This window comes from Alcanivorax sp. UBA3183, assembly GCF_002364155.1.
Lineage (GTDB): Bacteria > Pseudomonadota > Gammaproteobacteria > Pseudomonadales > Alcanivoracaceae > Alcanivorax > Alcanivorax jadensis.
Map to the genome: position 1 here is coordinate 75219 of NZ_DEXN01000048.1, position 43966 is coordinate 119184.

Genomic DNA, 43966 nt, shown 5'->3' on the forward strand with positions numbered 1-43966 from the left:
ACCATCTATAACCAGAACAGCCCCCTTTAGGAGCCTGAAATGTCTGCAAAAAAAACAAAACGGTTACCTCTCCTTTTCTTCACGTGCACTACAGCATTGCTCTCACCCGGCTTGGCCATTGGCGGTGCTGGCGACGGAGCGAGCACTTATGGGCTAGGCCCGATGAATGCCGGCACTGCCTTGGCATTCAGTCCTTTTGCATCCAACAGCTGGTCGGTGTACTACAACCCGGCCGCCATGGCCCGCTCCCCGGAGGGCGAACTGGGAGTCATTGTGCAGTATGGCGACCAGGAATTACGTGCTAAATCACTGGGAGGAACAGACCCTTTGGAGCGAGAGAATGATATCCTCTCTGACACCAGTTCCGAACTATTATTAATCGGCTTCAAAAGCCGCGTCGCCGGCATTTCCAGCATCGACAAGCCCATTTACTTTGGCCTGAACGTGGGTGTAGACCAATACACATCCAACCTATTGCCCTATCAGGCCAATACCAGCCAGAAAGGGCAGTTTCTACGCTATGAATCTCAGCCACTTTATCTCGCGTTTGGTGGTGCTATTAGTAATATCCTGAGAGGAGTCGACGTCGGCGCATCTGCGCGCCTGACACTGGAAGCCAAAGCAAACCTGGAAACAGTCTCCGACCTTGGCGGCAACACTGATTCAGAAAAGCTTTCTCTCGAAGCATCTCCGTCACTATCGCCGGCCCTGGGAATCAACATCCGCTCTGGCGAATTTTTTTGCGGTACCAGTCAGTGCATGCCTTTCGGCATGGACAAGTTGGAATTCGCACTATTTTGGCGCGGTGAAAGTAGTTACGAAGTTTCAGTCGATGCCAATGTGGTTGTGCCAGGGGTTATACCCGAACCAGGTCTGAGTCTGGCACTGAGTACAATCGACACTTATCAGCCCGAGGTTCTCGGTGCGGCCTTTTTGCTTCCAGTAGGACAATTCGAACTGACGGCAGGCATCGAGCAGCACAAATGGTCTGCGCTTGGACGCGAGTTTGCGAGTGACACTGTTCGCGACCAGGCCAATCTGGCGTTTGACGACATCACTATCCCCCGTATTGGCATCAGTTATCAGTGGTCGGAATCCATGAAGCTCTTTGCTGGCGCAGCCTTGGAGGAGTCACCCTTAAAGTCCACCCGCTCCCAGGACGTCAATTATCTGGACACAGATAAAAAAGTTTTCGGGCTAGGCGCAAGTTATCGTATAGCCAGTGCCCCGGTGATTAACATGCCGCTGGAGGTTGCCTTCGCTTACCAGTATCAGATGCTGGATGAGGCTGATTTCGAATTAACCTCCATTAACGCTCCCACCGACCCGGCACCTTTTGAAACCGTAAGGGCCGATGGTGAAATAAACGTATTTTCTTCCTCCCTGTCGCTGAAATTTTAACAGCATAAATGCGATTAATACCTGGAGAAGAGCAATGAATAAAAAACAACATATAATTCGCAAACTGTTTATTAGCGTGACAATAGTGATAGCAGCCCAGCTGACGGGCTGCGGTGGCGATCAGGGCGATGTGACCAATCAATGGAGCACTCCGGATACACTGATTTTTTCCTACCCTTATCCCGGCCAGACAGAAGTACCACCCACCGCGCCTGTGGTTCTGCGTTTTTCTTCCGTTCTTGATCAAACGGTAATGGATGATATTGAGGCGCGCCTACAGTTGGTCAGCAATATGGATGACAGTACTGTCATTGTTGACTATCAGGTAGTAGACAACGGCAGGGGGCTGATTCTGCGCCCTCAATCTCGTCTGCTTCCCACACAAACGTACCAGCTAGTTGTCATCGGCGATGGTTTGGGGGCCATTGATAAAGACTCCCTGGCCCGCGTGCAATTTCGTACCGCTGGCAACCAGGCGGGCGCATCGGAAGCCATGGGAAGTGGCTCTTTCAGGCTCCTCTCAGCTACCCCTCTGGACCAGCCATCATTGCTTGACTCGATTGATGATGCCAGCCGCTCCAACGACATGAGCACCTTCAGAATGTCGTTCAATCAAACGCTGGACCCGACGAGCATAGAATATGGTGAAAGCGGATCTGTGCAGCTTCGTGACAATCTGGGCAAACTGGTTCCCGCATCCATGTTCCTGCAGGGCCGATATCTGACACTTGACCCCGCCCGGGATCTGAAACCGGTAGAACACACACTGACTATTACCGGGCTGCGAGCCCAAACCTCCGGTGCTTTATTACCGCAATACGAGCGTACTTTTATTCCTGACTCAACACTTCCCCGCGCGACATCAATCCTCAAGGTAGGCAGCCTTGGTGTTGAACAACCTGAATTGACCTCAACATTAACCGGCAACCCGATCAACCAGGTGCCCGTACAATCCTTTGTACTAGGCGACAAGTCATTTACCGGGTTGAGCGGAAATCTTGCAGCCGATCTGGGATTTGCACCGAATTTTCCAGGTGCCGTGCCACTGCGGGTGCCCGCCGGCTCCGTCCTCAACGGTTCTCCTGTGGACGTCAATATTCTAGGCGAAATACCGTCCGGCCTCGAGACGGGTGAAGTCACCATCACTCTGCTCAGTGACGCCAATGGATATCTGATCCCCAATCCATTCAGCGATTCTTCGTCTGTCCCTCGTTATGCTCTGCTTAATATGGACGCGGCAATGACCGCAGAAGGGCAGGAGTCGAACGCAGCTCTCAGCCAGAACCTGCTAAATGTGCAGGTGGCCGGGTTAGCCGTTGTTAAAGATGGCATATTAGTGCTGGATGCGGTCAGCGTGGTCGAACCCGAGGTGCTGGGCTTGGAGAAGGCATCAGGCTTGCTCTCATTCCGCATGGAAGCCTATGAGAACCAACGTCAGGCGCCATCACCAACCCAGGATACGCGCCCTTTACAACTTCAGTCTTGGGCACCAGGACAAACCTTCCAACCCAATGCCCGTCCCGGTGATCCTGTTATTCTGAACTTCAATAAGCCCCTGGACCCTGCTTCTGTATTTCTCGACGGGGCATTGCAAGTCTCAGTCGATGGCATAACACAGACCTACCCGATGAGACATGATGGCGCCACCGTCTTGATCGGAGGGGACATTCTTCAACACGGAAAAGACATCCAGGTGACCCTGACCAGCCTGCTTCGAGATACGCAAGGCAATCCGCTTAACCAGGATCGAACCCTCGACATTCGTCTTCCGGAATTCACCCTTCCCAATGACAACGCCAATGAATTACGTGCACCACTTGTCTCCGCTGTTTTCCCCGGATACCCCTGCGCGCTGACCGGGGCTGTGCTGACCGGGCAACGCGAAAACTGGCGAAACGGTCGATGCGTGGGAGGAAAAAATACTGACCCGCTTTATCCCGTACCGAACCTGTTCAAGGACTTTAGTCTCCGGGTTATCTTCAGCCGCAGCATCGACAGCAACACGGTCAATAACAATACGTTTGTTGTTGAACACTTCGATACCGTTAATAACGTATGGCAGCCCGTCAATGGTCGCCATAAAGTACTTGCACAGCGAATCGAATTTTTACCGAACAGTCCCTGGCGGGTTGGTGACCTTTACCGTTATACCCTGCACTCCGAGGAAGGAGCGCCGAACTGTGGAGTCAACGCCATATGTTCAAATGATGGAGCCCCTCTGCAAACACGGCAAATTTCTCAGTCCAGCTCCACAGCGCCTGGCCTTAGACAAGGAGGTCCGGACCTGACCAATCACTTTGTGGTAACAGGAGAAGAGGACAGGATTACCCGCGTATCATTACGGTCACTACCTGTAGCGGATGTCAACGCGAATCTCAGTCTCGATGACAATGAGCAAGGCGCCGTACCTGATGGCAATGGCGGAGCAACTGCCTCCGCCAATTACCTGAAACTTCAACTCAAAAGCCGATCAGGTGTAATAACCAATGCCAACATTGGCTGTGGTATAGGCGACGACTGCCCAGAAAACAAGTTTGCCTTCGTCGCCTCAGGCGCCTTGCAAGCCGGGGTAAGCCAGTATGAGTCGGATATCACCATCAACCGACGCCTCATCGACAGCGACCCAATGACATCAAATGAAGTCACCGGCGCCGTCATTGCCAAAGTCTTCCCCACTGTTCTCCCAACGACGAGTGTGTTTCTGGAAGCCCGTGCACTGGGATTAATCACGATACCGTTAGACACCGGCCCCCTGGTGCTTCGCCTGGCATATGAAAATAATCAGCCCATTACTGGCTATATCACCCGAACCCCTGATGGCCCCTGGTTTAGCACCACGTTTGATCTCATGGTGGATGCACCAGAACTGGAACCACGACTACTCATTGAACTTGGGCATGACATCCGCAGTAAAAAAATAACCGGAGTCACCCTGGAAGGGCCGCTACGTTTTGTTGACGATGGTCGCCTGATTCTAAAAGTTCGCAACCCTGACCCTCTCGTCATACCAGCCAACATTGATCTGTTTGGCATAGGTTTGGCCGGTGTCGAATTGGAGGTACCGCCCCTCGGCGTGGACCTTACTTTTACCTTTTTGCCTGTAAAAGATTTTTAACGCACACCCCTCGTGCATATGCACATTTACGCCCCCTTTAATGGGGGCTTTTTTATGGTAGGTCATGCCCCTACAAGGAATTCGTCAGCCAGACAACCCAGCGATAATTTCCTCAAGCAGCACTTCCCTTTTTATACATGAAACGTTAATATTTGGTTGTTTGGCCAAACAAAAGCGCATCTAATAATGCATCATCACGATAGTCCCACAACGCTTGACCGGAGTGCTTCAAGCAGCCCCACGCAAACTGGCAGGAACATACAGTTCCACGGAAAAGGGGGGTTGGTTCTTAGTGCAACCCGGTTCGGAGATCCAAAGTCACCGCAGGTGCTACTGCTACATGGCGGCGGACAGACACGTCATGCCTGGGCGCACACGGCAAACGTAATGGCAAGGGCGGGATACTGCGCAACGACCATAGACGCCAGGGGTCATGGTGAAAGCCAGTGGTGCCCCAAAGGGGATTACAGCGCCACTGCTTTGATATCAGATCTCCGCAGCATCATTCAGTCTCTTCCCTCATCCCCTTATATCGTCGGTGCATCAATGGGCGGCCTCACCGCCATGCTCGCACTTGGAGAGGAGCCCTCCCTCACCTGCCAAGGCTTGGTACTGGTGGACGTAGCCCCCCGTCTAGAACGCAACGGTGTTCGCCGTGTTATTGAGTTTATGCGTCGCCACCATGACGGATTCGACTCGCTCGAGCAGGTCCAAGATGCTGTCGCTGCCTATAACCCAGCACGAAAAGCGCCTGCAAATTCTCAGGGACTGCGAAGAAATCTGCGTCAGGACGCTAACGGCCGCCTCCACTGGCACTGGGATCCGGCTTTTCTTGATCATGCGGTAATTCCTGAAGCAGATGAAAGCATGTTCGGTCGCACGCGGCTCAATCGCGCTGCTAAGAGCCTAGAACTACCAATATTACTGATCCGTGGTCATCACAGTGACGTGCTCAGCGAAGAGGGGGCCCAGGAATTGTTAGCCCTCGTGCCACATGCCAAGTACCGAGTGATCAATCAAGCGGGTCATATGGTAGCGGGTGATCGCAACAGCATCTTTACCGGAGCTGTGCTGGATTTTCTTCAGCGCCTTAACCCGAAATTTATTCACATACGCTCCTCTGACCGGAGATTTACATCATGAAACATAAGCATCTCGACGTGCTGATCATTGGCGCTGGCCTTTCCGGCGTTGGTGCAGCTTGCCACCTGAGCCGCAAGTGCCCACATCTACGCTATGGCATCCTCGAGCGACGCAAACGCGTTGGCGGTACCTGGGATCTATTTCGCTATCCCGGCATCCGTTCGGACTCCGATATGTTCACACTCGGCTATAACTTTCGGCCTTGGACAGACACCAAGATGCTTGCCGATGGCCCCTCTATTCGCAAGTACATTGAAGAAACCGCTGAGCATCATCAGGTCCACAAGAAAATTCATTTTGGCCTGAAAGTCACTGCCGAGGACTGGAGCAGCGAATTCAATCGCTGGACGGTTACCGCGTTGAACGAGGAAACCGGTGAAGAAGAAGTTTTCACCGCTGGGTTTGTCCTCAACTGTACCGGTTATTATAACTATGACGCCGGCTACACACCGAAAATTCCTGGAATCAATCGCTTTGGCGGCGACGTAATTCACCCGCAGCACTGGCCAGATAACTACGATTATACGGGTAAGCGAGTTGTCGTGATCGGCAGCGGCGCCACCGCCGTAACACTGGTGCCCGCGATGACCGACCGCGCTGCGCATGTCACCATGTTACAGCGCTCCCCTACTTATGTTGCCTCCGTCCCTGAGCAAGATCTCATCTCGAAAAACCTGCGCCGAGTACTGCCAGAAATGCTTGTTTACCGCTTGGCGCGCACACGCAATATCCTGCTGCAGAGAACCGTATTTAACCTATCGATTCGTAAGCCCAAAGCGATCCGCAGATTACTGCTGGCCGCTGCTCGCAAACAACTGGGGCCGGATATCGACATGAAGCATTTTCAACCTCACTACAACCCATGGGAGGAACGAATGTGCGCAGTTCCCAAGGGGGATCTGTTCAAGGTGCTTCGTGAAGGCAAGGCTTCCGTGGTGACGGATCATATAAAAAATGTCACCAAAACCGGTATAAAACTGGAATCTGGGGATTGGATACCTGCCGATATTATCGTCACAGCTACCGGTCTGGATTTGCAAATGTTGGGCGGCGCAGAGCTACGTGTTGATGGTACGCACGTCAATCTCTCAAACACCATGATGTACAAAGGCTTAATGCTGGAAAAAGTGCCTAATATGGCACTGGTCTTTGGCTATACCAACGCGTCCTGGACCCTCAAGGCAGATATTGCCTCCGAATTTGTTTGTCGGCTTCTCAAGCATATGCGCAAGACAGGCGCAGAAAAGGTGACCCCTATCGACGAGGAAGGGTGTGGCTCTGATGTCAACTTTCTCAACCTTCGCTCTGGCTACATTCAACGTGCTGATGACCGCCTGCCACGCCAAGGCAACAAAGATCCTTGGCAAAACCTCAACGATTATCTTCACGACCTGCCGGCGCTTCGTTATGGAAAAATGAATGATGGCCACCTTAAATTCGAAACGACAAACCTACATAAAACGAAACGCAATCTCGTCCAAAAACTTCTGAGCAACACACTCAATATAGAGGCGCAACGATGAAATCATTTTCAGGAAAAGTCGCGGCGATCACTGGCGCCGGGTCGGGCATCGGGCAAGCCACGGCGATTGCTCTAGCAAAAGAAGGCTGCCACTTAGCGATCTCTGATATCAGCGAAGAAAGCCTAGAGAAGACGGTCGAATTACTGGCAGGCTACGCCGTCAACATCAGCACTCATGTTGTTGATGTCAGCAACAAAAATGCGGTTTATCAATACGCGGAAGATACCGTATCAACACACGGAAAAGTAAATCTCATCATGAACAATGCCGGTGTGGGACTGGGTGAGACCGTCGAGAACATGAGCTATGAAAACTTTGAATGGCTGATGGATATCAATTTCTGGGGTGTCGTATACGGTACAAAGGCATTTCTTCCCCATCTCCAGAAAATAGGTGAAGGCCATATCGTCAACATCTCCAGCGTTTTCGGCATTATCGGTGTTCCAACCCAGTCAGCCTACAACGCCGCAAAATTTGCTGTTCGCGGATTTACAGAATCATTACGTGAAGAGCTGGATATCGCGGGCGGCCTTGTCAGCGCGACTTGCGTTCATCCAGGTGGAGTAAAGACCAACATCGCGCGTAATAGTCGCATGGGAGACATGGGCAGCATGAACATGGGCGACAAAGAAGAGATTGCCAGCATGTTCGAAAAAATTGCCATGACCACACCCGAAGCTGCCGCTAGAACCATCCTGAAAGGCGTGCGGAAAAACCGGCGAAGAGTTTTGGTAGGCGGTGACGCGGTCATGCTGGACACCACACAGAGACTGATACCCACAGGCTACCAACGCTTGCTTGAAATTATGTTTAAAAAACAGCAAAGCAGCAAAAATAAAAAAACGCATCAGGGCATGGCCTGACATTTTTCTCTTTAACTATCACATTATTGATTGGAGGCGATATGCGCTCGTCTAATACGGTAAAAAGCATTAAGAAACTCAGCGGCGCGCTGGTGGGCATTCCACCGCGTCATATCAATTTTCAATTTCCGGATTCCATTCCAAAGTATTTTTATGCTGGAAATGCCACAGCAACGACTTTCTTTGCCATGCTCTCCGGTTTTTTCCCACCTGGTGAACGCTATTTCATGGAGTCCGTTAGACACTTTCGTGGTCAGGTTAAGGACGAATCTCTACGGGCGGCCATATCGGGCTTCATGGGGCAGGAGGCCATTCACGGACGAGAGCACGACAGGCTGAACCAGATTCTCGCCGAGTACGGCTATGACATGCAGTCGCCAGATCGGTTTGTCAAAATTGGCTTGGCCATACTAGAGAAGTTGCCGCCGAGCACTCGGCTAGCCGCCACCACGTTTATGGAGCACTTTACTGCGCTTCTCGCCGAGCAGCTACTTGAAGACGAGAATTTTGTACGCCAGGCAGACCCTGAAATGCTCAAAATATGGCAGTGGCATGCGCTCGAAGAGCTGGAACACAAATCTGTTGCCTACGACGTATATGAGCTTATTGGTAACAGCCGTACAGAGCGCGTGGCTGCAGCCCTCGCCTCGATGGTCGTCTTGCTGCCGATGCTGGGCATCACCTGGAGCTGGATGCTTGTCAAAGACGGCCAGCTCGGCAACATCAGCGATAATGTTAAAGGTCTGAATATTTTGCTAGGTCGTAACGGGTTTGTATCGCAAATCCTTTCGCGCCTTCCTGAGTTCATTCAGCCGGATTTCCACCCTGATCAACATGACACCAAAGGGCTGGAAAAACTGTGGCGTGAGAAGTTGTTCGCTGAAGGTGGCCAACTGCATGAGCTGTATAGCAATCCGGCGGCATAATAATGCTCAAGGGGGTTTAGGGAACCTCTGAATAGTTGACGACTCTGTCACCACCGTTTGCTAGAAGACACACAAAAAAATGCCGGAATTGCTTCCATGCAACTCCGGCATTACACCTTTTATCATAGCTTTTCTCTAGCCGATCTTTATTGCGCATCCTCTAGAATGAATTGTGCCGCTCGCTCGCCAATCATCATACATGGCGCGTTCGTATTACCACTGATCAACAGTGGCATGATCGAGGCATCGGCGACACGCAACCCCTTCACACCGTTTACCCGCAGACGGACATCCACCACCGCTTTTTCATCACTACCCATTCGGCAAGTGCCGACGGGATGGTAGATTGTTTCAGCGCGCTGGCGAATATCCGCGTCAATCTGGTCATCACTCTCCACGCTGGAAGCCGGTTCGTCATCACCGCCAAAAGCAGAGCTGAAAGAATGACTGTGAAACACTTTTCTGGCTAGTTTCACGCCTTCACGGAGCACAAGAATATCGTCAGGATGAGAAAGATAGTTTGGGTCTATCAAAGGCGCAGCAAATGGATCGCTATTGGCCAATCGAATCTGTCCTCGACTCTTAGGCCTGAGTTGGCACACATGAATCGTACAACCAAACCCTGGCGTCAACTGACGTCCATGATCTCGAAGATAAGCCGGTAAAAAGTGTAGCTGAGCATCCGGACGATCCGGCTCGCTGAGCAGGCTGACAAAAGCCCCTGCTTCCGCCGCGTTACTGGCAAGAAAGCCGCGCCGATGACGAAAATACTGGTAGAAGGCACTAATCAGCCGAGGTATAAAAAACGGTGACATGCCGATTGATTGACGGCTTTTGTCCTTGATCATGACGGTCATATCAAGGTGATCTTGAAGGTTCTCCCCAACTTCCGGCGAGTCTTGCAAACAGGTGATGCCGATTTTCGATAGGTGCTCTCGCTCTCCAATACCCGACAACATCAGCAACTGAGGGGTATTGATCGCCCCACCGGACAGGATGACTTCTTTGTTCGTACGAATGACCGATTGAGCACCATCACTATCACAAATTTCGACGCCAATCGCCCTGCCGCAATCCAGTAACACCTTGGTTACCTGCACATCCGTCATGATGTGCAAGTTATCGCGGCCACGTGCAGGATCCAGGAAAGCACGCGCGGCACTCCACCGGCGCCCTTCTTTTTGTGTTACCTGAAACCGGCCAAAGCCTTTCTGTTCCGGCCCGTTAAAATCATCGTTTCGGGTATAACCCAGCTCTTCACCGGACTTAATAAACAGCGGGGTTAACGGGTTAACATCCCTGACTCGGGTAACATTCAGTGGCCCACCCACACCATGCCAATTGTCAGCGGAGTATTGTTCATTGTTTTCATGTGCATTGAATACCGGCTGCACATCTTTCCACGCCCACCCTGTTGCGCCTTGCGCTGCCCAGTCATCATAGTCTTGTTGTTGGCCTCGAATGTAGACCATGGCATTGATTGAGCTGCTGCCCCCCAGTGTTTTTCCTCGCGGCCAGTAGAGGCGCCTTTTATTAAGGTGACTTTGTGGCGCGGTGTCGTAGCCCCAGTTTCGCTTTCCTTGTTTAATTAGACCGATGAGTCCAAACGGAATATTAATAAAACCGCTATTATCGTGGGGGCCGGCCTCAATAAGACAAACGGAATACTTGCCGCACTCGCTTAACCGGTTGGCAAGAACACAGCCCGAAGAGCCCGCCCCCACGACGATAAAATCAAACGACTTCATTTTGCTTCTCCCCCGCCTGAATAAACCGTGACATGTGGTGCTCTCGGTCGCCATGACTCAATGATGCATGTGTCACCAGACGGAAGTAATGGCCAATGTTCAGCTCTTCCGTAACACCAACGCCACCATGGATCTGGATACCTTGCTGAGTGATACCAACGGCCCGGTTTGCGTAGTAAGCCTTTGCCGCCGCTGTCGCGCGCCCGCGCTCACCGACGTTTGCGCTCTCTCCTTTTACTGACACCATCAAGAGCATGGATTCCAGCTGCTGGAGATCAATAAACGCATCAACAAGGTAGTGCTGGATTACCTGAAAACTGCCAATCGTTCTACCAAACTGTTTACGCGTTCGAGCGTATTCCAGAGTGGCCTGATACACCTCTCGGCAGGCGCCGTACATACGTGCGCAGTCCAATGCGCACAGATAATCGAACCAGGCAGAAACCGCTTGCTTTGCCGCATCACCACGACACAAAACCATTTCGTCTGTGATGAGCACATCATCAAGCGTCAAACTGGCAGCACGGCTTCCATCGAGCAGTCGATATCTTTCAACGTCACAGGCGTCGAAAGGTAGCGCGACAATGACCAACTCATCACCAGACATAGCGGAGACGAGCACGGCGTCTGCAACGCCACCATCAGACACAACGTGCTTCTGCCCGGAAAGTCGTTCTCCGTTTAGCCTCAAGGAAGGGTTCAGCACGTGATAACCGGCATGCCGGTCATAAAGACCGCAAGCCACACGTGCCTCACCAGCAATAATGCGATCAAGCAACGCCAAGGATGTTGGCGTATTGGCGAACTCCAATAACTTGCCGGGGGAAACAATTAAATCGACAAAAGGGTCAAGACAAAGCGCGGCTCCTAACTCCTGAACAATGGCGCACACGTCAAGCAATGAGCCGCCATACCCTCCAACAGATTCAGCAAACGGAAGGCCAAACCAACCCAAATCATTCATGGCCTGCCAGCGATTCGCTTCAAGGTGATTACTCTCATTCAACTGTGCAATGTAGGTGTCAAATGAATAGTTGTCTTTAAGATAACGGCGCGCGGTATCCGCAATCATGGTGGTATTTTCGGGTAACTTGAAATCCATTTTTCACCTCACAATCCGAGCAACATCTTCGCCAACACGTTTTTCTGGATCTCGTTAGATCCACCATAGATGGTGCACGCACGCAGGAAGTTATAGCGGCGACTGGCCTGATTAAAAATTTGCTCCCCAATGGGCTCCTCGTTATCCCATGGCAAAGACATCAAACCTCCGATTTCCACCATCGCTTGGGAAACCCTTTGCTGTAGTTCCGTGCCTTTGATTTTCAGTCCTGACGATTCTGGGCCGAACGGCTTGCCTTCATCTGTGGCAGCAACGGTGCGAAAGTTGGTGTATTCCAGTGCCATAAGATCGACTTCCAAGCCAGCCAACCGACGCACCGCCAACTGCTTATCTGTTTCCGTTGGTAGCGCATCGATAGCACTTTTAAGGCGATTGATTTCGTAGTGAATATCCGCCACACCGGCAATGGTGGTGCGTTCGTGGGTAAGAAGAAACTTGGCAATGGTCCACCCCATTCCTTCTTGACCCACCAAATTTTCCACAGGCACTTTCACGTCGGTAAAATAGACTTCGTTAAGGTGATGATGCCCATCAATTGAATAAATCGGCCGTACTTCAAGCCCGGGGGTTTTCATATCGATCAGCAGGAATGAAATACCCTGCTGCTGTTTCACGGTGCTATCCGTTCGCACCAAGCAAAACATCATGTCTGCCCAATGGGCCTGTGTCGTCCAGATTTTTTGACCATTAACCAAATAATGGTCGCCATTACGCGTGGCTCGCGTTTTTAACGAGGCCAGATCTGAGCCCGCATTGGGCTCAGAATAACCTTGGCACCATAGCGTTTCGCCACGCTGAATGCCGGGCAACCACCGTTCCTTCTGTGCTTCAGAACCAAAGGTATATAACACCGGCCCAACCATGGCCACACCAAAAGGACTTGTTGGCGGAGCCCCTGCCGAGGCGCGTTCCTGATCGAAAATATACCGCTGGGTTGCGCTCCACCCTGGGCCACCAAATTGTTCTGGCCAAGTAGACGTGAGCCAACCTTGACTGCCCAGCAAACGCTCCCATCGTTGCTGCATATTCTTGTCTGGCATCGCTCCTCGGGCAGTACAGCGCCGAATATCATCAGGCACATTTTCCTTCATCCACTGCCGGATACTCTTACGAAATTCTTTTTCGTCATTACTGAAATCCAGATTCATGGAAGCCTCCAAGCCAATAAATTTCGCAATACAAGGTCATCAATTACTCAATTAACCTGTTTACCGTTGCTCTCCCAAAAGGGGGCTCGCAGTTCGTTTTTCAGCACCTTACCTGCCCCACTCACCGGCAACGACTCTGCCTTAAAATCAACGCTACGAGGCACTTTGTAACCTGCAATTCTTTCACGGCAATGTTCGATAATCTCTGCCTCACTGGCGTGCTCTCCTTCACGCAGCACCACGATTGCATGCACAGCTTCACCCCAGCGTTCATCGGGAATACCAATTACCGCGCACTCCTGTACCGCAGGATGGCTATAAATGGCACCTTCAACTTCAACAGAGAAAATATTTTCTCCACCGCTGATTACCATGTCCTTGGCTCGATCAACGATGAAGACAAATCCATCCTCGTCCATGTAGCCAAGGTCGCCGGTATGTAGCCAACCATTGCGCAAGGTATCAGCGGTTGTTGATTCCATTCCCCAGTAACCCAACATGACGTTTGGTCCCCGCGCACATATTTCGCCAACCGTACCTTGAGATACCACCTGATCATTTTCATCAAGCACCACCACCTCCACACCCAGTGCTGCGCGACCGGCGCTACGTAATTTTTCTCCGCCGGGAATGTGATGTTCTGGCCCGAGTGAGGTAATGATTGGGGAGGCTTCGGTCTGGCCATAGCCCTGAGCAAATGACACTGTCGGCATTTGTTCCATAGCACTAATCAATACCGCCTCTGGCATTGGCGAGGCGCCATACAGCATGCGTTTTATGCTGCTGACATCGTAATTGGCGATGCGCCCAGATGAGGCTAGAAGATTGACCATGGTCGGCACCAACAGGGTGTTCGTGACTTTCTCCTGCTCAATGAAAGCCAGCACTTCATCAACATCAAAGCGAGGAACAATGCCATGTGTCCCCGCAGCCAGTGTCACGGCAAACGTGCTGGCCATATCAGCCAAGTGGAACATGGGCCCGGCATGCATATATATGGTGTCACTGTCATAGCCCATCTCGGCAACCACGTTTAGGGCATTGAATACCAGGTTGTCATGACTCAGCATCACGCCTTTTGACCGCCCAGTGGTACCACCGGTATAAAACAGCCCCGCCAGATCGTCACCGCCAGCATTGGCGTCACGGATTCGATCGGCGTTGGCGACAAGGGATTCATAATCAATACACCCTTGTGGACACTCACCCTCACCCATGAAGACAACATGCTTGATAGACTCAAGCTGTGGCTGTAGGGATGGCAGCAATGCTGCAAAGGTGTCATCAACGAAAAGCACTTTAGAACCTGAGTCATTCAAGGTATAGGCGATTTCAGGTGGTGCGAGCCGAATATTGACGGGATTCACTGCCGCACCGGCCCACGGCACTGCATAGAAATACTCCAGGTAGCGATCGCTGTTTAATGCCAGTATGGCAACCCTGTCACCCGCATTGACGCCCAGACTTAGCAACCCGTTAGCAAGGCATGCGATACGGTCTTCAAACTCTCGCCAGGTTTGCCGCCGACCAGCAAAAACGGTAGCCGTACCTTGGCCGTTTAATTGAACCGCACGGCGCAAAGTCTGTGAAATATACATAACAGAACTCCTCTATTGAGGCAGAAAAGGAAGGGGGGAGGGTTGTTTATAGATTGGATTAGCTGGAAGCGAAGGCTCTCTTATAAATGAAGCGACCTCGGGAAACCTGGGCGCCATCAAGAAACACATCCACAACAACCACAATGAAGCGCTTTCCTTCACGAATAATGTTCGGCTTGGCCACCAACGTACCCGCAAAGGCCGGGCGCAAATAATCCAGAGTCATACTTGAACATACTGGCTTATTTTGTTCAGTCTGATTCGCTGTTAAGTGCGCGCCAGCAACAAGCTCCGCGAAGCTTGCGATAATACCGCCATGAAAAGTCTTGATCAGAGGGTTGCCAATGTGCTGCTCGCGAAACGGCATTTTATAGGTTGCTTCGCCATTATCGTCCGAAGCCGTCATACCAAGAAATTTTTCGTATGGTGATACATCGCCGACCACAGTAGAGAGAGCGGTTACCCTTTCTGTTTCGAAGCTGATGATTCCTTCATCATCGATTGTTTTTTTCTTGGAGGGGGCTCTCTTATTGCTAGGATTCACAGATTGATCAAAGGACGGGCCTGCCGTTCCTATCGCAAAACTGCCTGATACCGACGCCAGCAAATTGCCGCCATCACGCCCAAATGCCTCTCCACGGACATAAGCAATATTTTCTTCAACTGCAAAACAGGTGACATTACATGCCACCCCTTCGCCAGCCTCGGGTTTAGCGATGAAATCAACGCGCAAGTCAATTGTCGCAATTGGGCGCATGTCGCCGAGGCGCACAAAAATCGCCAAACCACATGCCGTATCAAGCAAGGTAGCGATGGCTCCCCGATGAAGCTTTCCCTGTTGATCACAAACCTCTTCCACACAAGGCATGCTCATTACCGCGCCATCTTTGGTAATGTCATCCATTGCGATACCAAAAACCCTGAACAACGGATGCCCTGAACCAAAAAAAGCCTTTGCGGCAAGCAGTTCTCTCGGGAGTGATGTCTCAGCTGTCATAGTTAGCAACTTTTTATCAGAATGTTGAAGCGGCATCCGCATACCGGGTCTCTGCAACACGCACAGATTCAATGGCGTCCGTTATTGCCTCTTCAGGGAATGTTTCACTTTCGGACCCCTTTCGCAGACAATCAGCCAGAGCGGACCATGCCGCAGCACTCGTGCGCATCAACTCGACCAAGCCTGCCTCATGTATTTCAGGAACAATTTCACTCGCTTCATCGAGAAATTCTGAATACATCGCTCTAAAGCCGCTGCCCCCCGTTCCACGCTTCTCGATCACTTGATAGGCGAAACGGAGCAACCATTGCCATTTATCCACTGCCTTCCAGCGAGGAAGTTCCTGGATCCAAGTTGTTAGCGCTTGAATACCGTGATTCCTGCTTCCTTGCAGGAGATTATCTGCATTCTTCACAATCGCACTGCGCACGTTATCGGCAGACACCTGAACCGAAACACTTTCGGGTGCGAACAATGAACCATGATGGATAAAGGGTGGCGACAAGGAGAATCTGGCTTCAACCAACTTGTCACGAGGCACCTCTAAAAGCCCTGGGCGCTCGGTATCGCTAACGAGCATCGTCTCGCCCTTCTCGGCTCGCTGCCAGGCGACGATGGCGTGACCGGGGAAATGTGTACTGCTCTTGAAATAAGGAAGGTAAAAAATATCAGTTAAGAGAAGCGCAGGCCGCCCCGCATCAAGATGGGCATCCAGCGCATCGGCGGCAGCACATTTATCTTGCCAAGTTTCCCAGCGAAACGGCACGCCCAGTGTAGAGAACACCGTTTCCTCAAATCCCATTGAACGGACATGGACAATAAACGGGGTGTCCGTGCCTGGTATTTCCACATAAGTAATACCAAGCCCGGCACCCAGCCCGAAGCAGAAAGCTTCCGTCAAATTAAGCCCATGAAACTCCAGCAGGTCTCTGATAGCTGAACTGCCACAGTGACGCCCAGGCCGATGTGTATGAGGAACATCGACGGTACTGGGGACATCCTGCTTGTCTCCATGCATCAGGCTGCCTCACTCACTGGAGCCGGACCGTAAATGGTTTCCGATGCCCGCATCGGATCTCCATGAGTCTCATACTCCGCCAACCACGCGGCAACCTTCTCAGGCATACCGGTATCCCAAGGGTGAAATCCAGGGCGGAACCAAGCGAGGAAATCAGGCAGCATGCCTGTGAGAATACCTTTTCGCCCATAAAGCTTGTTCAGGCCTCGCAGAATCACACCAGGCTGGCGCGTTACGCCATCAAGCTTGAGCATATTCCAAAATACTGGAGCCACGACAAGGTGAACCATCAGGGTCGCAACCACCAACGCAGACGCGCGCGTCAAGTAGCCTCCACCTGCTGCGCCCTGATAAAGATCATAGGCCACGGCCTTGTGCTCTACTTCTTCGACCCCGTGCCACAGAAATAGCGCTCTCATGACGGGGTCAGCCTCGCTAAACATCTCGCTCTTCTCGCTGACCATGGTTTCGCCCAGGGTTGCCGTAAAGTGCTCAAACGCCGCCGTCATGGCGAGCTGATACTTCTTCGGCAGGTACTTTTGTGTGGTGCGAATAAAGGTCCTTAGATTCGCAGTGACCTTATCCACATCCACGCCCTGGCTGGCCATCACATCGTTGAAACGATCATGGACAATCCCGTGCTGACCTTCCTGGCGAATAAAGTGACGAATATCCTCGCTCAGCTGATCATCTGTCACTTGATCCTTGAAGTTACGCACTGACTGGATAAAGAAGCGCTCCCCCTCCGGGAAATGCACTGAGAGGGCATCAAAGAAGCGGGTCAGCACGGGGTCACCGCCATTCCAGTGCCGTGGCACTGACGAGACATCAAAAGCGACTTTGCGCGGCTGAATTGATACAGAACTCATAATTCCTCCAAATAAACAGGCTGTCTACGTAGTGACATCCCTTGATCTTATTTGGCTGAACAACCAAATGTCAATAACCTTAGGTCGCAAGTCTCCTCTGTGAAGCAGTCATTATGCATAAAGCTGCATTTAAATGGTTTTGGAAGTGTGGTCCGACCATGGAAGATACGCTGTATAAAATTGAATCGGTGTGCTGTTTTTCGAATATTTATCTTTCCCGGAATGCCGATGAAACTTCCACCTTGAACTTTCGATGCCTGCGGGATGAGCTGAATCTGTGCAAGATTCTAGTTATTGCAATATCCAGAATCGCAAAGAAAGAAGCGCAAGACTAAGTGATTTATCGCTGAACGTTCTGGAATGCAATCCACGACGAGGAAGACAGCACAGCAATGCGAGACCAGCAAACCAGCGCGCGAACTAACGTGAACATACATTCCGGGTGATTAAAGGTATCTTCGGCTACAGAAAGGTGCCACCTTGGCCAAGCCTAGAATACCAACAGGCTATATACCTTGGCGGGGCCAATAACCTGTTCGGAGTGAAACGGGAGCTGCCGCGCCTGATTGCTGCTTTTCTTGAGCATCATAAAACCGAAAAATGCACGATATTCAGGCCCGCCCTAACTCGTATGAGAATTCACCAAGCAGGTGCTGTCGAGAAGATGAGAGGCATGTTAGGCCGCAGCTCACCAACATCGGCCAACTAAATAGAGAAGAGCGATCGGCGTAGTATCGAACTATCCAAATACTACACAGAAACTTCAACTACCCGCATGAAGAGAAATGCGGCCACTATCCCAGATTTTTTCAACCATATATCACCTCTATGAAGCCAGGAAGGAATGGCCTTCCTGACCCTGTCTCATGGAGGTTTCATGATCATTCAATGTCCGTCCTGCCGTTCCATCCGCGTTGTCGCCCTGCAGAATGGCCGCAAGGTCGGCGGCTCTGTAGGCACGGTTGCAGGTGCCGCCAGCGGCATTGCCATGGCTAGCAGCGGTGCTCGCGTGGGCGCTACGGTCGGCCTGGCGTTTGGCCCTGCCGGGTCCGCCATCGGCGGTATCGCCGGTGCCGTGTTTGGCGGTTTGGCTGGCGGCGTGGCCGGTGGTGAAGCTGGTGCTGCGCTGGGCGCCAAGCTCGACGAGACCTATCTCGACAACCTGGAATGCCTGGATTGCGGACACAGCTTCCGCCTCGATGCCGAGTAAGTCCCACTCTCCCCTTACCACTCACACACCCCTGAAGCCCGCCCAGTGCGGGCTTCTTTATGCCGCTATGGAGGCCTGGATGGATATTCCCACTTTCGTAAAGAACGAGCAGGGCCTGTACCACGTACAGGGCTGCGTTAAGCCTGAGGAAATTGTCAGTACGGCGGCCACCATTCTTCTGGATGAGCTGACCGGTCGGGAGGCGCTAACCACTCCCACCGATGTCGCCCAGTTCCTGCAGATGGCCCTGGCCCAGAAGAAGAACGAGGTCTTCGCGGCCATCTTCCTCAACAACAAGCATAAGGTGCTCAGTTTCGAGCCCTTGTTCAACGGCACCATTGATGGCGCGGCGGTGTACCCCCGTGTGGTGGTACAGCAGGCCCTGGCCTGCAATGCCGCTGCCGTAATCTTCGCCCATAACCATCCCTCCGGGTGCTGTGAGCCCTCCCAGGCTGATCGCACCATCACTACCCGGCTCAAGGACGCTCTGGCCCTGATTGATGTGCGGGTCTTGGATCACTTCGTCGTGTCCCGCTCCGAGTGGGTCAGCTTAGCCCAGCGTGGCTGGCTCTGAGCCTTCACTCTTCGGCTTTTGCTCTACCACTGACTCAACCACCTCTTCTCATTCGTTAAGCCGCCCGTTTTGGGCTCATCGTTATTCTTGGAGATTTACCATGGCACATCTTGTCGAAAGCATGGCCTATGCAGGACGTACCCCCTGGCACGGGCTGGGCAACCAGCTCGCCGCCCAACAACCCCTCAATGTCTGGATGCAGGAAGCCGGCATGGACTGGGAGATCCGTGAGACCCCTGTTCGCTTCATTAGTAGCGAGGCCGGGGCTCTCGGGCAGATCTCATCCTTCCCGGATCAGAAGGTTCTGTTCCGCTCAGACAATCAGGCGCCTCTTTCGGTAGTGAGTAACCGCTTCAAGGTGGTTCAACCCCGGCAGATCCTGGAGTTCTACCGGGATCTCACCGAGCGCTCTGGTTTTGAGCTGGAAACCGCTGGCGTCCTTAAAGGGGGCCGCAAGCTGTGGGCACTGGCCCGCACCGGGCAAACAGGCTCCTTGGCAGGCAATGACCAGACCAACGGCTATGTGCTGCTGGCTACCGCCTGTGACGGCACCCTGGCTACCACTGCCCAGTTCACCAGCATCCGAGTGGTGTGTAACAACACCTTGGCGGTAGCTCTCAATGGCGCCGGCCAGGCGGTGAAGGTCCGCCACAACACCACCTTCGATGCCCAGGCTGTCAAGAAGCAGCTCGGGATCTCCGTCTCCGCCTGGGATGACTTCATGTATCGCCTGAAGGCCCTCAGCGAGCGGCGCATTACCCGCAAGACCGCCGAGAAGGTCATGCGCTCGGTCTTCACCGATGTGAACTACTCCTCTGGGGACATGCTGGTGAAGCCCAACGAACAGGCCATGAAGAAGGCCATGGCGTTGTATGACGGGGCCGGTCGCGGCGCGGAGTTGCCGTCAGCCAAGAACACGGCCTACGGCCTGCTCAATGCCGTCACCGAGTTCGTGGACCACGAACGTCGCGCCCGCAGTACCGACAACCGGCTGGATTCCGCCTGGTTCGGCAAGGGGGCCCAAATCAAGCAGCGGGCCCTGAGCCAGACCCTGGAACTGGTGGCCTGACTGATTCCCTACTCATTCTTTTCCCTCGACTAAAGCCCGACCCGCTCTGTGCCGGTCGGGCTTTTTATTGTTTGGAGCCTGACCATGACAGAACCTAATCACGATAGCAGTGCGGCCCCGGAAGCCAGATGCTCTGCGCCTCCCCTCTCCCCGCATCTGGCCGCCATTTGGGGCGCCTTTCTCCATGAAGGGGTGATGCTGAACAAGGAGCGCGGTACCCGGCTTCTGGAGATCTGGGGTAATGGCTGTATCGAACTGATCAGCACCCTGTGTGACTTCATCCCCGATATCTGGAAACAGGTGCAACCCTACTGGTACGGCCCGCAAGGGTTTCCTGGGGTGTTCGAGTACGAGGTGGTGTCCATCCTGGGCGAACAGCTGGGCACCTATCTGCTCGAGAATGACGGCAATCTGCCACCCCATGACGACATCCAACAGATGATCACCGATCTGGTAGTCACCTTCTTCAGTCAAGGCGGCAGTCATGAGATCCCCTCGGATCAGACGCCCCAGACCCATCGGCTGATCAATCTCCATGATCGCTTTACCAAGCGGCTGACCCAACTGGAAGGAGGTCACTCATGAGTACACCCCGCGCTATCAAACCCTCATCCCGTCCGGCCCTGCGCCTGGTGTCCACCAAGGGCATGAACCGGGAACAGTGGCTCAAGGTCCGCAAGCAAGGTATCGGGGCCAGCGATGCCGCTGCGGCGGTGGGGCTCAACCCGTATCAGTCGCCCCTGGAGCTGTGGATGATCAAGACCGGTCGGGATGGCCTGTTACCAGCTCCTAATCCGGACGACATCCATACCCCGCTGTACTGGGGCAACCTGCTTGAACCCAAGGTGGCCGAGGCCTATGCCAAGGCGACGGGCAACAAGGTCCGGCGAGTGAATGCCGTGCTCCAGCACCCGGATGCGGACAAGTCCTGGATGCTGGCCAATCTGGATTATTCCGTTGTGGGCAATCCAGAGGTGCAGATCCTGGAATGCAAAACCAATGGCCTTAATGGCGCCAGGCTCTGGGCCGAGGGGGTACCGGAGTACATCCAGTGTCAGGTACAGCATCAGCTGGCCGTCACCGGCAAGCAGGCGGCGGACGTGGCGGTGCTGATCTGCGGGCAGGAATTGCAGATACACCGCATCGAGCGGGATGAAACCGTCATCAAGCAACTGATCGAGCTGGAGCGGGCATTTTGGCACTTGGTAGAAACCGATACACCACCCGACGCCGATGGCTCCGACTCCGCCGACCAGTCATTGCGAGCGCTCTACCCTCGTGATGATGGCGAAGCCCTGGATCTCATTGAAGACACCGCACTCAACGGCGACTTCAGTGAGATGCTGGATATCCGGGAACGCTTGGCCCGTCTGGCCGAACGGGAAGCCCGGCTCAAGCAACGCATCCAGCAACGCATGGGTGACGCCGCTCGGGCTTACTTCATCGACGGCCAGGTGAGCTGGAAGCGCAGCAAGGACAGTACGGTGCTCGATACTGACGCCCTGCTCAAGGCTCAGCCCGCGCTACTGCAGCAATTCCCCAAGCATCGGGCCGGCAGCCGCCGGTTCCTGGTCAAGGCCACCACCTGATCGTTCTCGCATCACCTCATTCAACACGCCAGCCTAAAAGCATAAACGCCGGGCCCTGCCCGGCGGCTGTGCGTTTTTTATAACAGGAGACTCCCATGATCAAAGGACTCGCCATTACTCCACCCGTAATTGGCCGTATCAGTATTGGCCGCATGGTGGAAAAGAACGGCAAGCGTCTGCCGGAGAAAGACGACCAATTCACCATTACTACCCAGATCCAGACCCGGGAGGGCTGGCTACCGCACCCACTGGATGAGGCTCTGCGCCAGGAGGGTCAGGGCAAGAAACTACGCAGCATTCCCGTCACCCTGCCCTTCAATGATCCGGACCTGAATCTGCGGGCGGAGTACACCTTCTTCGAGCGCAAGAGTGGCCGGCCCCTGTGCAGTGGCGACGGTGAGAGCTGTCGACGCCGCACCGACCAGGGCCTGGAACAACTGCCCTGCCCGTCACCCGACCTATGCGAATTCGGCGCCCACGATCTGTGCAAGCCCTACGGACGGCTGTATGTACGGATCGGGGAAGAGGATGAACTGGGCTGCTTCGTGTTCCGGACCACTGGCTACAACAGCATCCGCACCTTGGCGGCCCGGCTACGCTACTTCCACGCCATCAGTGGTGGCAACCTAGCCACACTGCCTCTGGAATTGAAGCTACGCGGGAAGAGCACCACCCAGAGTCACCGGGCACCGATCTACTACGTGGATCTGACACTGCGCGCAGAGCAATCCATGGTGGAGGCCGTCAGCCACGCCAGGGAAGCGGCCAAGGTCAGGGAAAGCCAGGGCATTCACCAGGCAGAATTGGACAAGGTAGCCCATGCCGGCCTGCTCAACGCTCAGTTCGAATACTCGGAGGAGGAAGGGTTACAGGTTGTGGAGGAGTTCGTGCCGGAAGGCACTGCCCCACCCGGCAATGCTCAACCACAGCCCGTACAGGGACTCAGCCAGAAGCTGGCCGGGAAACAGGCAGGTTAATCAATCATGGCCAGCAGGCCTTTGCGACGTTTGGCAGTCAGACGCCGGTAGCCCTTGAGTAGTTGGGCTTCGGCGTCATTGCGTACCTGGGCGTCATACTTGGACTTCAGCTCTGAGGCACCCTCAACCTGATCGCCGCAGATCAGATGATCCAGCGATACACCGAGGACCGCCTTCAACTTCGGCAGTAAACGAAATCCGGGCGAATCACGGCCATTTTCCCAGGCGGATATCGTGGATTTGGTCACATGAAGCTCGTCGCCCAACTGCTCCTGGGTCAGACCCAACGCCAACCTTGCCGCCTTCAGGCGCTCGGGAAAGCTCATCACGCCCACTCCATCAATCTGATAGAGCAACGCTACGGCAGTGCCATACCTCTGTCGTACCGGAATACTTGACCCTTAAGGTATAGCATTGCAATACTTTGCGAGTCTTGAATTACATAACACTCAAACTGAGACACACCTTCCAAACCAGCGAACACAGCGCCTGAGCGAGACCGCTCTTCCCAGGCACAGCACTCGACCTGTGCTTGGCTAAAAACCATGGAAGGACAGCCACTACAAGGAATGAACAATGGAAAATAGCACCACGGGGAACGAGATCTGGTTCTACGAACTCAACGGAGAAAGGAAGGGAGGCATCTCTGAAACCGATCTCATCACCCTGATCAGGAACGGCACACTGCGCCACGGATCATCCGTCTGGAAGAAGGGATTCGCGGACTGGACCAGCATCGAAGAAACCCAGCTACGAGAGCACCTTGATGACACGGCCCCACCGCCGCTAACCGGCGCCAAAGTCAACAACACCGTTGTATGGATTCTGGCGTTCGCCCCACTGATTGGTCTCACCCTGGAATATTTTGTGGCCTACATGGTTCACAGCAGCGAGTACCGTGCCGAGCAAGCCGTTGCCAGCGGCCATTTCATTTACATCACCCTGATTCTGAATATCGCCCTGTCTTTCCTGGATGAAAAGAGACTCAAGCAAGCCGGCACTGACACCAGCACATTTGGTGGATGGGTGTGGCTGGTGCCCGTCTATCTCTACCAACGATCCCAAGCCCTGAAGCAGAACCTGGCGTACTTCATCGTCTGGATCGTCTGCTTCCTCTTAATTGTGGTTGGTGCTTAAGCCAATCACCTCATGGAACGATTTTAAAAGGGAACCATCATGAAAAACCTCAAAGTAGCCCTAGCATGCATTTCCCTGGCAGCCCTATCCGGATGTTCTTCTGAAATAGACGTCATTCGGGAAGGGCGCCTTGAATTACTCCCTGAATATACGGTTGGCCAGGCGCTGGATAACCGTAAGCTTTGTGAGAGCACAGACTGGTCTGTCATTGAGGACGAACGGGGCCGAGATGTCGTTCGTTACACCTGTGATTTCAAGGACATAGAAAAGAATTACAGGGATACAGCAAATGAAATGATCGATGCTGCAAAAAACGACAGCAGGCTGATCACATTGCAGGAAAGGTTAAACGAACTCGAATCAGAAATAGCGAGAGAAAAACAGCTATTAAAGAAAGCCCAAGATCATATCGATAGCGGGAATTCTTGGACTGAAACGAAAACAGAAAACGGCTCCGGCTACACGGTTTGGCCTCGTGTCAAACAGCAATCAATAGCCGATATTGAGAATCACGAAAGAGAGATCCGGAGCATAAAAAACCAGATCTCGATGATTGAAAAAGAAAACCAGGACTCCCTCTCTCTGGCTCAGGAGACTCTTGATAAATACAAAGGAGCCAGGGCCTTTGAAACCATTGACTGGGTAGTAATGGAGGACGGCAGTTTCATGGTCCTTTCCGGCAGCATGCATCACACCAACATATTCAAGGGCGTCATCGAGGAAACACCCCACGAAAATATACAGTCCGCCCTCTACCTTATCTACAACGAAAACTTCGACACGCTATTTGCTTATGAAGATGCGCTACAGCAGATAGCGGAGCTTTGATCATACTTCAACAAGAACCATTCGCTGACTTGAACGGGCAGCAAATCTGCCCGTTTTATCAACTCCTCAAACAAGGAAAACTCAATGAGCAAAGATATTGACATCGAAAAATATACCTCCGAAGACATCACTACTGAAAAGCTCTCTGAACTCATTGCCAAGAAAGCTTCCTTTCAAATTGTCGCGGTCAAGAACATCAGCTCCGTGGTAAACAAAGTCGAGGGCGCTATTGAAAAGAAAGGACTACGTTGCCGCGTGTACACGGAATACAGAGCGGCCTCCTTAGCCAGCTTCGCTATCCCGACCGGCTTTACCCAGGTTACTGGCTTTGCCTCAGTGATTGGCATCGCCGCTCATAACCTCGCCACTTTCAACCCTGATTATGAGATAGGTAAGAACAAACCTGCCGGCAAAGTCACCGTCATTTACAAAAAGGACTGATTCTCCACAGAATCAGTTAGTCGATCAGCCCACTTCAGGTTGGTGCACAAACTCTTCTTATACATATTCGGGATGGCAAAACCCTACAACATCAAGAGAATTTGCGAACTCGAAACAACGGCAAAGAAGATCAGTAACCCATGTCCTGATTTTGGGCTTGCTCGGCTAGGGAACGCATGGCTTCCTGACTCTGCTCATCCCGTCTTACTTCGATCAAAAGCTGATCCCAATCATCGGGAGGGTGGCCACTTTTCAACATCTTGCGGAAAACCCGGTAGGCATCATCGGAGCTCTCATACGCCCGCTTGGTGCCCTCATCATTTACCCAAGCATAGACAATCACCTTGCTTGAGGCGTGATAACGAAAGAATAACCGGTATTGCTGAAAAAACTTCGCGCGGAACCAGTGCTTGTGATCAGCGCCAAGCGTACCACCCTGACGGTACTCCGGCCTTGCAGGGTCCTGCGGGATAACCTCGAATGCTAACTTGGCAATCGCAGCCAATCGCTTGGTAGCATTTTTCTTGGCGAACCCCTCGGCATTTTTTTCTTTGTGACTTTCGACTTGTCTTGCCAGGGTTTCAAGCTATTCCATAAATAATGGGTGAGCGTAAACCGCCCACCCACTGATAGTTAGAGTGGTCGATTGCCTCCCACTCATTCATCGTCTTCCTGTAAAGGCGCATCCAGATCAACCTCGACACCCTTCGTCAGCGACTGAATACGCTGCATTAACGCATCCTCAACCGCAAGGATGTGCTCCGGATGCTCGGCGATATCAATCGCCAGGAAATCCAGGAACGACCCCAGAGCCGGGTCATCGCCTTCGCTGGTAGCCCGGGTCAAGACCACTTCGCCATTCTGGCGGATGACATACTGAATTTTGTCTCGCTTGTTGAGCTTGAGAGCACGGCGAACCGTTTCCGGCACGGTGGTCTGATACCGATCTGTCAGCGTGGACTCGACTTCAAGCGTGGCCATGGCCGCCTCCTGCACTATGTGGGATGACACGCAAATGGTAATGCAACCGCATTACCAAAGACATCACCCTGCCTGATCCCTCTCTCCAATTCTCTCCAGAATCCAGGACTCCACCTCGTCCGAGACCCATCCCGTTGCACGGGCACCCAACGGAACCGGCTTTGGAAAGACCCCGTCCGCAATCAGCTTGTAAATGTAGGACCGTCCCAAGCCGGTGGTATCCATCACTTCTTTCAAACGCATGATTCTCATGAGCAATCTCCTTCATCTCATGAGATGCGGCATGTTGGTAAAATAAGACTGGGCGGACGACCACCCAGCCTCTCATCTCCTACCGGCTACAACGCAGATTCCGGCTTCCGTCTCCGAATTGCTTTGTCTCCTGCTTGGCAAAGTAGCTAAGACGATTGAATAGCCCCGCTATCTGGCTATCGCACTCCATAGACCCACGCCTGACCCAGTACACTCCGCCTTCACAGAAGTGCACCAGCCCCACAGCCTGCTCCATGCTCAAGCCCAGCGCCCTGGACCAGGCAAGTACGATTTTCTTGGCCAAACTGTCGGCTTCCCCGGCAGCAGGATCTACCGGCAAGTCAGGGTCGAAATCCTGAGCTCCGGCCCTGCACCCCTCTGGCATCCGCCCCAATCCCCGGTAGCACTCTCCATTCAGAAAGAGACACAGGTGGTAATGGTGATGGAAGGCATCTGCCGTCTCCTTCACACAGACATAGCCAACCTTGCAAGCAGGCCCTCGGCGCCCCTCTCGTCTACGCCGATCCATATCAGCATCAATCTGTGCTTGCAGGGACTGGATAAAGAAACCAAACAGATCGCCATCACGCATGTAGCCGTGCCTTGGCAATTTCAGATCCACCCTTACGGCCATTGTCCTGGCTTGGCGGTCTGCCTCTCGCTCCATGGCCTGATGAATTCTTTCCAGATACGGAATGAACAGCGGTCCCCGCTGTAGCTGGACGTCATATCCATTCCAGGGGCCAGAGTGGTGAAGGGTAAGGTTGGTGTTCTCGGGATGACGCTTTCTCATGATTACCTCTTAAGAAATGAGGAGGGAATTCTCCATAAGAGGTAGCTATCGAGTAATTATTAATGAAGTTATGTGCTTTGGTCATACTTATCAATGAGTTACGATATACAGTAAATATCCAAGAGGCCAACCTGCCTTATCATTACTATTACCGTTTCCACAAAGCTGAACGAGCCGCAGCATCTCTGAGCTGTAGACTGCAGCCCACTCAAAGGTTAAACCAAATCAATCGCCTTCAGTGGGAGGGGCTCCGGTGACCAAATTGCTGAAACTCGCATCTTCAGCCAGGCCGGATCCATGTGATTTATTCAGAGGATATCTCTTCCCGACACCTCGCAACCCCCATAATTCGGCCTGAGCACCTAACTCTTGCTCTTTCCCCGCATGCCTCCTGTACGATTGCCTATATAGCCGCCTTCCCAGATCAGGCAGCATGCTCACTTTCCAGCACTCCCCCCTCATCTCGTCAGGAATCCCTTCACCAGATAAGACAATAGGAGTAACCACGTGAGCGTCCCGCACTTCAAATAGTGGCAGTATAAGGCAACGTGCCCCTGACATGACCACCCTCCAGATCTCCGCATCCGAAACCAAAACTTCCCATACCCTGACTGCCTCGTGGATTGAAGCACAGACAATCGCATCCACCACAGCCAAAGGTGCCTGAGCCGCCTTGGTACCCAAATGCTGCCTTATTTCGGTCCGAAGCTCTCCATTTTCATCATTACCATCCCAGCCTCCATGATGTAGGCAACTATTAACAATCAGGCTGGCATATCGGTTGATGAGCATCTGCAGGTATCGGGAAAATCTCTCACTGGGAGTATCTCGAAAGTTCTCATGCAAGTTGCAAGGAGCCCTCAACTCTCCCCTTGCAGTAAAAGCCCTCTCAAACTCCATGGCCGTCTGGGTGCTAGGTAGTATTCCCGTATCACCTGCTCTCCACCTAGCCGATTTATTAGCCTCCCTCGCCTCCTTCTGCTGCAAACTACCAATCACTTTGGCTGCGTTGTACATACCAAAAGCCGTACGGTACCGATTCTCTTTACTACTTAGTTTGGCCTCCCTGATTAGAAAGCAGGCAGCGCCACCTATACCCATAAAGTCAGGGTGAGCGAGGTTAATGAAATATGCGCCTTTCGACATTCCCAACAAATACCTCCCGGTTACTCCTGCAACCCTGCTTCGAAGGTATCCACGCTGCATCAGCGTACTCAACTGGGATCTCAATCCGTCATCGGTCAGGCCCGCCAAGCGCTTCAGATCACTCCCCCCAACCCCATATACTGCGCCCGCTGAATTGGACCCAACCAGCAGCGCCGCCAGCACCAAACGATTGTAGGGAGTCAACCATTTCTGGCCTGGTTTGCCTGTATCATCTACGGTCGCAGTTAACACATGTTCAGCAAGACTGCGGAGCTCAACGACCGGCTGCTCACTTTCCAGACCAGCAAGCGCTTCCTCAAGCTGAGGCTCCAACTCCAAGCACCTCCTTCTTTTTCCCAGCCCCCCATCGACAAATCGTTTCTGTAACACCCCGCTCTCAGACAACTCCCGGATTGCTTTACTCACCACCCTGTCGTTTAGCTTAAAGCGCTCGACATAGTCCTGGACTGTAAACGCAACGCCACGCCCCTCATCGTCGCAAAGCAGCCGATACAAGAAGTAACGGGTTGGCCCTGCAATAGACGCGAGACCATTCCGCCGATCAAATTCCGCTGATGTTCCTAGCAACCCAAGCACGCAAGCCCCCCCCCGAAATATGTCATCTCTTTCTATTTGTCGTAATTATACCAGATGGCATGTTTTTAGCAGTACGAATATACGTCTATAATACGTCTTACTCGTACTATTTAATTTTTCGGGGTTTTCAGCATGGCAAGGTCAGAAATACCTCTAGAGGATTGGCTCACGAATGATCAAGAAATGCTGACTTGGCTTGAGCAGCACTTGAGACGAAAAGGCGCACCCATCCAGGTTTTAAACCCATATAACCTTCGCCCAGCGCTCCTCGATGCCGCTCATTATTTGATCATCAATAGCAGCAGCCAGAAGGAGCTCATGAACCTCAAGGCCGCATGGAGAAGATACAAATCAGACAAAAAGCACGGAAACCAGGTGGTCCAAGTCAGGCTCAGTCCACGCGTGAAAAGACAGCTTGCCAACCTCTCCAAGAGAACAAGTGTTTCCGAAACTGTTGAGAGATTAATCAAGGAGGAAGTCGGCTATTTCAAAGACAGGAATGCAGCAATCCAGAACGCTATTCAGGAGCATATTCAGCGTCACGAAGAGTCCGCCGCAGGCAAACTCGACCACCTGCAGAAGGAACGCTCGAAGCTGATATTTCATAATGAAGAGCTCCAGGCGGAGCTCTCGGAAACCCAGAAAGAGATGAGCAATATATTGTTTAGGCTGGTCGAGCTTGAGGTCGCCCTTAACATACAAGCAGGGGAAAGCCTTGAGCTAACACCAGATGAGAAACAAGAAGCCCTGCACAGACACCAGTCTCTGCTCGACTACTTCCGCAAGCAGTTAAAAGCGACGGCCTCACTTGCTCAAGCCGAGAACCACAGCAGCACCAATCAAGGACCCAGACCACAGAAAACCTGAGAAGGAACAGCCACAGCACCTGGTCTCAGCCCCTCTTGAGTAGAGGGCAGGCTTAACCTCCATACCCATCCCTCAAACCAGCAAGCTGCCGGTCAATCAGCTCAGCAACACCACTATCCACTCCGAAATCTCTGGCAACGACAGCGAAATCAGCGAGAAAAGTCACGATCTCCTCAATATCGCGCTGGGCCTGCTCCCATTTGGCGTAGCCCGCCCGCGCCGCCAGCGCTTGGATGGCTTTCAGCGGCGGATTCTTGCCGAAACCGGCATAGGCAGTGGCATGCTCCTGGTATGGGTGAGGGCTAAAGGTCACATCGTAGAAAGGGGCAGGCACCCAGTCGCCGGCATCATCCTGCAGGAAAGCCCAGTTCTTGCTGTGGTCGTCCTGGTTGCAGGCAAACAGGTTGAACATGGCTCTGCGGAACTGCAGCTTGCCGACCGCTGGCGACCGGCAAAGATGGCGGCTGGCCTTGATCAGATCTTCGTAATCCAGGCTGGGGGTACGGAAATCCGCATCCAGCAGGCCGCAGGCGCTGTGCATGTGGAGTCGACCCGCTTTTTGGGGATGGCTTATCCAATCGAACCGCTTTACCCCGAGCCAGGCACGGGCGCCGCTTTGCTCTGGCGCTTCGAACAGCCGCCACTCAGGCGGCTCCAGCCCCAGCTTTCCGGCCAGGTGCAGATAGACCGCTTCACAGAGCCCTTCTTCATGGCCGAGGGGCAGATTCCTGGAGGTAAACTTGACCAGCCAGGCCTCATCGCCTGGCCTCGCCACCGTGCGGCAGCGATCTGGCTCATCCGGGGAGATGTAGAACTGCGCCTTGGGTCTGGCACCACCGGAGCTACCTGCTGCCACCAGATCCGCCAGCACCTCTTCCGTCTGACCGTCAAAAAACGCCTGCGCCTCCAGACCCAGCTTCGCCAGGTCGATGTCGCCGGTTGAGGCAAGCTGGTATTCCGAGGTCGGCGAGAATGACAGGGCACCCATCCCGGAAGCCCCTACAAACGCCAGGCGATCCATGGCGGTGATCTGGGCAGGGAGAATGCCATGCTGTCGGAACACTCGGTCTTGCAGCAGGGAACCCCAACCATCAGGCAGACTATCCCCGAACAGGCCATGCAGGCCAGAATGCGGCCTTTTGGGAGCAAGCTGCAGCTCAGCGGTTGCCTTCAGGCCAAAGGGCGACAAGTTCCCGAAGCGCCCGAGATAATCGGCATCGTACTGAAAGAAGACACCCTGCCGGTTCTGCGCCAGCACACCAACCGTCACCGTCTGCCCCGTTGCCAGCGTGCGGGTTACCGTCAGCTTGCGGACCGGCTTAAAGGTCATCGCTCAATACCTCATCGATACTGAATGGCATCTCCGCTTGATCAGGGGAGTGACGAGTTAGCGCGTACAGGCGACGCAAATCGTCCAGACTCTGCCAGAGGAATAGCAACTGCCGGAACGAGATCTGGCCGGTAAGCTCGAATTTCTTGATGGTGGAGGCGGGCACCCCACTACGCTCAGCCAGCGCATCACGAGACAGCTTGGCCTGCTTGCGCAAACGTCGCAGATGGGTGGCAAATGCCTGCTGGACATCGGCATCGTCAAGTAAGGCGACCATATCACACCTATATGGATACTATTTTGTCCAATTATCGCATTTAACGGGAAAAATAGACACCATAATGCCCAATAATAGCCTCACGAGAGCACCAAAGACCAGAAATCGTACTGCCGTCAGCAACGACTCCTGCGCCAGCAATTTTGACCAAATCCCTACACTAACAGACGTGAGAGTCCTGGAGCCTTATTCAGCAATAAGGCCAGCGCCGGGCCCAATGAAGAATCCGCTTCCCAGATCTTCAGCCCCGATCCTTCTTCATGATTAGCTACCAGCCATCCATCCAGGTAACGCCAACGAATTGTCATCTTGCTCTCCAGTGAATACATTCACCAGAAACCCTATCGTCACGACCTGAAAAACCGAGCACGTGGACCCTGAATTCTCAGCAGCCCACCCCTCCCCCAAAAGGCCCCGCGTATTTGCTCATTAAGCTAAATCAAGGACTTAAAAGTGGTGGGCAGCATGGTGGGCAAAGCAAAAACCACCATGCAAAAAATACAATAAATCACTGATTTTTAAGTGCTTTCATTTTTTAACCAACAAGAAGATCCAGAATATCGAATAAGCCCCGCGCCCCTCTTCTTTTTCAGAAACCGATATCCCGGTAATGCCGGGATACCTTCTCAATGGCGATTACATAGGCCGCCATGCGGTAATCGTCGATCTTCGGATTGGTATTACGGGTACGGATGATTTCCTGCAGGGCCAGTCGCATGGAGTCATCCAGGCCCGAACGCACCAGGTCGAACTCGTCGGCGCCACGGGCCAGCTCCTTGACGATATGTTCAGGCACCTTGGTATCGGTGGCCTGCTCAATGGCATCAATCACATGCTGACCACGGGCTTCGTGGAAGCGCTTGTCCAGACGGCCGAAGCGCACATGGTTCAGGTTACGGATCCATTCGAAATAGGAAACAATCACGCCGCCAGCGTTGCAATAGGCATCGGGTATGATTTCCACACCGCGCTCGCGGAGAATTCGATCTGCTTCAAAGGTTACCGGCCCGTTGGCCGCTTCGGCGATCAGGCTGGCCCGAATGCGTGGCGCGTTTTCAGTGGTGATTACCCCTTCCAGGGCCGCCGGGATGAGAATGTCGCACTCTCTTTCCAGGGCCTTGATGCCATCTTCCAGATACTCGGCCCCGGGGAAGCCCTTCACCCCGCCGCTTTCGACGATGTGCTGACGCACCGCGCCCACATTCAATCCGTCTTCATTAATGATGACGCCGTCACGTTCGATGATCGCTGTGATCAGACAGTCATCCTCGGTTTCCAGAAAGTGGGCAGCGTGATAACCCACATTCCCCAACCCCTGAACAATGACTCTTTTTCCGGATAGTGAACCGGAGAGCCCGGCACGCTTGATTTCTTCCGGGTGACGAAACAGCTCGCGCAGCGCGTATTGCACTCCCCGGCCAGTGGCTTCATTACGGCCACGCACGCCACCATGCTCCACCGGCTTGCCGGTCAACGCACCCATGTAATTGATGTCGTTGGGGAACATCTGCTTGTAGGTGTCCACCATCCAACCCATTTCCTGGGGGCCGGTGCCCATGTCCGGGGCCGGCACATTCTGGGATGGGCTCAGGTAGCCCTTGTTGATGAGTTCGCGGGCAAAGCGGCGGGTGATGGCTTCCAGCTGGTGGCGCTCGTATTTTTTCGGGTCGATCACCAGGCCGCCTTTCGAACCGCCGAAGGGCACATCGACGATGGCGCACTTGTAGGTCATCAGCGCTGCCAGCGCTTCCACTTCATCCTGATCCACAATCGGGGCGTAACGGATACCGCCCTTGGAAGGCAGCCGGTGATCACTATGGGTGGCGCGCCAGCCGGTGAAGATCTCGGCCTTGCCGTTGATCTCCACCGGAAAGGATACCTGCACCACGCTCTGGCACACCTTCATGGCATTACCCATCCCCGCATCAAGACCCATGATGCCGATGGCATGGTCCACCATATGCTCAACGCTTTCACGAAATGACATGCCCTGCTGGGCAAACTTGCTGTCGCTCATGGCTGCTCCGTCAGTCCTGTTGTTCTTGATAGAACCTGAACATTAGCAGCGCCTTCCCGGCAAGGGTGTTTGTGCTTTGTTATACCCTGTTAACGTGCACCAAAGTGCCAGTCAGCGCGGCACCGCCAGTACTGCAAAGGTGTCCCCCACATTCACTAAAGCCGGATGCCGGCGACCGATCAGCAGACCATCACAGGGGGCGTAATACTCCACCGGGGCTTCACCGGTACGTTCCAGGGAATGCACCCGGGCCAACACATCACCGGCACGAACGGCGTCCCCCAAAGCGACAGCAAATTCCAGCAGGCCACGATGTTCGCTGACCCGGTAATACTCACTGCCGGGAATCTCCAGCGCCTGCGAGGCCACCACCTCCGGATCACCGGGCAGGATGCCGGCGAAGCGCAGCAGGTTGTCCACCCCCCGTTCCGCCAGCGCCACGGTCTCCGGCGTGGTAGTGCCGCCGCCGCGCAGTTCCGTGCTGACAAACACCTTACCGCCAGCCTCCACCACGCTGTCGTAGAGCACGTCGCCTTCCAGCTCGGCCATGAACAGCGTGTAGGGCGCACCAAAGGCGGTGGCGGCGGCCAGACAACGGGCTTCGAATTCCCGGTCGGCCATGCGGTGGGTGGCGGCAAAGGGCAACAGATCCAGGGTGCGGCCGCCGGAGTGAATATCCAGTGCCAGATCACATAGTGGCACCAGGTAGCGGGTGAGGTAATCGGCGATCTTTTCCGTCAGGGTGCCCGCCGAATTACCGGGAAAGGCCCGGTTCAGATTGCCGCCATCCAGCGGCGAAGTGCGGGAGCCATTAAGCACCGCGGGATGGTTGAGCATGGGCACGATAATCACGCGCCCGGTGATCTGCTCAGGCTGCAACCGGTTGGCCAGTTTCAGCAGCGCGGTAATGCCTTCGTACTCGTCACCGTGATTGCCACCGGAGAGCAACGCCGTAGGCCCCTCACCGTTGCGCACCACGGTGATCGGGATCATTACATTGCCCCAGGCGGAGCCATCGTGGGAATGGGGCAGCTTGAGAAAACCGTGCTGAACGCCGTCACGGTCGAAGTCCACGGTGGCAGTGATGGGGCTGTCTTGCATAACGGCATCGGGTCCAGGGTTGGGAAGGTTGGCGGGGGCGCCTACCACGCCCCCGCCTTCTATAATGCGCGCTTTTCCGGGATGACGAACAGCGCAATGTTGCTCTGCCAGCAATACCGAAACGCGGCACCCTTCACCTCAGAAGTCGTCGGTTACCGCTCCTTCACTGGCGGAACCGACCAGGCGTGCATATTTTGCCAGCACACCGCGGGTATAACGCGGCGCCGGTTGCTGCCAGTTCGCTCGACGTTGCGCCAGCTCGGCATCGGACAGATCCACGACAAGGCTGTTGGCCTCGGCATCAATGGTGATGCGGTCACCGTCCTCGAGTAGCGCCAGCGGCCCGCCATCGAAGGCTTCCGGGGTCACATGACCGACCACGAAACCATGACTGCCGCCAGAAAAACGCCCGTCGGTGATCAGGGCGACGTCATTGCCCAAACCGCGCCCCATGATCGCCGAGGTGGGCGTCAGCATTTCCCGCATGCCCGGACCGCCGCGAGGCCCTTCGTAGCGAATCACCACCACATCGCCGGCTACCACAGTGCCGTCATTGATGCGCGCCTGGGCTTCCTCTTCCGAGCCGAACACCCGTGCCGAACCGGAAAAGTGGGTCCCTTCCTTGCCGGTGATCTTGGCCACCGCGCCTTCTGGGGCCAGGTTGCCGTAGAGAATGCGCAGGTGGCTTTCCGCTTTCAGCGGGGCGGACAACGGCGCGATGATGTCCTGCTCCGACGGATACGGCGCTACCTCGGCCAGATTCTCTGCCAGGGTGCGACCGGTGACGGTCAGGCAGTCGCCGTGCAGCTGACCGGCCTCCAGCAAGATTTTCATCAGCGGCTGAATGCCACCGATGGCGACCAGCTCGCTCATCATGTATTGGCCGCTGGGGCGCAGGTCCGCCAGCACCGGCACCCGCTTGCCGATGTCGGTAAAGTCGTCCAGCGACAGCGGCACCCCCACCGTGCGCGCCATACCCAGCAGATGCAGCACCGCATTGGTGGAGCCACCCAGGGCAATCACCACGGTGATGGCATTTTCAAAGGCCTCTCGAGTCATGATGTCGGAGGGTTTGATGTCCTGTTCCAGCAGGTTCAATACCGCCGCACCGGCCCGCACGCAGTCTTCCCCCTTTTCTGCGGACACCGCGTTCTGTGCCGAGCTGCCGGGCAGGCTCATACCCAGCGCCTCAATGGCCGAGGCCATGGTATTGGCGGTGTACATGCCACCACAGGAACCCGGGCCGGGGATGGCGGTTTCTTCAATCTGCTTGAGCTCGATCAGATCCATGTCCCCGCGGGAATGGGCCCCCATGGCTTCGAACACGGAAACGATATCGGTATGGCCCTTACCCGGCAGGATAGTGCCGCCGTAGACAAACACACTGGGGCGGTCGAGCCGGGCCAGGCCGATCAGACAACCGGGCATGTTCTTGTCGCAGCCACCAATGGCTACCAACCCATCAAAGCCCTCACAGCCGGCTACCGTCTCAATGGAATCGGCAATCACCTCGCGGGACACCAGCGAATACTTCATGCCCTCGGTGCCGTTGGCGATGCCATCGGAAATGGTGATGGTATTGAATATCACCCCTTTACCACCGGCGCCGTCTGCCCCTTCACAGGCCCGCTCTGCCAGCTCGCCGATATGGCTATTACAGGGTGTCACCTGGCTCCAGGTGGAAGCGATGCCCACCTGTGGCTTGCGAAAGTCCTCGTCAGTAAAGCCCACTGCCCGCAACATGGCACGGCCGGCCGACTTGCCCGGGCCATCTACCACCTTCGATGAATGACGACGGCGTGGGTCGTCCTGGGTATCGCTCATAATCTCTCCTTATCCGGTGCCGGGAAGTGTCCGACTCATTCGTGGCGGGCTCGGCACAGCATTGCATACGGTAACCTGCCATGGCGCTGGCATCGAGTCGCATATGACGTGCCGCCTCCTTTACGCCTATAATGCGCGCTTTACCGGGATCGCGAACAGGACCGTCTTCACTATGGCCGACAAAGGCACGCTGTATATCATTTCCGCCCCGTCCGGCGCCGGCAAGACCAGCTTGGTGGCAGCACTTGTCGACAAGCTCGAGCAAGTGCGCATTTCTGTCTCCCACACCACACGCGCCATGCGTGCCGGGGAAGAAGACGGGGTGAACTACCACTTCACCGACCGCAACACCTTTGTCCAGCAAGTGGAAAAGGGGCGATTCCTGGAACACGCCGAAGTCTTTGGCAACCTCTACGGTACCAGCGCCGACTGGGTAGCCCAGACGCTACGGGGCGGCGAGGACGTAATTCTGGAGATCGATTGGCAGGGCGCCACCCAGATCCGCAAGCAGCTACCCGACTCGGTGAGCATCTTTATTCTGCCACCTTCCCTGGAAACCCTCGCCGAACGCCTGCGCGGCCGTGACACCGACGACGAGACGGTGATCCAGCAACGCCTGGACGGCGCCCAGGACGAGATGAGTCACTACGGCGAATTCGACTATCTGGTGGTGAACGACGATTTCCAGCGCGCCCTCTACGAACTGGAAGCCGTCCTGGAGGCCCGCCGGTTGATCACCGCCCGTCAGTCGGCGCGGCTGGCCGACACCCTGAGCAACCTGCTCGCGAAGCGGTAACCCGGCGAAACCATAGGGTAATGCCCGCCTTTCCGCCCTGCGGCAAGCCCTTCTGCTGGACTGGTCACCGATTCACCAGTAAAATCGCCCATTGCGAATTTCAGGCGCTGCCGACTTCGGCACCGCCACCCTGTAGGAGAACAGCATGGCCCGTGTAACCGTTGAAGACTGCCTGGAAAAACTGGACAACCGCTTTGAGCTGGTACTGGTTGCCGGCAAGCGCTCCCGTCAATTGCAGACTGGCGGCAAAGAGCCCCGCGTGGCCTGGGAAAACGACAAGCCCACCGTGGTCGCCCTGCGCGAAATCGCCGAAGGTCACGTGACCGCGGAATCCGTGGACAACCCGATTGCTGACCGCAGCGCCGACGTAGACGAGCTGGCTCTGCTGACCCAGTCTTTCGGCGAGTAACACTGTTTCCGGCAAGTGCCCGCCCGGGCGCTTGCCTGTATTTCTCCTCTCTTCTGCTTTTCCTTTCCGGCACCTGCCACAAAATTGATTGCCCGTGACTATCGCGCTTGTCATAGACAAACCTCGCCCTCAAATCTAAGCTAAGGTTAATCCCTAATCATTACTCCGCCCCGGGCGTGACGAGGACTTTTGCCCACCATCCATAACCTGGAAAAACGGTTACGCAGTTATCTGGACGATGATCAGATCGCCCAGGTCGTACGCGCCTACCATTTTGCCGAGCAAGCGCACGAGGGGCAGTACCGCCGCACCGGGGATCCGTATATCACCCACCCGCTGGCCGTGGCCAACATCCTCACCGACATGCACATGGACCACTCTTCACTGATGGCCGCCATGCTGCACGACGTGATCGAGGATACCGGCATCTCCAAGGAACAGCTGGCCGGGGAATTCAGCGAGGAAGTCGCCGAGCTGGTGGATGGCGTCTCCAAGATCGCCCAGATCAAGTTCGAGTCCAAGGCGGAGCAACAGGCGGAAAACCTGCGCAAGATGATGCTGGCCATGACCCGGGATATCCGCGTCATCCTTATCAAGCTGGCCGACCGCCTGCACAACATGCGCACGCTGCATGTGATGCGCGCGGAAAAACGCCGCCGCATCGCCACCGAAACCCTGGAACTGTACGCCCCCATCGCCTTCCGGCTGGGCATGTACAACATGCGGGTGGAGTACGAGGACCTGGCCTTCCACGCTATCTACCCCATGCGCGCCCGCCTGATCGGCCAGGCAGTAAAGAAGGCTCGCGGCAACCGCAAGGAAATCCTCACCACCATCAAGGCCAGCCTGGAACACTGCCTGGAAGAAGAAGGCATCGAGGCGCGAGTGCTGGGCCGCGAGAAGCATCTGTACAGCATCTACACCAAGATGAAGGAACAGCACAAACCCTTCGCCGACATCATGGATGTATTCGGCTTCCGCATCATCGTCGACCGGGTGGATACCTGTTACCGGGTGCTGGGTGCGGTGCACAACTACTTCACCCCGATCCCCGGCCGCTTCAAGGATTACATCGCCATTCCCAAGGCCAACGGCTACCAGTCCCTGCATACCACCCTCAAGGCGCGCTCCGGCATTCCCCTGGAAATGCAGATCCGCACCGAGGAAATGGAGGCCATGGCCAACAACGGCATCGCCGCCCACTGGCTGTACAAGGCCGAGGACGAGCCCGGCTCACCCACCCACAGCCGCACCCAGAGCTGGATGCAGCGGCTGCTTGAGCTACAACAGAAAGCCGGCAACTCCATGGAGTTCATCGAGAACGTAAAGGTGGACCTGTTCCCGGACGAGGCCTATGTGTTCACCCCCAAGGGCGACATCAAGGAACTGCCCGGCGGCGCCACCGCGGTGGACTTTGCCTATGCGGTGCATACCAAGGTGGGTAATCAGTGCGTGGCCGCCCGTATCGACGGCAAACTGGCGGCACTTTCCACGCCTCTGGAATCCGGCCAGACGGTAAAAATCATCACCGCCCCCAATGCCACCCCCAACCCGGCCTGGCTCAACTTCGTGGTCACCGGCAAGGCCCGCACCAACATTCGCCATTTCCTCAAGCACCAGCGTCGTGAAGACGCGGTGGAGCTGGGCGAACGGCTACTGGAAAAGGCCCTGCATTCCTATGACATCGGCATGGACGAGCTGGCCATCGAGCGGGTGGTGAGCGAGCTGGCCGGCAACGGCTACGTGGAACTGGACGACCTGCTGGAAGATATCGGCATGGGCAACCGCCTGGCACCGCTGGTGGCCCGCAAACTGGCCGGCGCCCGCGATGACGACGAACGCCAGCACGAAGACGACCGCCGCCCGCTGGCCATTCGCGGCAGCGAAGGCCTGATGGTCAGCTACGCCAAGTGCTGCCTGCCGCTGCCCGGCGATACCATCATCGGCCATCTGAGCGCCGGTCGCGGCATCGTGGTACACCGGGACACCTGCAAGAACCTGCTGGCGGAAATGCGCAACGCCCCGGAAAAATGCATCGCCCTGAGCTGGGATAAACAGGTGGAGCAAGAGTTCACCGCCGCCCTTCGCATCGAGCTGATCAACAAGCGCGGCGTGCTGGCTACCCTGGCCAACAGCGTTTCCGAGCTGGGCTCCAACATAGACACCATCGACATGGCGGAGAAGGACCCGACGCTCACCTCCCTCAACGTGACCATGACGGTAAAAGACCGCATCCACCTGGCCCGCATCATCAAGAAGCTACGCACGCTGGACAGTATTGTGCGGATCCACCGGCTTTGATAGCCACACCCGCCCTGCAGGAGGAGTTCCTCTTGAGGGGCGAACCGAATGGCCGGCTCGCATAGAGCCTGTGCCACGCTCTGATATTCCTGATCGCCCCCGGATCAAGTCCGGGGCAGGCTCTGCGGTCGATTTCCACGCTGACGCGTGGTTCGCCCCTCAAGAGGAGCTCCTACAGCGGCTTCGAAACAGCTCGGGGCAGCAAAAGCCTTGCTATCGCGCCGCCAGTGACGCTCCTGCAAACAGGCAGGCGCTTCCCATGTTGCGTGCGGGCCGGCTGCGTGCAAGCATAGCTCCTTTCCTGATTTCCGCCTGCCAGCGCTGCGGCGCTGACAGCTCAACCAAGTGAAGAACCGACCATGTCCAACCATTCTGTTATCAGCACCGACAAGGCGCCCCAGGCCATCGGTACCTATTCCCAGGCCATCAAGGCCGGCGCCACCGTTTACCTGTCCGGCCAGATCCCGTTGGTGCCTGACACCATGGAGCTGGTGGACGGCGATATGGAAGCGCAGATCGAACAGGTATTCAGCAACCTGACCGCCGTCTGCGAAGCCGCCGGCGGCACCCTGCAGGACATCGTCAAACTGAATATTTTCCTCACCGATCTGGGCCACTTTGCCCTGGTCAACGAGGTCATGGCGCGTCACTTCAAACAGCCATACCCAGCCCGGGCCGCAATCGGCGTGGCCGCTCTGCCCAAGGGAGCCGGGGTGGAAATGGACGGGATTATGGATATTGCATAACGCCACACCGCAGGCTTCATGCAATCACCTGCTCACTAACGCCCGCTGAAAAGCGGGCGTTTTGGTTAACAATCCTGTTTTTGCAAGGGGAAGACAACGGCACCCCAAAAGTGCACCATCGGGTAAAACAGCTTGCAACAATGAGGGAGTGCGATATGGATACCGCCACCCACGACCTACCCACCCTGTTCGCCCAGCTAGGCCTGGACAACAGTGATGAGGCCATCGAAGACTTTATTCACACCTATGCCGGCACACTGAAAGACAGCGCACATTTGCATCAGGCACCGTTCTGGAACGCCGGCCAGGCCCGCTTTCTGGCCGACGCCATCCGCGAAGACGCTGACTGGGCCGAAGCCGTGGATAGCCTGAGCGCACTGTTAAGACATTATTAATGGTCGATTAACATCGGCGGCGGCCACATCCCTTGTCAGCGTCAAACCAGCTGCAGTACCCGTGCAATACGGTCGAAGAAAAAGCAGTAAACCAATAGGGGAAGTGGCAGGCCCAGCAGCGTGCCAAGCAGATAATCGCGGCGCTTTACGCCACTTAGGGCCAGGGTGTAGTTCAGTGCCGGCATGGTCTGGAACAGTAGCCGCAGCAACACCACACTGCGAACCGGGTGGCGATCCAGCCGGGAGAGAATCTTTTTTGCCAGGGGCTTGTCGATATCCCGAAGTGCACTGCCACCCAGCCCCTGCACCACCTGAAACGTCACCAGGCAGGACACGCAGGCGGCCATATAGGTGGCCAGACCACCGACTACCGTACCCAGCGCCAGAATAGCGGCTGCCAGAAACGGCCAGCCCGGCAGTTGAATCAGGTTGCCGATCACAAAGGCCAAAACGAACAACAGCAGGCCCACCGCCAGATTGGCTTCGAGTAATGCTCGCAAGGCCGGCAGGGAGAACTGCTCACGCAGCCCGGTGAGCTCCACAGTCAACAGCACTGTCAGCAACAGCAGCGCCAGCAGGATCAGTCGTCGGTAACGTGTCATGGCAATAGGCAAGGCCACATCCGGATTCTCATCTCAGAACAGAATTCCAGTGTAACCGACTGGGGGAAGGCGGGAACGTGAAGGGGGGGGGGCGGTGGAGTTGCAAGCATCAAGTTGACAGTTACAAGGCGTGAAGCAGGCCTGGCACCACTCGAATATCAAACGTCACCCGCGCCGAAAATGCTCGAGTGCGTCGAAACGAACCGAGGCATATACGCGTCATTACCAGTCGCGGACAGAGCATTGCCGCATTCGGGAAGGCTGCCCGCGTTGCAATTTTCAATTTGATACGTGCAACTCAACCCAGCGCCAATTCGGAATCGAGCACGGCCTGATAGCCTTCCGGTAACACATCCGCCCAGGCATCCAGGCCTTCACGCAGGCCTTCAAGGCTGTCCGCCACCAGATTGGCGTGGCCCAGCTTGCGACCCGGGCGCACCCCCTTGCCATACCAGTGCACCACACCCGGGTGCTGTAACCAGGCGCTTTCGAAGGGGGTACCGATCAGGTTCACCATGGCGGTGGGGCCATGCACGTTCAGCGCGTGCAGGGGCACCCCGGCCAGCGCGTGGACATGCAGGTCGAACTGGGACCAGTCGGCGCCTTCATGGGTCCAGTGACCGGAGTTGTGCACTCGCGGGGCAATTTCGTTGACCATCAGCTGGCCATCGGTTTCGAAGAATTCCACTGCCATCACACCGGCGTAATCCAGTTCTTCCATGATGCCCTTGAGCATCTTCTCCGCGGGCTTCTGCAAGTCTGCGCAGGCGGTGGCCGGCGCCAGGCTCAAGCGCAGGATGCCGTCCACATGCCAGTTGCGGGTGAGCGGGTAGAACAGGGTCTCGCCGCTGGTGCTGCGGGCACCGACAATGGACAGCTCGCGGCGGAAAGGGATCTTCTGTTCGATAATGGCCTTACCGGCCAGTTCGCCGGCAGGCACCGCGCTCAGATCACCACCTTCGCCGACGATCCAGGTTCCGCGTCCGTCATAACCGCCGGTGCGCGCCTTGACCACCACGCCGCCAAACTTCGCCACCGCCGCATCCAGATCGTCCGGCTGGTCCAGGGTCACCCAGGGGGCTGTGGGAATACCCAGCTTGTCGAGCATGGATTTCTGGGTAAAGCGATCGGGAATCACTTCCAAGGCACCGCGGGCCACGCAACGGTCGCTTTTTGCCAGCTCGGCGGACAGACCGGCTTCCGGGAAGGCTTCACGCTCCACGGTGATCACCGGGTAGCGCTCCTGGCACTCTTCCCAGCTGATCGGCACGGCCAGGTCCGAGGTACCGGGCAGCAGCAGCGCCCGCTCCGGATCGTAGCGATCTACTACCAGACCCAGACGCGCCGCCGCCTCTGCCATCATCAGGCCAAGCTGGCCACCACCGAGAACGAGCACACGATTCATCAGCCTTCACCCAGCTCGGCGTTAGCCAGCACATCGTCGGCGCGGGACGCTTTCCAGTCGGCGATCTTCTGCAACTGCTCCGGGTTGCCGGCGGCCAGCATCTGCGCCGCCAGCAGGCCTGCATTCCAGGCGCCGGCGGCGCCGATGGCCAGGGTGCCCACGGCCACGCCCTTGGGCATCTGCACGATGGACAACAGGCTGTCCCAGCCGGACAGGGTGCGGCTTTTCACCGGCACGCCCAGTACCGGCAGCGGGGTCAGGGACGCAATCATCCCGGGCAGGTGAGCGGCGCCACCGGCACCGGCAATGATCACCTGATAGCCATTGTCGTGGGCGCTTTTGGCGAAGTCATACATGCGCTGGGGGGTCCGGTGGGCAGACACCACTTCCGCCTTCCAGCCCACACCGAACTGGGTCAAGGCGTCACAGGCTTCTTTCATGGTTTCCCAATCGGACTGGGAGCCCATTACCACGGCAACCGGTGTGCTCATTCGCTTCACTCCATCGCGCCCACCACGGGCTTTTGCGGGCTCTGGGCCCGCCACAGAAAAAATTGAGGCGCACACTTTACTAGCGCGTACGCGGGAGGCAAGTCCGCTTTAGGGGCAGAGAATCGTTAACAGTGAACAGCGAATCGATAAAAGAGAAAAATAAGTTTTAAATTCAACTGGTTACCGATATTTTGAGCACTTTCCCCCGGTTTTGATGGATCGCGCCGTTTATCGGCTGATCAGGGTGGCGCAGGTTGGGTTGAGTGCAGCGAAACCCAACATCACAACCAGAGATCGGTCAAACGCCCGGTATTGCTGGGTTTCGCTGCACTCAACCCA

42 protein-coding genes are annotated in these 43966 nt (G+C 55.1%); 21 read left to right on the forward strand and 21 right to left on the reverse strand.

The annotated features are described in order from the left end of the window. Positions 1-39 precede the first annotated feature (39 nt). The 6 genes from B3Q33_RS16220 to B3Q33_RS16245 all read left to right on the forward strand — a co-directional run bounded on the left by B3Q33_RS16220 (position 40) and on the right by B3Q33_RS16245 (position 8971). A complete protein-coding gene (locus B3Q33_RS16220) occupies positions 40-1401 on the forward strand; it encodes an OmpP1/FadL family transporter (protein ID WP_273009701.1) in 1362 nt (453 codons plus the stop codon). A 34-nt stretch (positions 1402-1435) separates the two neighbouring features. After that, the gene (locus B3Q33_RS16225) at positions 1436-4516 is read left to right on the forward strand and encodes an Ig-like domain-containing protein (protein ID WP_273009699.1); all 3081 of its coding nucleotides are present in this window, start codon (positions 1436-1438) and stop codon (positions 4514-4516) included. 186 nt (positions 4517-4702) lie between these two features. Then, complete coding sequence (locus B3Q33_RS16230; protein ID WP_273009697.1) at positions 4703-5659, forward strand: alpha/beta fold hydrolase; 957 nt, start codon at positions 4703-4705, stop codon at positions 5657-5659. Continuing rightward, the gene (locus B3Q33_RS16235; protein ID WP_273009696.1) at positions 5656-7182 is read left to right on the forward strand and encodes a flavin-containing monooxygenase; all 1527 of its coding nucleotides are present in this window, start codon (positions 5656-5658) and stop codon (positions 7180-7182) included. The genes B3Q33_RS16230 and B3Q33_RS16235 overlap by 4 nt, the downstream gene beginning before the upstream one ends. After that, a complete protein-coding gene (locus tag B3Q33_RS16240) occupies positions 7179-8045 on the forward strand; it encodes an SDR family NAD(P)-dependent oxidoreductase (protein ID WP_273009694.1) in 867 nt (288 codons plus the stop codon). Before B3Q33_RS16235 ends, B3Q33_RS16240 begins: the two co-directional genes overlap by 4 nt. Positions 8046-8086: 41 nt before the next feature. Then, positions 8087-8971: a metal-dependent hydrolase gene (locus tag B3Q33_RS16245; RefSeq protein ID WP_007149555.1), complete on the forward strand. Its 885-nt coding sequence runs from the start codon at positions 8087-8089 to the stop codon at positions 8969-8971. Between the two features lie 146 nt (positions 8972-9117). Here the strand turns inward: B3Q33_RS16245 and B3Q33_RS16250 are convergent, their stop codons facing one another. The 7 genes from B3Q33_RS16250 to B3Q33_RS16280 are packed head-to-tail and all read right to left on the reverse strand — an operon-like array spanning position 9118 to position 17472. Continuing rightward, on the reverse strand, positions 9118-10719 hold the full coding sequence (locus B3Q33_RS16250) for a GMC family oxidoreductase (RefSeq protein ID WP_035248738.1): 1602 nt from the start codon (positions 10717-10719) through the stop codon (positions 9118-9120). Beyond that, entirely contained in the window at positions 10706-11821 is a 1116-nt protein-coding gene (locus tag B3Q33_RS16255; protein WP_035248740.1) for an acyl-CoA dehydrogenase family protein, read from the reverse strand. The genes B3Q33_RS16250 and B3Q33_RS16255 overlap by 14 nt, the downstream gene beginning before the upstream one ends. An 8-nt stretch (positions 11822-11829) precedes the next feature. Next, complete coding sequence (locus tag B3Q33_RS16260; RefSeq protein WP_007150215.1) at positions 11830-12990, reverse strand: acyl-CoA dehydrogenase family protein; 1161 nt, start codon at positions 12988-12990, stop codon at positions 11830-11832. Positions 12991-13037: 47 nt separating this feature from the next. Then, positions 13038-14588: a long-chain-fatty-acid--CoA ligase gene (locus tag B3Q33_RS16265; RefSeq protein WP_035248742.1), complete on the reverse strand. Its 1551-nt coding sequence runs from the start codon at positions 14586-14588 to the stop codon at positions 13038-13040. A 58-nt stretch (positions 14589-14646) separates the two neighbouring features. Next, a complete protein-coding gene (locus B3Q33_RS16270) occupies positions 14647-15627 on the reverse strand; it encodes a PaaI family thioesterase (protein ID WP_231866193.1) in 981 nt (326 codons plus the stop codon). Further along, the gene (locus B3Q33_RS16275; RefSeq protein ID WP_052042942.1) at positions 15602-16603 is read right to left on the reverse strand and encodes a BtrH N-terminal domain-containing protein; all 1002 of its coding nucleotides are present in this window, start codon (positions 16601-16603) and stop codon (positions 15602-15604) included. Before B3Q33_RS16275 ends, B3Q33_RS16270 begins: the two co-directional genes overlap by 26 nt. Next, positions 16603-17472: a metal-dependent hydrolase gene (locus B3Q33_RS16280; protein WP_035248744.1), complete on the reverse strand. Its 870-nt coding sequence runs from the start codon at positions 17470-17472 to the stop codon at positions 16603-16605. Before B3Q33_RS16280 ends, B3Q33_RS16275 begins: the two co-directional genes overlap by 1 nt. A gap of 877 nt (positions 17473-18349) precedes the next feature. Between B3Q33_RS16280 and B3Q33_RS16285 the strand changes: the two genes are divergently transcribed. The 6 genes from B3Q33_RS16285 (at position 18350) to B3Q33_RS16310 (ending at position 22891) form a co-directional block, all read left to right on the forward strand. Beyond that, the gene (locus tag B3Q33_RS16285; protein ID WP_035248785.1) at positions 18350-18682 is read left to right on the forward strand and encodes a membrane protein; all 333 of its coding nucleotides are present in this window, start codon (positions 18350-18352) and stop codon (positions 18680-18682) included. Positions 18683-18761: 79 nt separating this feature from the next. Continuing rightward, positions 18762-19256 (forward strand): JAB domain-containing protein, encoded by a 495-nt coding sequence (locus B3Q33_RS16290; RefSeq protein WP_063508940.1) that lies wholly within the window; start codon positions 18762-18764, stop codon positions 19254-19256. Between the two features lie 100 nt (positions 19257-19356). Further along, complete coding sequence (locus B3Q33_RS16295; protein ID WP_103917428.1) at positions 19357-20325, forward strand: DUF932 domain-containing protein; 969 nt, start codon at positions 19357-19359, stop codon at positions 20323-20325. A gap of 84 nt (positions 20326-20409) precedes the next feature. Continuing rightward, positions 20410-20910, forward strand: coding sequence for a hypothetical protein (locus B3Q33_RS16300; RefSeq protein WP_273009682.1), 501 nt, complete (start codon positions 20410-20412; stop codon positions 20908-20910). Continuing rightward, complete coding sequence (locus B3Q33_RS16305; RefSeq protein WP_273009680.1) at positions 20907-21914, forward strand: YqaJ viral recombinase family protein; 1008 nt, start codon at positions 20907-20909, stop codon at positions 21912-21914. The genes B3Q33_RS16300 and B3Q33_RS16305 overlap by 4 nt, the downstream gene beginning before the upstream one ends. Positions 21915-22009: 95 nt before the next feature. After that, positions 22010-22891: a hypothetical protein gene (locus tag B3Q33_RS16310; protein ID WP_062814934.1), complete on the forward strand. Its 882-nt coding sequence runs from the start codon at positions 22010-22012 to the stop codon at positions 22889-22891. Here B3Q33_RS16310 and B3Q33_RS16315 read toward each other — a convergent pair. Then, positions 22888-23217 (reverse strand): helix-turn-helix domain-containing protein, encoded by a 330-nt coding sequence (locus tag B3Q33_RS16315; RefSeq protein WP_062814935.1) that lies wholly within the window; start codon positions 23215-23217, stop codon positions 22888-22890. The two genes, B3Q33_RS16310 and B3Q33_RS16315, sit on opposite strands and share 4 nt — an antisense overlap. Before the next feature lie 250 nt (positions 23218-23467). On the opposite strand from B3Q33_RS16315, the gene B3Q33_RS16320 reads away from it, so the two are divergent. The 3 genes from B3Q33_RS16320 to B3Q33_RS16330 all read left to right on the forward strand — a co-directional run bounded on the left by B3Q33_RS16320 (position 23468) and on the right by B3Q33_RS16330 (position 25297). After that, positions 23468-24028 (forward strand): DUF4339 domain-containing protein, encoded by a 561-nt coding sequence (locus tag B3Q33_RS16320; protein WP_062814936.1) that lies wholly within the window; start codon positions 23468-23470, stop codon positions 24026-24028. 39 nt (positions 24029-24067) lie between these two features. Beyond that, complete coding sequence (locus B3Q33_RS16325; RefSeq protein ID WP_062814937.1) at positions 24068-24856, forward strand: hypothetical protein; 789 nt, start codon at positions 24068-24070, stop codon at positions 24854-24856. Between the two features lie 84 nt (positions 24857-24940). Continuing rightward, positions 24941-25297 carry a hypothetical protein gene (locus tag B3Q33_RS16330; RefSeq protein ID WP_035249895.1) on the forward strand — a complete coding sequence of 119 codons (357 nt, stop codon included), beginning with the start codon at positions 24941-24943 and terminating at the stop codon, positions 25295-25297. Positions 25298-25427: 130 nt separating this feature from the next. On the opposite strand, the gene B3Q33_RS16335 is transcribed toward B3Q33_RS16330, so the two are convergent. From B3Q33_RS16335 to B3Q33_RS16355, 5 genes are all read right to left on the reverse strand, one after another. Then, complete coding sequence (locus B3Q33_RS16335) at positions 25428-25874, reverse strand: type II toxin-antitoxin system YhaV family toxin (RefSeq protein WP_273009787.1); 447 nt, start codon at positions 25872-25874, stop codon at positions 25428-25430. Between the two features lie 80 nt (positions 25875-25954). Then, positions 25955-26278: a type II toxin-antitoxin system PrlF family antitoxin gene (locus B3Q33_RS16340; RefSeq protein ID WP_062814938.1), complete on the reverse strand. Its 324-nt coding sequence runs from the start codon at positions 26276-26278 to the stop codon at positions 25955-25957. Positions 26279-26341: 63 nt separating this feature from the next. Beyond that, positions 26342-26530, reverse strand: a complete 189-nt coding sequence (locus B3Q33_RS16345; protein WP_035249891.1) for a helix-turn-helix transcriptional regulator — start codon at positions 26528-26530, stop codon at positions 26342-26344. A 79-nt stretch (positions 26531-26609) separates the two neighbouring features. Beyond that, positions 26610-27323: an inovirus Gp2 family protein gene (locus B3Q33_RS16350; protein WP_035249889.1), complete on the reverse strand. Its 714-nt coding sequence runs from the start codon at positions 27321-27323 to the stop codon at positions 26610-26612. A 225-nt stretch (positions 27324-27548) separates the two neighbouring features. Next, positions 27549-28895 carry a hypothetical protein gene (locus B3Q33_RS16355; protein ID WP_156478204.1) on the reverse strand — a complete coding sequence of 449 codons (1347 nt, stop codon included), beginning with the start codon at positions 28893-28895 and terminating at the stop codon, positions 27549-27551. A gap of 303 nt (positions 28896-29198) precedes the next feature. Between B3Q33_RS16355 and B3Q33_RS16360 the strand changes: the two genes are divergently transcribed. Further along, positions 29199-29933: a hypothetical protein gene (locus tag B3Q33_RS16360; protein ID WP_156478205.1), complete on the forward strand. Its 735-nt coding sequence runs from the start codon at positions 29199-29201 to the stop codon at positions 29931-29933. Between the two features lie 52 nt (positions 29934-29985). On the opposite strand, the gene B3Q33_RS16365 is transcribed toward B3Q33_RS16360, so the two are convergent. From B3Q33_RS16365 to ilvD, 5 genes are all read right to left on the reverse strand, one after another. After that, positions 29986-31263, reverse strand: a complete 1278-nt coding sequence (locus B3Q33_RS16365; protein WP_062814941.1) for a type II toxin-antitoxin system HipA family toxin — start codon at positions 31261-31263, stop codon at positions 29986-29988. Continuing rightward, positions 31253-31540 carry a helix-turn-helix domain-containing protein gene (locus tag B3Q33_RS16370; RefSeq protein ID WP_062814942.1) on the reverse strand — a complete coding sequence of 96 codons (288 nt, stop codon included), beginning with the start codon at positions 31538-31540 and terminating at the stop codon, positions 31253-31255. Before B3Q33_RS16370 ends, B3Q33_RS16365 begins: the two co-directional genes overlap by 11 nt. Positions 31541-32129: 589 nt before the next feature. Then, on the reverse strand, positions 32130-33557 hold the full coding sequence (locus tag B3Q33_RS16375; RefSeq protein ID WP_272962798.1) for a Glu/Leu/Phe/Val family dehydrogenase: 1428 nt from the start codon (positions 33555-33557) through the stop codon (positions 32130-32132). 111 nt (positions 33558-33668) lie between these two features. Then, positions 33669-34658 (reverse strand): N(2)-acetyl-L-2,4-diaminobutanoate deacetylase DoeB, encoded by a 990-nt coding sequence (gene doeB / locus B3Q33_RS16380; RefSeq protein ID WP_035249872.1) that lies wholly within the window; start codon positions 34656-34658, stop codon positions 33669-33671. A gap of 138 nt (positions 34659-34796) precedes the next feature. After that, a complete protein-coding gene (gene ilvD, locus B3Q33_RS16385; RefSeq protein ID WP_286829599.1) occupies positions 34797-36482 on the reverse strand; it encodes a dihydroxy-acid dehydratase in 1686 nt (561 codons plus the stop codon). A 172-nt stretch (positions 36483-36654) separates the two neighbouring features. Here ilvD and gmk point away from each other — a divergent pair, with 172 nt between their 5' ends. The 5 genes from gmk to B3Q33_RS16410 all read left to right on the forward strand — a co-directional run bounded on the left by gmk (position 36655) and on the right by B3Q33_RS16410 (position 41129). After that, the gene (gene gmk / locus B3Q33_RS16390) at positions 36655-37278 is read left to right on the forward strand and encodes a guanylate kinase (protein WP_272962800.1); all 624 of its coding nucleotides are present in this window, start codon (positions 36655-36657) and stop codon (positions 37276-37278) included. Between the two features lie 145 nt (positions 37279-37423). Next, positions 37424-37687: a DNA-directed RNA polymerase subunit omega gene (rpoZ, locus tag B3Q33_RS16395; protein ID WP_035249864.1), complete on the forward strand. Its 264-nt coding sequence runs from the start codon at positions 37424-37426 to the stop codon at positions 37685-37687. Positions 37688-37876: 189 nt separating this feature from the next. Next, positions 37877-39988 (forward strand): bifunctional GTP diphosphokinase/guanosine-3',5'-bis pyrophosphate 3'-pyrophosphohydrolase, encoded by a 2112-nt coding sequence (gene spoT / locus B3Q33_RS16400; protein WP_286829601.1) that lies wholly within the window; start codon positions 37877-37879, stop codon positions 39986-39988. A 359-nt stretch (positions 39989-40347) separates the two neighbouring features. Next, positions 40348-40734 (forward strand): RidA family protein, encoded by a 387-nt coding sequence (locus B3Q33_RS16405; protein ID WP_035249861.1) that lies wholly within the window; start codon positions 40348-40350, stop codon positions 40732-40734. 155 nt (positions 40735-40889) lie between these two features. Continuing rightward, on the forward strand, positions 40890-41129 hold the full coding sequence (locus tag B3Q33_RS16410) for a DUF2789 domain-containing protein (protein WP_272962801.1): 240 nt from the start codon (positions 40890-40892) through the stop codon (positions 41127-41129). A gap of 41 nt (positions 41130-41170) precedes the next feature. Here the strand turns inward: B3Q33_RS16410 and B3Q33_RS16415 are convergent, their stop codons facing one another. The 3 genes from B3Q33_RS16415 to purE all read right to left on the reverse strand — a co-directional run bounded on the left by B3Q33_RS16415 (position 41171) and on the right by purE (position 43627). Continuing rightward, positions 41171-41749, reverse strand: a complete 579-nt coding sequence (locus B3Q33_RS16415; RefSeq protein ID WP_273009666.1) for a VTT domain-containing protein — start codon at positions 41747-41749, stop codon at positions 41171-41173. A gap of 280 nt (positions 41750-42029) precedes the next feature. Continuing rightward, complete coding sequence (locus B3Q33_RS16420; protein WP_035249855.1) at positions 42030-43136, reverse strand: 5-(carboxyamino)imidazole ribonucleotide synthase; 1107 nt, start codon at positions 43134-43136, stop codon at positions 42030-42032. After that, a complete protein-coding gene (purE, locus tag B3Q33_RS16425) occupies positions 43136-43627 on the reverse strand; it encodes a 5-(carboxyamino)imidazole ribonucleotide mutase (RefSeq protein WP_035249853.1) in 492 nt (163 codons plus the stop codon). Before purE ends, B3Q33_RS16420 begins: the two co-directional genes overlap by 1 nt. Between the last annotated feature and the right edge of the window lie 339 nt (positions 43628-43966).

Excerpts from the sequence above, each read along its gene's own strand:
- B3Q33_RS16320 (WP_062814936.1), top strand. The coding sequence starts at position 23,468 with ATGGAAAATAGCACCACGGGGAACGAGATCTGGTTCTACGAACTCAAC.
- B3Q33_RS16240 (WP_273009694.1), top strand. The coding sequence starts at position 7,179 with ATGAAATCATTTTCAGGAAAAGTCGCGGCGATCACTGGCGCCGGGTCG.
- B3Q33_RS16350 (WP_035249889.1), bottom strand. The coding sequence starts at position 27,323 with ATGAGAAAGCGTCATCCCGAGAACACCAACCTTACCCTTCACCACTCT.
- B3Q33_RS16275 (WP_052042942.1), bottom strand. The coding sequence starts at position 16,603 with ATGCATGGAGACAAGCAGGATGTCCCCAGTACCGTCGATGTTCCTCAT.
- B3Q33_RS16295 (WP_103917428.1), top strand. The coding sequence starts at position 19,357 with ATGGCACATCTTGTCGAAAGCATGGCCTATGCAGGACGTACCCCCTGG.
- B3Q33_RS16325 (WP_062814937.1), top strand. The coding sequence starts at position 24,068 with ATGAAAAACCTCAAAGTAGCCCTAGCATGCATTTCCCTGGCAGCCCTA.
- B3Q33_RS16250 (WP_035248738.1), bottom strand. The coding sequence starts at position 10,719 with ATGAAGTCGTTTGATTTTATCGTCGTGGGGGCGGGCTCTTCGGGCTGT.
- B3Q33_RS16290 (WP_063508940.1), top strand. The coding sequence starts at position 18,762 with ATGGATATTCCCACTTTCGTAAAGAACGAGCAGGGCCTGTACCACGTA.
- ilvD (WP_286829599.1), bottom strand. The coding sequence starts at position 36,482 with ATGAGCGATACCCAGGACGACCCACGCCGTCGTCATTCATCGAAGGTG.
- B3Q33_RS16255 (WP_035248740.1), bottom strand. The coding sequence starts at position 11,821 with ATGGATTTCAAGTTACCCGAAAATACCACCATGATTGCGGATACCGCG.
- B3Q33_RS16260 (WP_007150215.1), bottom strand. The coding sequence starts at position 12,990 with ATGAATCTGGATTTCAGTAATGACGAAAAAGAATTTCGTAAGAGTATC.
- rpoZ (WP_035249864.1), top strand. The coding sequence starts at position 37,424 with ATGGCCCGTGTAACCGTTGAAGACTGCCTGGAAAAACTGGACAACCGC.
- B3Q33_RS16230 (WP_273009697.1), top strand. The coding sequence starts at position 4,703 with ATGCATCATCACGATAGTCCCACAACGCTTGACCGGAGTGCTTCAAGC.
- B3Q33_RS16280 (WP_035248744.1), bottom strand. The coding sequence starts at position 17,472 with ATGAGTTCTGTATCAATTCAGCCGCGCAAAGTCGCTTTTGATGTCTCG.
- doeB (WP_035249872.1), bottom strand. The coding sequence starts at position 34,658 with ATGCAAGACAGCCCCATCACTGCCACCGTGGACTTCGACCGTGACGGC.
- B3Q33_RS16265 (WP_035248742.1), bottom strand. The coding sequence starts at position 14,588 with ATGTATATTTCACAGACTTTGCGCCGTGCGGTTCAATTAAACGGCCAA.
- B3Q33_RS16220 (WP_273009701.1), top strand. The coding sequence starts at position 40 with ATGTCTGCAAAAAAAACAAAACGGTTACCTCTCCTTTTCTTCACGTGC.
- B3Q33_RS16410 (WP_272962801.1), top strand. The coding sequence starts at position 40,890 with ATGGATACCGCCACCCACGACCTACCCACCCTGTTCGCCCAGCTAGGC.
- B3Q33_RS16285 (WP_035248785.1), top strand. The coding sequence starts at position 18,350 with ATGATCATTCAATGTCCGTCCTGCCGTTCCATCCGCGTTGTCGCCCTG.
- B3Q33_RS16300 (WP_273009682.1), top strand. The coding sequence starts at position 20,410 with ATGACAGAACCTAATCACGATAGCAGTGCGGCCCCGGAAGCCAGATGC.
- B3Q33_RS16235 (WP_273009696.1), top strand. The coding sequence starts at position 5,656 with ATGAAACATAAGCATCTCGACGTGCTGATCATTGGCGCTGGCCTTTCC.
- B3Q33_RS16370 (WP_062814942.1), bottom strand. The coding sequence starts at position 31,540 with ATGGTCGCCTTACTTGACGATGCCGATGTCCAGCAGGCATTTGCCACC.
- B3Q33_RS16375 (WP_272962798.1), bottom strand. The coding sequence starts at position 33,557 with ATGAGCGACAGCAAGTTTGCCCAGCAGGGCATGTCATTTCGTGAAAGC.
- B3Q33_RS16345 (WP_035249891.1), bottom strand. The coding sequence starts at position 26,530 with ATGAGAATCATGCGTTTGAAAGAAGTGATGGATACCACCGGCTTGGGA.
- B3Q33_RS16420 (WP_035249855.1), bottom strand. The coding sequence starts at position 43,136 with ATGAATCGTGTGCTCGTTCTCGGTGGTGGCCAGCTTGGCCTGATGATG.
- B3Q33_RS16270 (WP_231866193.1), bottom strand. The coding sequence starts at position 15,627 with ATGCGGATGCCGCTTCAACATTCTGATAAAAAGTTGCTAACTATGACA.
- B3Q33_RS16245 (WP_007149555.1), top strand. The coding sequence starts at position 8,087 with ATGCGCTCGTCTAATACGGTAAAAAGCATTAAGAAACTCAGCGGCGCG.
- B3Q33_RS16330 (WP_035249895.1), top strand. The coding sequence starts at position 24,941 with ATGAGCAAAGATATTGACATCGAAAAATATACCTCCGAAGACATCACT.
- gmk (WP_272962800.1), top strand. The coding sequence starts at position 36,655 with ATGGCCGACAAAGGCACGCTGTATATCATTTCCGCCCCGTCCGGCGCC.
- B3Q33_RS16305 (WP_273009680.1), top strand. The coding sequence starts at position 20,907 with ATGAGTACACCCCGCGCTATCAAACCCTCATCCCGTCCGGCCCTGCGC.
- B3Q33_RS16225 (WP_273009699.1), top strand. The coding sequence starts at position 1,436 with ATGAATAAAAAACAACATATAATTCGCAAACTGTTTATTAGCGTGACA.
- B3Q33_RS16365 (WP_062814941.1), bottom strand. The coding sequence starts at position 31,263 with ATGACCTTTAAGCCGGTCCGCAAGCTGACGGTAACCCGCACGCTGGCA.
- B3Q33_RS16315 (WP_062814935.1), bottom strand. The coding sequence starts at position 23,217 with ATGAGCTTTCCCGAGCGCCTGAAGGCGGCAAGGTTGGCGTTGGGTCTG.
- B3Q33_RS16360 (WP_156478205.1), top strand. The coding sequence starts at position 29,199 with ATGGCAAGGTCAGAAATACCTCTAGAGGATTGGCTCACGAATGATCAA.
- B3Q33_RS16340 (WP_062814938.1), bottom strand. The coding sequence starts at position 26,278 with ATGGCCACGCTTGAAGTCGAGTCCACGCTGACAGATCGGTATCAGACC.
- B3Q33_RS16310 (WP_062814934.1), top strand. The coding sequence starts at position 22,010 with ATGATCAAAGGACTCGCCATTACTCCACCCGTAATTGGCCGTATCAGT.
- B3Q33_RS16405 (WP_035249861.1), top strand. The coding sequence starts at position 40,348 with ATGTCCAACCATTCTGTTATCAGCACCGACAAGGCGCCCCAGGCCATC.
- purE (WP_035249853.1), bottom strand. The coding sequence starts at position 43,627 with ATGAGCACACCGGTTGCCGTGGTAATGGGCTCCCAGTCCGATTGGGAA.